The sequence below is a fragment of the Kitasatospora sp. NBC_00458 genome, from assembly GCF_036013975.1.
In the GTDB taxonomy this organism is placed as follows: Bacteria; Actinomycetota; Actinomycetes; order Streptomycetales; family Streptomycetaceae; genus Kitasatospora.
In genome coordinates, this window is sequence record NZ_CP107904.1 from 5674145 (window position 1) to 5729781 (window position 55637).

Consider the following 55637-nt stretch of genomic DNA (forward strand, 5'->3'; position numbering starts at 1 on the left):
GGCCTGGCGGTGGACACCACCCACATCACCGCGCCGCAGGTCGGCATGGTCGAGCGGGTGATGCGCACCGCGATCGCCGGCTCCGGGCTCACCCCGGACGACATCGACACCGTCAACGCGCACGGCACCTCCACCAAGCTCAACGACATCACCGAGGCCCGGGCCCTGCACCGGGTGTTCGGGGAGCGGACGGCGGAACTCGACGTCTGCGCGGTGAAGTCGCTCACCGGGCACGGCTCGGCCGCGTCCGGGGTGGTGGAGACGGTGGCGGCGGCGCTCACCCTCGGCCGGGGCGTCATCCCGCCGGTGGTGACCACCACCGAACCGGACCCGGCCTGCGCGGTGAAGACCTCGCTCACGCCGGTGGAGCGCCCGGTCTCCACGGTGCTGAAGAACTCCTTCGGCTTCGGCGGGCAGTACGCGTCCATGGTGTTCAAGCGCCCGGCGCAGCCCCGTCAGGCCCCGGTCCGGTGAGCGGGGGGAAGTCCGTGGGCACCGCCGAGCTGCCGGTCGACGTGGTCGAACCGGTCGGCGGGCACCGCGCCACCGTCCTCTGGCTGCACGGCCTCGGTCAGGGCCCGGAGAGCCTGGTCGAGGTCTCCGACCGGATGGGGCTGGCCCGGGCGGGCGTCCGCGGGGTCTTCCCGCAGGCGCCGCTGCGGCCGATCGGCCGGGTCTCCGGCGACCCGGTGCGGGCCTGGTTCGAACAGGACGTCTTCGCCCTGGAGAACCCCGGCCCGGCGTCGCTGCCCAGCGTGCTCGCCATCGAGCGGCGGCTGCGTGCCGTGCTGGACGAGGAGACCGCGCGGGTGGGAGCCGGGCGGACGGTGATCGCCGGGTTCTCGCAGGGGGCGCTGATGGCGCTGGTGCTGGCGCTGCGGTACCCGCAGCGGCTGGCCGGGCTGGCGCTGTACGCGCCGTTCCTCCCGGACGAGGCGATCCCGCTGCTGGCCTCGCGCAGGTCGGCCGTCGCGGCGGACCTGCCGGTCTGGATCGGCCACGGTGCGTTCGACTGGATCATCCCGGAGCAGAGCGGGCAGAAGGTGCGGGACGTGCTGGCGGACTGGGGGCACCCGGTGCGCTGGCAGCGCTACCGGGCCGGCCACGAGGCGTTCGGCGGCGTGAAGCGCGGGCTGCCGGCCTTCCTGGACCGGGTCCTCGCCCCCGCCGGGGGCTGACCGGCCGATCCGAACGGGGGCCGGGCTTCGAGACCCCTCTCGAAGCCCGGCCCCGCAGCGCGCCCTCGCGCAGGAAGTCGGCCGGTCCGACTTCCTGCGCGGGGGGTGGTGCTGGTGGTCACGTGCCGAGGACGCCCGCACGTCCCGGGACCGGACGGCCGCCCGCGTAAGGGGGCCATGGGCCTTCTCGGCACGTTGTACGGAGGAGTGGGGCGAGGACATCAGTCGGGCTGGTAGTCCTCATGACGGACGGCACGGTCCCAGACGGCTTCGAACGCCGTGGCGCACAGCTTGATCGTGGGTTGATCGGTGACGAGCTCGGAGTCCGTCCAGTCGCCGCTTCCGCTGAAGTGGTTGACCAGCAGGACGCTGTCGTCGAAGAGCCAGAAGTCGTTGCCGGGCAGGGCCAGATCGGTCGCGCTCCGCCGGGGCAGCCAACGGACCTGCTCGCCCGCTGTGATGTTGTGCTCCTCGGTGATGGCGTGTTCGAAGCGGGTGTAGTCGCTCAGCGGCTCCGACACGATGCGGGCTCGGCGTACCGCCACACCCCGGTCGGTCGCGGCGCGGACCAGTCCCCGCCAGTTCACCTCGTCAGCGCCGTCGAGCACGATCCGGCCGTCCTGCCAGGCGATGTACGACGGGTCGTCGAGCATGTAGGCGTCACGCATCTCAAGGTGCACCGCCGAACGCTCCGTCGCTTGGAACAGTCGTTCAAACAGAGCTGCCACCGTTCACCTCCGGGAAGAACCGAAGCATCCGGTGGGGGAACTCGATCACGGTCTCGTGCTCCGGGAGGTCCAGCTGGGCCAGCCGTTCGGTGTCCAGTACCTTCCAGCCCTGGAGGAGGTAGTTGCCGGTCTCGTCATCCAGGTAGACCGTGGGGGAGTGCCCGTTCGGGGACTCGGGGTCCTTGCCGAGCTTGTGCAGCGCCATGCCGGCTTCCCTCTCGCTCGTAGCCGAAGCGGATCGCTGCGAAGAAGCATGCAGCACCGGGCAGTTCCTACGCCTCGGACTTGCGCGAACTTGCACGGGTGGGGGAGGACGGACCTGCTCTCTCTTCCCGCGCAGGAAGTCGGACCGGCCGACTTCCTGCGCGGGGAGAGGCGCTGGTGGTCACGTGCTCACCCCCGGCGGCCCCTCGCGGGCGCGAGGGGCCGCCGGAACGACCCGTTAGGTGCTGCTGCCGAGGTGGTCGAGTTCGCCGGACTTGATGGTGCGGAGGAGGTCGGCGAAGGCGGCGGGGGTGGTGCGGAGGATGACGTCGCTGTCATCGGATTCCCGGAGTTCGACCAGGCCGTTCAGCAGCCGGACCTCCACGCACGTGTCATTGGCGCCGGAGTAGCTGGACCTCTGCCAGTCAGTGGTGACCATGGGTTGTCTCCGCGACTTGGGCGGGGTGGGTGGTTGCTGTTGTGGCGCCTCGCTCGGTTCGAGCGAGGCGCCACATGGGTCAGGCGCGGTGGTCGAGTTCGCCGGCCTTGATGGTGCGGAGGAGGTCGGCGAAGGCGGCGGGGGTGGTGCGGAGGATGACGTCCCCCTCGTCGGACTCACGGAGTTCGACCAGCCCATTCACAGTGCGCACCTCGACGCAGTCACCACCTGAACCGCTGAACGATGACTTCTGCCAGTTGTTATCAGGCATCCTGGGCCTCTCACAGGGTTCGTGCAATCTTGTGGATCAGCTCGCGCGAGTCATTCTCGCTCAGTGCTGACTCCTCGGTGCGACTGAAGATCGTTCGGTAGCTTGTCAGTTCGCTCACAGCATCGAGGTAGATGGAGCCTCGGGACGACTCAAGCTCGACGGTGTCCAGCTCTGGTATGGCGCCGAACGCGTAGGTGAGGTTTTCGACCGCTCCAGGAAACGTGCTGACATCGAACGGCACCACTCTGATCGTCATCCACGGTTGCTCGGAGTCCTCAAGGAGCGACTGAAGCTGCTCCTTCAGGACCGGGGAGCCGCCGAACCTCGTCCACAGTGCCGACTCGTAGATGAAGGCGGTCAGGGGCTTCCGGTCTCGCCGGAGGTCGTTCTTGCGTTGCACTCTGAAGGCCGTGCGGGCCTCCAGTTCATGTCGCGGCAGAGGCGGAATCAAGCGGCCGAAGACCGCAGACGCGTAGCTGATGGTTTGGCATGGTCCGGGGATGTGGGTGAGGACCCAGATCATGAGCTCGCGCGAACTCTTCTCCAGTTCGGCGTTTTCGAGGAAGCCGTCCGGGATCGTCCCCCGGTACTCCTCCCACCAGCCTCTCGACCGGTCTTGGAGCATGTCCTCAAGCGCGTCGACAAGAGGCCCATTCATGCACTTGCAGGCGGCGGCGAACGACTTCAACCGCTCGGGACTCACGCCGACTTTTCCGGACTCCATCTGGCTGACCTGAGTCCTGTCGATCCCCAGCGCCGTGCAGAGTTGCGGTGCGGTGAGTCCGGCAGCCTCACGCATTCTCCGCAGCTCGGCACCGATGCGGCGCTGACGGAGGGTTGGGTTGCGTCGGGGCGGCATGGGTTCCTTCCTTGCCTTGGGTGATCCAAGTGTGCAGTGCGGCCCGCAGGCGGGTCCACCTGCACACCCAAGGGTGAACCTAGCCCGAATGTGTATCACAGGTGATTCGGCTGCTGTAGCGTCATCTCATCGACTCACCGATGGTGCGTCAGTAACGCCAGCTTCCGAGGCAGTAGGCGCCTGCTGCCCTTTTGCACCGCAGAGCAACCGGCTTCGGCCTGGCCTGGCTCACGGTGACGTTCCGCCGGTGATCTCCTTCCCTCTCGCACGACCTCACTCGGAGGTTTCTCATGCGTGCCTGTAACCCGCCCGACTGGTCGGCCGCCCGCGAGGAGCTGCGTGCCGCGCTCGCCCTCGCCGCCTGGCCCGACGACCTCATCTCCGACGCCGAGCTCGCCCTCCACGAGCTGTACGTCAACGCCTGGCGCCACGCCGGCTGCCAGGCGCCGACCGTCGTGGTCGTCCTCCTGCCCACCCGCACCGTCCGCGTCTCCGTCGCCGACGACAGCCCGACGCTGCCGGAGCCCCGGATCTCCGCCGACCCGTACGAGGTGTCGGGGCGCGGGCTGCACCTCGTCCGCTCGCTCACCCACCGCTTCGGTGCCGACCCCGCCAAGAACGGCAAGCGCGTCTGGTTCGAGCTGGACGCCGCCGCGTGAACCACGACGACACCCCCATCGCCCCCGACGACCCCGTCATCCGCACCTACACCGACCCCCAGGTCACCGCCCTGCTGCGCGAACTCCACGAAGCGGGCCGCCCGTTCGGCATCCAGTGGGGATCCGCCGCCACCCTCCCCGGCACCGTCGACGGCCGCATCCTCGTCGACTTCGGCAACGCCCCGGTCGCGACCGTCCTCAACCTCCTGAACCTCCTGCGGGAAGGAGGAAACCGGCCGTGGGAGTCGTGATCCCCATCCCCCGCCCCCACACCGAGCGCACCACCGTCCCCCACCTCACCGTCGAGACCGCCCCCGACGCCGACCTCCAGCTCCGCTTCCCCGTCGACCTCGCCGTCAACGCCGCCCCCGGCGACCACCTCGCCATCCCCCTCACCCGCACCCAGGCCCGCGACCTCCTCGAAGACCTCGCCAACCACCTCGGATACCTCCGATGACCGACTACCTCATCGGCACCGCCTTCGCCGTCCTCCTCGCCCTCGCCCTCACCACCGTCGCCATCGGCGTCGTCACCAGCCTGCGCATCGGCGACACCCCGCCCCCGCCCCCCATCACCCGCCACGGCCGCTGGGAACTGCGCCACCTCCCCGACGGCACCACCGAATACACCTGGATCGCCCGCCAGGCCGGCCACTTCAGCCCCGAAACCAACCCCACCCCCGACAACCGCCGACCCCACGGCCGCCACCGCATACCCCACTGACCCGCACCCCTCCTCGCCCCGTCGGAGTCCTCCGGCGGGGTGGAGTGCTTGAAGGGCTCGTCGCGGCTTCCGGGGTCGGGCAGGACGGGTGGCAGGCCGCCGACGGTGAGCAGCACCGTAGGCATCCCCGGCTGCTCCGGCTGGGCGGAGCAGCCGGAAGTCCCGTAGCCGTAGCCGTCCCCGGCGCCGGGCGGGAGCGGCGGTGGGTCGCCGAGCACCGCGGCCTGGGCGCTGGGCGCGTTGCCGACGGTGAGCGGTGTGGTCGGTATCCCCGGCGGCATCAACAGGGTGGAGCGCTGGCGGCCCCAACCCGTCCCCACCGCCGGGCGGGACCGGCGGTGGGTCGCCCCGAACGCCTCCGCCGTGCTGCCGAGCGCTAGGAGGACCCCGACCCGCCCCCATCCCCGCCGCCCCCGTCCGAGGGCGGGGCCGGTGGCGGGTCGCCGAACACCGCGGCCATCATCCCGAGCGCGTCGTCCACGGCCAGCAGCGCTGCCAGCATCCGCAGCTGCTCCGGCGGCCCGCTCGGCCCGGCTCCCGACTGCTTGGGGATCCGTGCCCGGACCCCCTGGTACGCGGGCCCCGGCCGCCCGCCGATCGCGCGGCGGACGGCCGCGCTGTTCGCGGCCACCGCCCGGTTGAGCCGGGTCACCCGGGGGTCGGTCCAGAGCGCGGGGTCGGCCACGGCTCCGTCCACCAGCACACCCAGCGGGGCCTCGCAGGCGGTGACGGCGTCCACGACATCGGCTCGGCACGGCCGGGTGGACGGAGCCCGGCCGGGCAGCCGCCCGGCCACTCCGAGCGCGCGCCGTTCGGCCCGCAGCGGCCGGGCCAGCAGCCCGAGCTGCGCGGCGCCGTACGCGAACCGGGCCCGGCCGCGCAGCAGGGCCCGCCGGTCAGGGTCGGGGAGGCCCAGCAGCTCGTTCAGCGCGGCCAGCGTGTCGGCGGTGCGCCGACGCAGCACGTCCCTGGTCCGGACGGGGAGGATCAGCCAGGCGGCCGCGATGCCGACGGCCGCGCCGAGGCCGATCGCCGCGAGCCGGGTGCGCAACAGGTCGTCCGAGCTCTGCCCGAACCAGCCGTACAGCAGGGAGAGCACGGCGGTGACGCACCCGGCCCAGTAGGCGTAGCTGAGTTCGCGCAGCCAGGTCGCGAGTGCGAGCACCGCGAAGATCAGGACGACGGCGGCGTCCTCGTGCGGTCCGAAGGCGCCCGCGACGGCGGTCGCGACGATCGTGCCCGCGGCCGCGCCGAGTGCCCGCAGCAGGCCCTTGAACAGGACGTCGCCCCGGCCGCGGGCGCCGCTGCAGACGATGAACGCGGTGAGCACCACCCAGGCCCAGTGGTCCGGCCAGACGGCGCGTCCGGCGAGGAAGGCCCCGCCGACCGCGCCCGCCATCTGGAGGGCCATCCGGGTGTGGACGAGCGGCCGCCGCCGGGCCTCCGGTTCCGCAGCCGTCGCCGGTGCCGGTGCTGGTGCCGGGTCGGGGGCCTCCGGCGCGGGCGCGGGAGCCCGCACCGGTGCCGGGATCAGCCCGGTCCGTACCGCGGCGGCCTGGGCCAGGGCCACCCAGGCGCCGGAGACGACGGCGATCAGTGCGACCCACAGGGTGTGGTCGTGGCCGGGGAGCGGTCCGGCGTCCGGCGGCATGACCAGCAGCGCCACCAGCGGCAGCGCCAGCAGTCCGCCGGCCCGGGCCGCCCGGGGGCCGAACCGGCGCACCCAGACCGGCAGGGCCATCCCGAGGGTGAAGAGGGCGTCGGCGACGTTCGGGTGGAGGGTCATCAGCCGCCCGACCTCGGCGGCGCCCGCGGCGGCCGCGGGGAGGACGGCGAGTCCGAGCAGCCGGTCGTACCGGTCGGCGGTGAGCTGGACCCGCGCGGCGGTGGCGGCCAGCACGACGGCCTGGACGACCACGTCGACCCGCAGGTGCGCGAGGTGCTCGACCAGCAGCGCAGAGCCGTACGCGGCCAGCATGGCGGCCGTGGTGACGGCGGTCCCGCGGAGCAGCAGGAGCCCGGGGTCGAAGCGCACGGCCCGGCGGAGCCAGGAGAAAGACCTACTCATCACGTACGGATTTCTCCCTTGCCTGCTCACGCTGACCGAGGAAGTGCCGGAGTTCTGCCAAGCAAACGGTAAGTGTTAGCGTAGCAATATGGAGATCGAGCAGCCATGGCTTCCGGAGGCGGCGGAGATCCGCCAGGGCACCGTCCGGCTGGCCCGCCGACTGCGGGCCGAGCGCGCGGGGGAGGGCCTCAGCCTCAACAAGCTGAGCGTGCTCGGGCACCTGCTCCGGCACGGTCCGATGTCCCCGGGGGCGCTGGCCGCCGCCGACCACCAGCAGCCGCAGTCGCTGACCCGGGTGTTCGCCGAACTGGAGCGGGACGGCCTGCTCCGTCGGGTGCCGGACGAGCGGGACCGCCGGCAGTCCGTCCTCCACCTCACCGCGGACGGCGGCACCGCGCTGGCCCGTGACATGGCCGGGCGGGACGCCTGGCTGGCGGAGGCGCTGGACGCGCTCTCCGAGACGGAGCGCGAGGTGCTCCGCCTCGCGGCCCGCCTGATGGACCGCCTGGCCGACACCCCCGACCGACACGCCTGACCGGACCCGGCCGGACCCGATCCGACCGGACCTGACCGCGCACCCGGAGCCGGCCCGCCCCCTACCGGGAGAGCTATCGCCGCAGGGCCCGGTACCGCTTGAGCAGGGCGGTGAGCCGGGCCGGGTCCGCGGCGCCGTTCAGCTCGGTGAGCAGGTCGTCCGGGCAGAGCTCGTAGTGGTCGCCCCACCAGCGCTGCACTTTGCCGTCCCAGATCCGGTAGCCGCCCGGCACGCCCCTGGCCACGTAGCGGCGCCTGCCCATGAAGTCCCCGCCCCGTCACGCGCCCTGAAAACGAATCAGGCCCAGTCCCGCGGTAACTTACCGCTGGCCTGGGCCTGTTCAGCACTTCTTGCGAAGTGCCCCCGGCAGGATTCGAACCTGCGCACCCGCCTCCGGAGGGCGGTGCTCTATCCCCTGAGCTACGGGGGCCTGCTTGGTGTCGTCGTCGCGTTCGCTTCGACGTGGAGAACATTACCAGGCTCCGGGCGTGCTCCGTGCACGGGTTTTGCGGGAGGTCGGACGGGCGGTCGGACGGCCGCCGGGGGAGGCCCGGCAGCCCTCCGGCGGACGGGCCGCCACCCGACCGGAGCGGAAGTGCGGAAAGGCCGGACGGGGCGGCGGGCCCGCCGATACCCTCGGTGAGGTGTCGGGAGTGTCCGGGCGGGTCCTCGTGGTGGACGACAGCGAGGTGATCCGTCAGCTGATCAGGGTCAACCTGGAGCTTGAGGGCTTCGAGGTGGTGACCGCCGCCGACGGTGCCGAGTGCCTGGAGGTGGTCCGCCGGGTGAAGCCCGACGTGGTGACGCTGGACGTGGTGATGCCGAGGCTGGACGGCCTGCGGACGGCGGCCCGGCTCCGGGCGGCGCCGGGGACGCGGCGGCTGCCGATCGCGATCGTGAGCGCCTGCACGCCGGCCGACCTGGACCTGGGGGAGTCGGTCGGGGTGGACGGCTACCTGGGCAAGCCCTTCGACCCGGCGGACCTGGTGGCGCTGGTGCGGCGGCTGATGGTGCCGGTCCGCGACGACGGGGAGGCGGACGGGTTTCGCTCTCAGCGAACAGATGGGATCGATCGCGGCTGAGCACGGCTCCCGGACGTCTCAACCGGCAAACCGAGTGGCGGGCGCCCACCCCACCTCGCCTACGCTTGGCGTCGTGACCCCCGCAGAGCTTTCCCAGGCAGTCCAGGCCGCAGTGAGCGCCGCCGTCGAGGCGGGCGAGCTGGCCGTCGCCGTGCCCGAGCACGTGACGGTCGAGCGACCCAAGAACAGGGACCACGGCGACTACGCGACGAACGTGGCCCTCCAGCTCGCGAAGTCGGCCGGCAAGCCGCCGCGAGCCGTGGCCGACCTGGTGGCCGCCCGCCTGCGAGAGCTGCCCGGGGTCGCCAAGGTCGACATCGCCGGGCCCGGCTTCCTGAACATCACCTTCGACGCCGCCACCCAGGGCGAGCTGGCCCGCACCATCGTCGAGGCCGGTGCCACGTTCGGGCACAACGACGCCCACAAGGGTCTGAAGATCAACCTGGAGTTCGTCTCCGCCAACCCGACCGGCCCGATCCACATCGGCGGCGTCCGCTGGGCCGCCGTCGGCGACTCGCTCGCCCGGGTGCTGCGCGCGACCGGTGCCGACGTCACCACCGAGTACTACCTCAACGACGCAGGCGTGCAGATCTCCAAGTTCGCCAAGTCGCTCCAGGCCTCGGCCAACGGCAAGCCCGTCCCGGAGGACGGCTACGTCGGCGAGTACATCGCGGACATCGCCAAGGCGATCACCGACGCCGTGCCCGGCGTGCTCGACCTGCCCGAGGACGAGCAGCTGCAGCTCTTCCGCACCGAGGGCCTCAAGCTCATGGTCGCCGAGATCCAGCGCTCGATGGAGGAGTTCGGCACCCACTTCGACGTCTGGTTCTCGGAGAAGTCGCTGCACGACTCCGGCGCCATCGAGCAGGCCATCGACCGGCTGCGCGAGCAGGGCCACGTCTTCGAGCAGGACGGCGCGATCTGGCTGCGCACCACCGACTTCGGCGACGACAAGGACCGCGTCCTGGTCAAGGCCGACGGCGAGACCACCTACTTCGCCGCCGACGCCGCCTACTACCTCTCGAAGCGGGACCGCGGCTCCGAGGTCTCGGTCTACATGCTGGGCGCGGACCACCACGGCTACGTGAACCGCCTCCGGGCCATCGCCGCCTGCGCGGGCGACGACATGGACCGCAACATCGAGGTCAAGATCGGCCAGTTCGTGAAGATGATTCGCGACGGCGAAGAGGTCCGCATGTCCAAGCGGGCCGGCAACATCATCACGATCGACGACGTCGTCGACTGGATCGGCGTGGACGCCGCCCGCTACACCCTGGGCCGCACCCCCACCGACTCCACCATCACGCTCGACATCAACGTGCTGACCAGCCAGACCAACGAGAACCCGGTCTACTACGTCCAGTACGCCCACACCCGGATGTGCGGCGTCGCGCGCAAGGCCGCCGAGCTCGGTGTCGACAAGGGCGCGGCCGCCGACTTCAAACCCGAGCTGCTCGCCACCCAGTGGGAGAACGACATCCTCGGCGTCCTCGGCGAGTTCCCGAAGGTCCTGGCCACGGCCGGCGAGCTGCGCGAGCCGCACCGGGTCGCGCGCTACCTGGAGGTCCTCGCGGGCAAGTACCACCGCCTGTACGAGAACTGCATGTTCCTGCCCAAGGGCGACGAGGAGCTCAACGACACGCACCGGGCCCGGCTCTGGCTGGTCGAGGCCACACGCACGGTCATGGCCAACGGCCTCACGCTCCTGGGCGTGACGGCGCCCGAGCGGATGTAGCACCACCCCCAAGCGCACAGCGGGGGCGGCGGACGGTCAACGGGGACCGTCGCCGCCCCTCGCCATAGGTCAAGGACGAGAGACACCGATGAGTCGCTCCGCACACCCCGCAGGTCCCCGCCACGGCGACGTGCTCCCCGAGGGCCACTACCAGGCCCCGCCGGCCGACCTGAACGCGCTCGACCCCAAGGTCTGGTCACAGACGGTGGCCCGCGGCGCCGACGGCGTCGTCACCGTCGGCGGCCTCGACGTGAACCGGATCGCCGCCGAGTACGGCACCCCCGTCTACGTCATGGACGAGGCGGACTTCCGCGCCCGGGCCGGTGCCTGGCGGGACGCCTTCGGCGGCGACGCGGACGTCTACTACGCCGGCAAGGCGTTCCTCTCCAAGGCGGTCGTGCGCTGGCTGCACGAGGAGGGGCTGAACCTCGACGTCTGCAGCCCGGGCGAGCTGGCGGTGGCGCTGGCCGCCGGGATGCCGGCCGAGCGGATCGCGCTGCACGGCAACAACAAGTCCGTCCACGAGCTGGAGCAGGCCGTGAAGGCGGGCGTCGGCCACGTCGTAGTCGACTCCTACGAGGAGATCGAGCGCCTCGCCGCGATCGCCGCCCGCCAGGGCGTGCGCCAGCAGGTCCTGATCCGGGTCACCGTCGGCGTCGAGGCGCACACCCACGAGTTCATCGCCACCGCGCACGAGGACCAGAAGTTCGGCCTCTCGCTGAACGGCGGCGCGGCCGCCGAGGCGGTCCGCCGGGTCCTCGCCCACGGCGCGGCCCTGGAGCTGCGCGGCATCCACTCGCACATCGGCTCGCAGATCTTCGACACCGCCGGCTTCGAGGTGGCCGCCCGCCGGGTGGTCGGCCTGCTGGCGGAGATCCGCGACGAGCACGGGGTCGAGCTGCCCGAGATCGACCTCGGCGGCGGCCTCGGCATCGCCTACACCAGCGACGACGACCCGCGCGAGGCGGCCGAGATCGCGACCGCGCTGGCCGACATCGTCCGCCGCGAGTGCGTCGCCTCCGGTCTGCGGGTGCCCCGGCTGTCGGTCGAGCCAGGCCGGGCGATCGTCGGCCCGACCGCCTTCACGCTGTACGAGGTGGGGACCGTCAAGCCGCTGGAGGGCCTGCGGACGTACGTCAGCGTGGACGGCGGCATGTCCGACAACATCCGCACCGCGCTGTACGACGCCGAGTACTCGGTGGCCCTGGTGTCGCGCACCAGCGACGCGGAGCCGATGCTGGTCCGGGTGGTCGGCAAGCACTGCGAGTCGGGCGACATCGTCGTCCGGGACGCCTTCCTGCCGGCCGACCTGACCCCGGGCGACCTGATCGCGGTGCCCGCCACCGGCGCCTACTGCCGTTCGATGGCGAGCAACTACAACCACGCCCTGAAGCCCCCGGTGCTGGCCGTCAAGGACGGTGCGGCCCGGGTGATCGTCCGGCGCGAGACGGAGGAGGATCTCCTGCGTCTCGATATCGGATGACGAAATCCTCGTCTCAGATCATGGAACGACCGTAGATCCGTACGGGAAGTCCCGGAGACTGGTAGGGACCGAAGCTCCGGCGGGCTCGTGGAAGCCCGCCGGAATTACCGAAGCACGATGAATGCAGAGCGGAGTCGGATGATGCGTACGCGGCCGCTGAAGGTGGCGTTGCTGGGCTGTGGTGTGGTGGGCTCCGAGGTGGCGCGCATCATGACGACAGACGCCGCCGACCTCGCCGCGCGCATCGGCGCGCCGGTCGAGCTCGTCGGTGTCGCGGTCCGCCGGGCCGGTCGCCCCCGGCCGGGCGTGCCCGAGCACCTGATCACCACCGATGCCGAGTCCCTGGTCAACCGGGGCGACATCGACGTGGTGATCGAGGTGGTGGGCGGCATCGAGCCGTCCAAACACCTCATCCTGTCGGCGTTCCGGAAGGGCGCCTCGGTGGTCAGCGCCAACAAGGCGCTGCTCGCCAAGGACGGCACCGAACTGCACGCGGCGGCCGCCGAGGCCGGCGTGGACCTCTACTACGAGGCCGCGGTGGCCGGGGCGATCCCGCTGATCCGCCCGCTGCGCGAGTCGCTGGCCGGTGACCGGGTGAACCGGGTGCTGGGCATCGTCAACGGCACCACCAACTTCATCCTCGACAAGATGGACACCACCGGCGCCGGCTACTCGGAGGCGCTGGAGGAGGCCACCGCGCTCGGTTACGCCGAGGCCGACCCGACCGCCGACGTGGAGGGCTTCGACGCCGCCGCGAAGGCCGCGATCCTGGCCGGCATCGCCTTCCACACCAAGGTGACCGCGGCGGACGTCTACCGCGAGGGCCTGACCGAGGTGACCGCCGCCGACATCGCCTCCGCCAAGCAGATGGGCTGCGTGGTCAAGCTGCTGGCGATCTGCGAGCGGGCGGCCGACGGCGAGTCGGTCACCGCGCGCGTCCACCCGGCGATGATCCCGCTGTCGCACCCGCTGGCCTCCGTCCGCGAGGCGTACAACGCGGTGTTCGTCGAGGCCGAGGCGGCCGGGCGGCTGATGTTCTACGGCCCGGGCGCGGGCGGCGCGCCGACCGCCTCGGCGGTCCTCGGCGACCTGGTCGCGGTCTGTCGCAACAAGCTCGCCGGCGCCACCGGCCCCGGCGACTCGGTGTACACGCAGCTGCCGGCGAAGCCGATGGACGAGGTGATCACCCGCTACCACGTCAGCCTGGACGTGGACGACCGCGCGGGCGTGCTCGCCCAGGTCGCGTCCGTCTTCGCCGAGCACGGGGTCTCCATCGACACCGTGCGCCAGCAGGGCCGCGACGGCGACGCGTCGCTCGTCGTGGTCACCCACCGCGCCACCGACGCCGCCCTGTCGGCGACGGTGGACAAGCTCCGCGCACTGGACAGCGTGCGCGACGTGGCCAGCATCATGCGGGTCGAAGGGGAGTAGGAACAGATGATGAGCGGCGTTGCCGAGAACGCGGCCAGAGGTACCCACACCCACCAGTGGCGAGGCCTGATCGAGGAGTACCGGGACCGTCTGCCGGTCAGCGAGGCGACCCCCGTGGTCACCCTGCTGGAGGGCGGAACCCCGCTGGTCCCCGCCCAGGTGCTCTCCGAGCGCACCGGCTGCGAGGTCTACCTCAAGGTCGAGGGCGCCAACCCGACCGGGTCCTTCAAGGACCGCGGTATGACGATGGCCATCTCCAAGGCGAAGGAGGACGGCGCCCAGGCCGTCATCTGCGCCTCCACCGGCAACACCTCGGCCTCCGCCGCCGCGTACGCGGTGCGGGCCGGGATGGTGTCGGCGGTGCTGGTCCCGCAGGGCAAGATCGCCCTCGGCAAGATGGGCCAGGCGCTGGTGCACGGCGCCAAGATCCTTCAGGTGGACGGGAACTTCGACGACTGCCTCACCCTTGCGCGTGAACTGTCCGAGAAGTACCCGGTTGCCCTGGTCAACTCGGTGAACCCGGTTCGCATCGAGGGCCAGAAGACCGCCGCCTTCGAGATCGTCGACATGCTCGGCGACGCGCCGGACATCCACGTCCTGCCGGTCGGCAACGCGGGCAACATCACCGCGTACTGGAAGGGCTACCGCGAGTACGCGGCGGACGGCCTGGCCGCCCGCACCCCGCGGATGTGGGGCTTCCAGGCCTCCGGCTCGGCCCCGATCGTGGACGGCGCGCCGGTGCTCAAGCCGCAGACCATCGCCACCGCGATCCGGATCGGCAACCCGGCCTCCTGGGACTACGCGCTCGCCGCGCGGGACGAGTCGGGCGGCCTGATCGACAAGGTGACCGACCGTCAGATCCTGTCCGCCTACCGGCTGCTGGCGTCCCAGGAGGGCGTCTTCGTGGAGCCCGCCTCGGCCGCCTCGGTGGCCGGCCTGCTGGCGAAGGCGGAGGCCGGCCTGGTCGACCCGGGCCAGCGGATCGTCTGCACCGTGACCGGCAACGGCCTCAAGGACCCGGACTGGGCGGTGGCCGGCGCGCCGCAGCCGCAGGTGGTCCCGATCGACCCGGAGACGGCCGCGCAGCGCCTCGGGCTGCTGGACTGATCCCGGCCCCGGCCGGAGGGGCGGGCCGCCCCTCCGGCCGGGGCCGATCGCACACCGGGCCGACCCTTTCGGGGGTCGGCCCGCCGTCGTTCCCGAGTGACACTTTTGTGTCAATTCAGCGGCGCATTCCGATCCGAATCCGGCATGAATTCCGGCCAGAACCGGCAACACACCAGACCGAAGGCCCACGGGGTGTACCGCTGTGGAACCTCTCTTCGATACTCTGGGTTCGGCCGTGTGGCACATGCCCCCGGGTCCGGCCCCACTTCGGGCCGCACCACCGACTGTGACCGACCGCCCCGGCCGGGGCCCGCAGCCCCCTCCCACCCTCGCACCGACGCGCTTCGCGCCGCCCGATTTCCCCAGGAGAGTCCACCGCATGGCCGGTCCTGCGTTCCGTGCCGCCGCCGTCCGGGTCCGGGTCCCCGCGACCAGTGCCAACCTCGGCCCCGGCTTCGACGCCTTCGGACTCGCGCTGGGTCTGTACGACGACGTGGTCGTCCGGGTCTCCGACTCCGGGCTCTCCGTCGACATCGCCGGTGAGGGTGCCGACAGCCTGGCCCGCGACGAGCGCCACCTGGTGGTCCGCTCGATGCGCGCCGCCTTCGACCGCCTCGGCGGCCAGCCGCGCGGCCTCGAAGTGGTCTGCGCCAACCGCATACCGCACGGCCGCGGCCTGGGCTCCTCGTCGGCCGCGATCTGCGCCGGCATCGTGGCCGCCCGCGCCGTGACCATCGGCGGCCCGTCCGCCCTGGACGACGACGCCCTGCTGGCCCTCGCCTCCGAGCTGGAGGGCCACCCGGACAACGTCGCGGCCTGTCTGCGCGGCAACTTCACGGTCGCCTGGACCGAGGAGGACACCGCCCGCGCGGTCGCCCTGGAGCCCTCCGGCCAGGTCGTCCCGGTGGTCTTCGTACCGGCCACCGAGGTGCTCACCGAGACCGCCCGCGGCCTCCTGCCGAGGACCGTCCCGCTGGCCGACGCCGCCGTCAACGCGGGCCGTGCCGCGCTGCTGGTCGAGGCCCTGACCCGGCGGCCCGAGCTGCTGCTCGCCGCCACCGAGGACCGGCTCCACCAGGACTACCGGGCCTCCGCGATGCCGGACAGCGCCGCGCTGGTGGGCGCGCTCCGTGCGGAGGGCGTCCCGGCGGTCATCTCCGGCGCCGGCCCGACCGTCCTCGCGCTCACCGACGAGGCGGGCGTGCAGAAGGTGCTGTCGTTCGCCGAGGACCACGGCGCCGGCGGCCCGGTGTTCGCCGCGCACCGGCTGGAGCTCGACCGGACCGGCGCCACGGTGCTCCCGCTCGACGTCTGAGCACCCGTCCGGAGCGGCCCGCGCCGGTGCGCCGGGGTCGGGCCGTCCGGACACGATTGGCAAGCGCAAGGCTGGGGAATGTCTGAGGGGGTCGGTAGTGTTAACCTCATTGCTGCACCAGGTGCCCTCCGGGGCTAGGTGCGCCGCGTCCCGATCCCAGCACTCCGCACCAGCGGAGTCCCGGCGATATACGGGGCGACGATTCTCCGGGAGCCCACCGCAGCGCGTACGCAGCCTGCCTGCGCGACTTGCGGCCGCATCCCGAAGCCGTGACGGCACCTGACTCCCACCCGCAGCCTCCCCCTTGAGGCCAGGACGGGCGGAGCGCGGGCCACCGTCACGCGACGGGGGCCCGGGATTCGCAGGCAGCGTGGGGATACCTCCCGGCCGAGGCCGGGGTGGGGGTATCTCCCGACCGAAGGCCGGGGTGGCGGTACCACCCTGCCGAAGGCCGGGGGCGGGTCGGCGAACCGACCGTTCCACCACACCACTCAGCACCACCGTGCTTCACGCACCGCACCTCGCAGCTCTCCCCCGACCGGCACACCGCCATCCGGGGGATCACCGCCTCGGACCGACGCAGACGAGCGTCGGTCAGGACAGCACAACCGGTCGCCGAGCCAGACAGGCCGACGTCCGCTCCAGGGAAGGACCCTTAGTGAGCGACACCACCGATCTGATGGGCGCACGCCCGGACGCCGAGGCGTCGGACGCAGCCGCCGCCCCCGCGGCCCCGGCGCGGCGCCGTCGTACCGCCGCCGCGGGGCTGGACGGCATGGTCCTGGCCGAGCTGCAGAAGCTCGCCGCGGACCTGGGCATCACCGGTACCGGGCGCATGCGCAAGAGCCAGCTGATCGAGACCATCAAGGAGAAGAGCGGCGGCGACCCGCTGCTCGCCGGTGCCGCGTCCGCGCCGGCGGCCGCTCCGGCCGCCAAGCGCGCCGCGAAGGCCGAGACCGCGGAGCCGGCCGAGAAGCCCGCCCGCCGTACCAAGGCCGCCGCTGCCGCCGCCGCGGCCGAGGCCGACGCCCCCGCCGCCGAGGCGCAGGCCCAGATCGAGATCCCGGTCCAGGCCGCCGCCGAGACCGCCGCCGCGCCCGCCCGGGCCGAGCGGACCCGCCGCCGGGCCACCTCGGCCGCCGGCGCCCCGGTCGCCGAGACCACCGAGGCGCCCGCAGCCGTGGTGACCGAGGCCAAGCAGGCCGAGGCCCGCCCCGAGGGCGCCCGCGCCTTCGACAACCGCGAGGAGGGCCGCAGCGAGACCCGCCGCGACCGCCGGGACCGCCGCGGCGGCCGCGAGGGCGGCGAGCGCGAGGGCCGCCAGGAGTCCGGCGAGGCCCAGGCCGGCCAGGACGGCGACAGCCGCGAGTCGCGCCGCGACCGCCGCAACCGCCGGGACCGCACCGACCGCCCGGAGCGCACCGAGCGCACCGAGCGCCAGACCCAGCAGCAGGGTGCCCAGGGCGAGGGCCAGCAGAGCCGCCAGGGCGGCGGCCAGCAGGCCCAGCCGCAGGCGCAGCAGCCGCAGGGCGGCTTCGACGACGACGAGTTCGGCGACGGACGGCGCGGCCGCCGCGGCCGTTACCGCGACCGCCGGGGCCGTGGCCGCCGCGAGGGCTTCGAGGCCGGCGTGGCCGAGCCGCAGGTCGGCGAGGACGACGTCCTGATCCCGGTCGCGGGCATCCTCGACATCCTCGACAACTACGCGTTCGTCCGGACCTCCGGCTACCTGCCGGGCCAGAACGACGTCTACGTCTCGCTCGCCCAGGTCCGCAAGAACGGCCTGCGCAAGGGTGACGCCATCACCGGTGCGGTGCGCCAGCCCCGCGACGGCGAGCGCCGCGAGAAGTTCAACGCCATGGTGCGGCTGGACTCCGTCAACGGCATGGACCCGGAGAGCGGCCGCGGCCGTCCCGAGTTCAACAAGCTGACCCCGCTGTACCCGCAGGAGCGGCTGCGCCTGGAGACCGACCCGGGCGTGCTGACCACCCGGATCATCGACCTGGTGTCGCCGATCGGCAAGGGCCAGCGCGGTCTGATCGTCGCGCCGCCGAAGACCGGCAAGACCATGGTGCTGCAGGCGGTCGCCAACGCGATCACCCACAACAACCCCGAGTGCCACCTGATGGTCGTCCTGGTCGACGAGCGTCCGGAGGAGGTCACCGACATGCAGCGGTCGGTGAAGGGCGAGGTCATCTCCTCGACCTTCGACCGCCCGGCGGAGGACCACACCACCGTCGCGGAGCTGGCCATCGAGCGCGCCAAGCGCCTGGTGGAGCTGGGCCACGACGTGGTGATCCTGCTGGACTCGATCACCCGCCTCGGCCGCGCCTACAACCTGGCGGCGCCGGCCTCCGGCCGCATCCTGTCCGGTGGTGTCGACTCGACCGCGCTGTACCCGCCGAAGAAGTTCTTCGGTGCCGCGCGCAACATCGAGAACGGCGGCTCGCTGACCATCCTGGCCACCGCGCTGGTCGAGACCGGCTCGCGGATGGACGAGGTGATCTTCGAGGAGTTCAAGGGCACCGGCAACATGGAGCTCAAGCTCGACCGGAAGCTCTCGGACAAGCGCATCTTCCCGGCCGTCGACGTGGACGCCTCCAGCACCCGCAAGGAGGAGATCCTGCTCGGCAGCGAGGAGTTGGCGATCGTCTGGAAGCTGCGCCGGGTGCTGCACGCGCTCGACTCGCAGCAGGCGATCGAGCTGCTGCTGGACAAGATGAAGCAGACCAAGTCCAACGCCGAGTTCCTGATGCAGATCGCCAAGACGACCCCCGGGTCCGGCGACTGACCGTCGCGAGACGGTTCGGCGACACGGAACCCCGGCCCGCGCGAGCGGGCCGGGGTTCGTCGTTCCCGGAGGTCCTCCGAGGTTTGGCGGGGAGGGCCGTTCCGGAGGTTTGTTCCAGAGTCGGGACACTTTGGGGTCTTTGAAGCATCTTGTCCGATTTATTCTGGATCGTATGGCCGAGCACAAGAGGGTTACCAGCCGCCGCCGCAGGATCCTGCGCGCGGCCGCGTGCGCGCTGGCCGCCCTCGTCGTCCTCGGCGCCGGCGCGGCCGGTTACGCGTACTACCGGCTGAACGGGAACATCAAGAGCGTCGACATCGACGCCAGGCTCGGCACCTCCCGGCCGCCGACGGCCACCGACGGCTCGTTCAACCTGCTGGTGCTGGGCTCGGACTCGCGCGCCGGCGGCAACGGCGACCTGGCCGGCGGGGACACCGGCGGCACCTCCCGCTCGGACACCGCGATGGTCGTGCACGTCAGCCAGGACCACTCGCGCGCCGACGTGGTCTCGATCCCCCGCGACACCCTCGTGCCGCGCCCCGAGTGCACCGACGCCGCGGGGAGGGTCACCCCGGCCGCGAAGCGCGCGATGTTCAACAGCGCGTACGAGACCGGCGGCGCGGCGTGCGCGGTCAAGACCGTGGAACAGCTCAGCGGGCTGCGGATGGACCACTACGTCGAGGTGGACTTCGAGGGCTTCGCCCGGGTCGTCGACGCGATAGGCGGGGTCACCGTGACCACCACGGTGGCCATCCACGACAAGGACAGCGGACTGGACCTCCAGCCCGGCGAGCACCGCCTCGACGGCCGGCAGGCCCTGGCCTTCGTCCGCACCCGGCACGGGGTCGGCGACGGCAGCGACCTCGGCCGGATCGAGCTGCAGAAGCAGATGGTGCGCTCGCTGCTCAAGCAGGCCGGCGGGGCGGGGCTGTTCGCCAACCCGGCCAAGCTCTGGTCGGCCGGCGACACCCTGACCCGCAGCATCACCACCGACTCCGGGCTCGCCTCGGTCAACTCGCTGGTCGGGCTGGCCGAGGAGCTCAAGGGGATCGGGCCGGACCAGCTCGCCATGGTCACCCTGCCGGTGGTGACCGCGCCCACCGACCCGGACCGGGTGGTCCAGCAGCAGCCGCAGGCGGACCAGGTCTGGGCGGCGCTGAAGGCCGACCGGCCGCTGCCGTCGGCGGTGGTCGTGGCGCAGCCGGAGAACCCCGCCCAGGCGACCCCCACGGCCGCCCCCACGGCCCCGGTCAGGGCCCCCGCCCGGGTCGCCCCCGGCGTCCCCGCCAAGACCACCCCCGGTGCCCCCGCCAAGGCCACCCCCAGTGCCCCCGCCAGTGCCCCCGAGGCGCACGCCGGGGCCGCCGGGACGCCTCGCGCGGGCGCTCCCGCGACGGCCCCGGCGACGCCTCCCGCCCGGCGCTGAGCCCGCCCGCCGGGCACCCCGGCCCGGGCCCGGAATATCCCGGATCGCGCCCCGGTTTGGGAAGAAGCGGCCGGTCCTGGCAGACTGGTCCGTCGGTCCCGGTTCACGTGCGGCATTCCAGCCGCCGACCCGGTGCCCTCCCGAGCACTAGGAGATCCCCTTGAAGCCCAACGTTCACCCCGAGTACGTGGTCACCAACGTGACCTGCACCTGCGGCGCCGAGTTCACCACCCGCTCGACCGAGACCAGTGGCGTGATCCGCGCCGAGGTCTGCTCGCAGTGCCACCCGTTCTACACCGGCAAGCAGAAGATCCTCGACACCGGTGGCCGCGTGGCCCGCTTCGAGGCCCGCTTCGGCAAGCAGCACAGCGCGAAGGCCTAGCGCTCCCTCGGCGCCGGTTCCCGGTGCCCCCGTACTCGTTCCGGGGGCGCTGGGGACCGGCGCCGTTCGCGTCCCCCCGCACCCTCCGCGATGCCACCCACCCAAACCCCGGGAAGAAGGCCACCCCATGTTCGAGGCAGTCGAAGAGCTCCTCGTCGAGCACGCCGCCCTCGAAACGAGGCTGGCCGATCCGTCCGTCCACGCCGACCAGGCCAACGCGCGCAAGCTGGCCAAGCGGTACGCCGAGCTGACCCCGATCACCCGGGTCTACCGGGAGTGGAAGCAGGCCGGTGAGGACATCGAGGCCGCCCGCGAACTCGCGGCCGAGGAGCCGGAGTTCCTGGCCGAGGTGAAGGACTCCGAGGCCCGTCGGGAGGAGCTGACCGAGGAGCTGCGGCTGCTGCTGGTCCCGCGCGACCCGAACGACGAGAAGGACGTCATCCTGGAGATCAAGGCGGGCGAGGGCGGCGAGGAGTCCGCGCTGTTCGCCGGCGACCTGCTCCGGATGTACCTGCGCTTCGCCGAGCGGATCGGCTGGAAGACCGAGCTCATCGACTCCAACGAGTCCGACCTCGGCGGCTACAAGGACGTCTCCGTCGCCGTCAAGACCAGGGGCGGCACCGAGCCCGGCCAGGGCGTCTGGGCCCGACTGAAGTACGAGGGCGGCGTGCACCGCGTGCAGCGCGTGCCGGCCACCGAGTCGCAGGGCCGCATCCACACCTCCGCAGCGGGCGTGCTGGTCACCCCCGAGGCGGAGGAGGTCGAGGTCGAGATCCTCGCCAACGACCTGCGGATCGACGTCTACCGCTCGTCCGGCCCCGGCGGCCAGTCGGTCAACACCACCGACTCCGCGGTCCGGATCACCCACCTGCCGACCGGTATCGTGGCCTCCTGCCAGAACGAGAAGAGCCAGCTGCAGAACAAGGAGCAGGCGATGCGCATCCTGCGTTCGCGGCTGCTGGCCGCCGCGCAGGAGGAGGCCGAGCGGGAGGCCTCCGACGCCCGCCGCAGCCAGGTCCGCACGGTGGACCGCTCCGAGCGGATCCGGACGTACAACTACCCGGAGAACCGCATCTCGGACCACCGCACGGGCTTCAAGTCGTACAACCTGGACCAGGTCCTGGACGGCGACCTGAACGCGGTGATCCAGTCCTGCGTCGACGCGGACGCAGCGGCCAAGCTGGCCGCGGCCCAACAGAACTGAGACCGGCGGCAGCGAGACCGACGTCGAGGCCGGAGAGCGGAAGCAAGAGGTCGTACGGATGAACCTGCTACTCGCCGAGGTGGCCCAGGCCACCCAGCGGTTGGCCGCGGCCGGCGTGCCGTCGCCGCGCTTCGACGCGGAGGAGCTCGCCGCACACGTCCACAACGTCAAGCGCAGCCAGCTGCACACGGTCAAGGACGCGGACTTCGACGCCCGCTACTGGGAGGCCGTCGCCCGGCGGGAGGCACGCGAGCCGCTCCAGCACATCACCGGGCGGGCGTTCTTCCGCTACCTGGAGCTGGCGGTCGGCCCCGGCGTCTTCGTGCCCCGGCCGGAGACCGAGTCGGTGGTCGAGTGGGCCATAGACGCGGTCCGCGACATGGACGTGGCCGAGCCGCTGGTGGTCGACCTCTGCTCCGGCTCCGGCGCCATCGCGCTCGCCCTGGCCCAGGAGCTGCCGCGGTCGACCGTGCACGCCTTCGAGCTGGACGAGGGCGCACTGCCCTACACCCGGCGCAACATCGAGGCCTCGCCCGACCGCGCCCGGATCACCCTGCACGAGGGCGACGCCACCCGGGCCTTCGAGGACGACCGCGCCTGGGACGGCCGCTTCGACCTGGTCATCTCCAACCCGCCGTACATCCCGCTCACCGAGTGGGAGTACGTCGCGCCGGAGGCCCGCGACCACGACCCGCAGATGTCGCTGTTCTCCGGCGAGGACGGCCTGGACACCATCCGGGGCATCCAGCGGGTCGCGGCCCGCCTGCTGCGTCCGGGCGGCGCCGTGGTGATCGAGCACGCCGACACCCAGGGCGGGCAGGTCCCGTGGATCTTCAACGAGGAAGCCGGCTGGACCGACACCGCCGACCACCGCGACCTGAACAACCGGCCGCGATTCACCACGGCGCGCAAGGCGTCGCTGTGACCGCGTCCGTCCACGTGATGAGTTGTCTCGGAAGGGGACCGCACCGATGAGCCGCCGCTATGACTGTGCCGACGCAGGGGACCGCGCGACGGGCCTGCGCGAGGCCGCCTCGGCCATCCGCCGGGGCGAGCTCGTCGTGCTGCCCACCGACACCCTCTACGGGGTCGGTGCGGACGCCTTCTCCCCGGAGGCCGTCGCCGCCCTGCTCGCCGCCAAGGGCCGCGGCCGCAACATGCCCTCGCCGGTCCTGGTCGGCTCGCCGACCACCCTGCACGGGCTGGTCACCGACTTCTCCGAGCAGGCCTGGGAGCTGGTCGACGCGTTCTGGCCGGGCGGGCTCACCCTGGTCGCCAAGCACCAGCCGTCGCTGCGCTGGGACCTCGGCGAGACCCGCGGCACCGTCGCCGTCCGGATGCCGCTGCACCCGGTCGCCATCGAGCTGCTGAACACCACCGGGCCGCTGGCCGTGTCCAGCGCCAACCGGACCGGCGGCCCGTCCCCGTCCACCTGCGACGAGGCCGAGCAGCAGCTCGGCGACGCCATCTCGGTGTACCTGGACGGCGGCACGGCCGACCACGCGCAGGCGTCGTCGATCGTCGACGTCACCGGCAAGGTCCCGGTGCTCCTGCGGGCCGGCGCGATCACCGCCGAGCAGCTGAGGGAGGTCGTCCCCGACCTGGAGGCCGGCAGTTGACGGCCGCCTCCCTCCATGCCGGGCCCGGCATATCGCCGTACCTGAGCGTGGGCCCCAGGCCGCTGGACCACTTCCGGATCCTGTACGTGTGCACCGGCAACATCTGCCGCTCGCCGATCGCCGAGCGGCTCACCCGGCGTGAGCTGGACACCCGGCTGAACCCCCGGGTGGCCGGCCGCATCCTGGTCGAGTCGGCCGGCACCTGGGGCCACGAGGGCGCACCGATGGAGGACCACGCCGCCACGGTGCTGGACGAGTACGGCGCCGACAGCGGCGGCTTCACCGGCCGCGAGCTGCTGGACGAACACGTGGTCGAGGCCGACCTGGTGCTCACCGCGACCCTGGACCACCGGGCCCAGGTCATCTCGATGGGCCACGAGGCGGGCCTGCGCACCTTCACCATGAAGGAGTTCACCCGCCTGGTCCGGACGATCGACCCGGGCACCCTGCCGGACCCGCGGCGCGGCGCCGACGTCACCGAGCGCGCCCGCGCCCTGGTCCGGGCCGCCGCCTCGCTGCGCGGCTGGCTGCTCGCCGCCACCCCGGAGTCGGACGAGGTGCACGACCCGTACGGCGCGCCGATCGGCATGTTCCGCAACTGCGGCGAGGAGATATTCCACGCCGTGGACCCGGTGGTGACCGCGCTCACCGGGGTTCGCGCGCGCTTCTGAACGGGGCGGGCCCCGGGGCGCGAAGCCCCGGCCGCGTCGCCCGCACGCCCGGGCGGGTGCACCCCGGCCCGCGCCGCCGTGCCGCTCCCGGGGGCCGGTCCTACGCTGGAGGAACCCTCACCCTCTCCCGGCCTCCGGCCGGGAGGCGCCCCCATGCCGCCCGGGAGCCCCGCCATGACCGTCACCGATGCCGCGACCGGCTCCACCGACACGACGGGGCGCCGGTGGGCGTCCGAGGCGCTCGACGAGGCCCTCCACCGGGCCGATCCGCAGCTCGCCGACCTGCTCGCCGCCGAGGCCGAGCGCAGGGCCGAGACGATCCAGCTGCTGGCGGGGGAGAACCTGACCAGCCCGGCGGTGCTGGCGGCGCTCACCGGGCCGCTGATCGACAAGTACGCCGAGGGCTACCCGGGCCGGCGCCACCACACCGGCTGCGCGCTGGCGGACGCCGCCGAGCTGCTGGCCGTCGACCGGGCCCGCGAGCTGTTCGCGGCCCCGCACGCCAACGTGCAGCCCCGCTCGGCCACCTCGGCCGTGCTGGCCGCCTACGCGGCGCTGCTGCGGCCCGGGGACACGGTGCTGGCGATGTCGCTGGAGCACGGCGGCCACCTCAGCTGCGGCTCGCGGGCCAACTTCTCCGGCCGGTGGTTCGAGTTCGTGGGCTACGGGGTGCGCCGCGAGGACGGGCTGGTCGACCTCGACCAGGTCCGCGAGCTGGCCCGCCGGCACCGTCCCAAGGCCATCATGGCCGGCTCCATCTCGCACCCCCGGCACCCGGACTGGGCCGCCTTCCGGGAGATCGCCGACGAGGTGGACGCCTACCTGGTCGCCACCGTCGCGCAGACCACCGGGCTGATCGCGGCCGGCCTGGCGCCCTCTCCGGTGCCGCACGCGGACGTCACCGTGGCCGCCACCCACAAACTGCTCCGCGGTCCGCGCGGCGGCCTGCTGCTCTGCACCGCCGAGCTGGCCGAGCGGATCGACCGGGCGGTCTTCCCGTTCAGCCAGGGCGGCGCCGCGATGAACGAGGTGGCCGGCAAGGCCGTCGCCCTGGCCGAGGCCGCCACCCCCGCGTACCGCGCGTACGCCCACCGCACCGTGGCGGGGGCGCGGGTGCTGGCGGCGGGGCTCGAAGCCGCCGGGGCGCGTCCGCTGACCGGCGGGACCGACACCCACCTGGTGACCGCCGACGTCGGCCCGCTCGGGGTGAGCGGCGCCGAGGCCGAGCGCCGCTGCTCCGCCGCCGGGCTGCTGCTCGGCAAGTGCGCGCTGCCGTACGACCCGGCACCGCCGTCCGAGGCCTCCGGCATCCGGCTGGGGACCGGCACGGTGACCTCGCAGGGCATGGGCGAGAGCGAGCTGACCGAGATCGCCGGACTGGTCGGACGCCTGCTCGCCGGGGGCACGGACGTCCGGGTGGGGGAGCGGGTGCGGGAGCTGGCGGGGGCCTTCGCGGGCCGCCGCTGAGCGGGTATCCGGTTCTCCTACCCGGTAGGGCGAACCGCGATGCACACCCCCGGCGTCCGACTCAATAAGGTGTGTGCTGTGGCGACGCACCTCGAACCCCGGACAGGCACGGGAGTACCTTCGGTACCCACCCGTCGGACAGTGCAGCAGGAGGCCAGTGGTGCGTGAGTATCTGCTGGTGCTGTTCTGCACCGCGGCCGTCACCTACCTGCTGACCGGCCCGGTCCGGAAGTTCGCCATCGCGGCGGGGGCGATGCCCCCGGTCCGCGCCCGTGACGTGCACCGCGAACCCACCCCGCGGCTCGGCGGCATCGCCATGTTCGGCGGCCTCTGCGCCGGCATCCTGGTCGCCTCCCAACTGGACAACCTGAGCAAGGTGTTCTCCCAGGGCACCGACATCCGCGCACTGCTCTCCGGCGCCGGGATCATGTGGCTGCTCGGCGTGCTGGACGACAAGTGGGGCGTGGACGCCCTGGTGAAGCTCGGCGGCCAGATGATCGCCGCCGGTGTGATGGTCTGGCAGGGCGTCACGGTGATCACCCTGCCGGTGCCCGGCGTCGGCCCGGTGGCGGTCAGCCCCACCCAGGGCATGGTCATCTCGGTCACCCTGGTCGTCGTCATGGTCAACGCGGTGAACTTCATCGACGGCCTCGACGGCCTGGCCGGCGGCATGGTCTGCATCGCCGCGATGGCCTTCTTCCTGTACTCCTACCGGCTCTGGTACGGCTACACGATCAGCGACGCCGCCCCCGCCGTGCTGTTCAGCGTGCTGCTGATCGGCATGTGCCTGGGCTTCCTGGTGCACAACCTGCACCCCGCCCGGATCTTCATGGGCGACTCCGGCTCGATGATGCTCGGCCTGATGCTGGCCGTGGCCGCGATCTCGATCACCGGCCGTGTCGACCCCGACCTGATCACCAGCGAGACCGGTTCGCAGACCGCCACCGTGCACGCCCTGGTGCCGATCTACATCCCGCTGCTGCTGCCCCTGACGGTCATCGCGCTGCCGCTGGCGGACCTGCTGCTCGCGGTGGTCCGCCGCACCTGGGCGGGCCAGTCCCCGTTCGCCGCCGACAAGCGGCACCTGCACCACCGACTGCTCCAGGTCGGCCACTCGCACAGCCGCGCCGTACTGATCATGTACTTCTGGGCCGCGCTGATCGCCTTCGGGACCGTCGCCTTCTCGGTCACCAACACCGGCCGCACCGTGGTGCTGACGCTGGCCGGGCTCTGCCTGGTCGGCCTGGTCGTGCTGCTCACCCCGCGGTTCCGGCCGCGGGCCCCGCGCGCGGTGCAGGCCTTCGTCCCGCCGCGCTACCGCCGCCGTCGGCCGGCCGGCCGGAAGGCCGCCCCGGTCACGGAGCGTGAGGACGGAGGCGAGGTCCTGACCGCCGCGTCCACCGCGTCCACCGAGTCCGCCGCGGAGGCCGCAGCCGCGCCGATGGCCGAGCCGATGGCCGAGCCGATGGCCGAGCTGTCCGCCGAGGACAAGCGACTGCTGGGCGGCGTGGCGAAGGGTTCCAGCGCGATCGGCGGCCGCGGGCACGGCAACGGCCGGCGCTGACCGGCACCGGAGCGAGGGCGTCCGAGCGCGGTCGGGCACGTTCGAGACCTGATCCGTTCGGGTGACTCTGTAGGGAGTCTGTGTGGCGAGCGGCACATCCGTAGGGTAAAGACCACATCAAATAGCTTGTGATACCGTTCACGAGGAGCCCGGGGCGTGGTCGAGAGCCTCTGCGTGAGGACTCGGATCCACGTAGGTCATCCTCCCGGTCCTAGATGTGAGTACTTGTCAGGTGTTCACGCTGTTCGACGTCCATTGCCCGACATGCCGCCGGAGTTGCCGACATGCCGTCCCATGACGCCCGGATCATCCGAGGCGCCGCAATCCCCACTGCGGTCGCCGGGATTGCCGCCATGGCGATCTCGACCGTTGTGGTCGGAGTCAAGGGGCTGTACGGCGCCCTGTTCGCAGCACTGTTGGTGATGGCGTTCTTCAGCGCAGGTCAAGCGGCCGTCGATCGTCTGAGCAGGGGGAATCCCCAGCTCCTGTTGCCGGTGGCCATGTCGGTCTACATGGCTCAGATCCTGCTGGTGGGGATCGTCCTGGCGGTCTTCAAGGGAACGACCGCCTTCGACACCAAGGTCTTCGGCTTCACCGTGCTGGGATGCACGCTGGTCTGGGCGGGTGCGGTGGTCCGCATCGGCATGAAGGCCAAGATCTTCTACGTGGAGACCGGCTCCTCCTCCAAGAAGGGGGACCCCCCGGAGCGTCAACCGTGACGCTGTCGCCTCCCCCCTCCGGGGAGGGGGCGGTGTCCGGCCCCCGGGCGACAGACTGCTATCGTCCGGGGCAGCCACGGGGTGTGGCATGCGGCTGGATCGTTCCACTGATCGGACGGATGGCGCTCCAGACCCCACCGTCTCCACAATCGCCGACAGGGCGAGGGCCGCGCTCCGGCGCCGCGCCCCGCTCTCACCGGCTCGCGAGACAAGAATCCAGTCAAAGTGCCGCACCGTGGCCGAGAGCCGCGCCGACACACCGAGGTTGCCGTAACTATGTGTCACGACGAAGGAGTCCGTGGTGAGTGCTGACAGGCTCACGCAGCTTGCCTCTGAGGCCAACTGCCACCTGTTCTCCGGCTGCGGCTTCCCGGCGCCCGGCCTGAACGAGTTCCAGTTCAAGCCGATCTTCACGATTGGCAGCGTCGAGTTCAACAAGCCGATGCTCCTGTCGATGATCGTCGCGCTCCTGGTCATCGGCTTCTTCTGGGTCGCGTTCGCCAGGCCGAAGCTCGTGCCGGGCAAGCTGCAGCTGGTCGCCGAGATCGGCTACGAGTTCGTCAAGCGAAGCATCGTGCTTGAGTCCATCGGCAAGCGGGGACAGAAGTACGTCCCGATGATGGTCTCGTTGTTCTTCTTCATCTGGCTTCTGAACGTGATGTCGATCGTCCCGTTCGTCCAGTACCCGGCTGCCGCCAACATCGCCTTCCCCGCAGCGCTGGCCCTGATCGTCTGGGTCACCTACATGGGGCTGACGTTCAAGACCCACGGTTTCGTGGGCGGCCTGAAGAACCTGTGCTGGCCGTCGGGCGTGCCCGGCTGGGTCATGTTCATCCTGGTGCCGATCGAGTTCGTCTCGAACATCTTCCTGCGGCCCTTCACGCTCGCGGTCCGGCTCTTCGCGAACATGTTCGCCGGCCACCTGCTGATCGTGATGTTCTCGCTCGCCTCCTGGTACCTGCTCTCCCCGAGCATCGGGGCGCTGTACGCCGGTGCCTCGTTCGCCGTGACGATCGCCCTGACCGCCTTCGAGCTGCTGATCCAGTTCCTTCAGGCATACATCTTCGTGCTCCTCGCCAGCACGTACATCGGCGGAGCGCTCGAAGAAGCGCACTGACGTCGAACCGGCGCCGAAGCGACGGCGCCGGCCCGCACGGGCAACTCCCGACCAAGACTCCCGGTGGCCAACCACCACCGGTTCCACCACGCATAAGGACAGTGTGAGATGCAGAACCTCGCTGAGGTCTCCGGTTCCGTCGCTTCCATCGGTTACGGTCTCGCGGCCATCGGCCCCGGCATCGGTCTGGGCCTCATCTTCGGTAACAGCGTCCAGGCCATGGCGCGTCAGCCCGAGGCTGCCGGCCTGGTCCGCACCAACATGTTCATCGGTCTGGCCGTGACCGAGGCGCTCGCGCTCATCGGCATCGTCATGCCGTTCGTGTTCGGCAAGTAGTCCGACACACCGGTAGCCAGTTTCGACGAAAGGTTCAGATATGAACCCCGTGGTCTTCCTCGCGCAGGAGGGGGAGGAGATGAACCCCCTCCTCCCCGCGTGGCCCGAGGTCATCATCGGCCTGATCTGCTTCTTCATCGTCTTCGGTTTCCTCGGCAAGAAGCTCCTCCCCAGCATCGAGAAGGTGCTGTCGGAGCGCCGGGACGCCATCGAGGGCGGCATGGAGCGTGCCGAGGCCGCTCAGGTCGAGGCCCAGGCCCTGCTTGAGCAGTACCGCGCCGAGCTCGCCGAGGCGCGCCATGAGGCCGCCAAGATCATCGAGCAGGCCCGCGAGCAGGGTGCCGCCCAGCTCGCCGAGATGCGCGAGGAGGGCCAGCGTCAGCGCGAGGCCATCGTCGCCGCCGGCCACGCCCAGATCGAGGCTGACAAGAAGCAGGCGACCGCCGCCCTGCGCCAGGACGTGGGCTCGCTGGCCTCCCAGCTGGCGTCCCGCATCGTGGGTGAGTCCCTTGAGGACCACGCGCGGCAGAGCGGTGTCATCGACCGCTTCCTGACCGAGCTGGAGGCCAAGGCCGCCGTTGCTCAGGGTGCGGCCAAGTGATCGGCGCCAGCCGTGACGCCCTCGCCGCCGGGCGGCAGAACCTGGAGAGCCTGACCGACTCCACCCCGGTGGACGCGGTCAAGCTCGCCGAGGAGCTCACCGCCGTCACGGCCCTGCTGGACCGTGAGGTGTCGCTCCGCCGCGTGCTGACCGACCCGTCCCGGTCCGGTCAGGACAAGGCGCAGCTGGTGTCCTCGCTGCTGTCCGGCCAGGTCTCCGGCGAGACGGCCGACCTGGTCTCCGGCCTGGTCCGCTCCCGCTGGTCGGGTGCGCGCGACCTGGTCGACGCGGTCGAGGAGCTGTCCTCGTACGCCGAGGTCATCGCCGCCGAGAAGGCCGGTGTCCTGGACGACGTCGAGGACGAGCTGTTCCGGTTCGGACGTGTGGTCGCGGGCTCGAACGAGCTCCGCTCCGCGCTGACCGACCCGAAGGCCGGTGCCACCGCCAAGGCGGAGCTGATCAAGAAGCTGCTCGGCGGCCGCGCCAACGCGGGCACCATCCGGCTGGTCACCAGCCTGGTCAACACCCCGCGTGGCCGTAGCCTGGAGCAGGGCCTGGAGTCCTACTCGAAGCTCGCTGCCGCACGGCGTGGGCGCATGGTGGCCCTGGTCACCAGCGCGGTGCCGCTGTCGGACGGCCAGAAGGAGCGCCTCGCGGGTGCGCTGGGCCGGCTCTACGGCCGCCGGGTGCACCTGAACATCGACGTCGACCCCGAGGTCGTCGGCGGTGTGCGGGTCCAGATCGGTGACGAGATCATCGACGGCGCCGTGTCGAGCCGGCTCGAAGACGCTCGCCAGTCGCTCGAAGGCTGAGCATCCGAAGCACATCCGACCCTCGGTCGGGAACCGGCTCCACCGGAGTCGGCAAATCGTACGGCCGGTTCGAGAGACCCGGCCGAGAGTCGAATACTTGCGGCCCTCATTGGCGGGCCGAGGATCGCAAACTAGGAGAGCAGGGAAGCCTGATGGCGGAGCTTACGATCCGTCCGGAGGAGATCCGGGACGCGCTGGCCGACTTTGTCCAGTCGTACCAGCCGGACGCCGCCTCGCGTGAAGAGGTCGGCACGGTCACTGACGCAGCGGACGGCATCGCGCATGTCGAGGGCCTGCCCTCGGTCATGGCGAACGAGCTGCTGAAGTTCGAGGACGGCACGCTCGGCCTCGCGCTGAACCTCGACACCCGCGAGATCGGTGTCGTCATCCTCGGTGAGTTCGGCGGCATCGAGGAGGGACAGACGGTGCGCCGCACCGGCGAGGTCCTCTCCGTGCCCGTCGGCGACGGCTACCTCGGCCGCGTCGTGGACCCGCTGGGCAACGCGATCGACGGTCTGGGCGACATCGCCGCCACCGGTCGCCGCGCCCTGGAGCTGCAGGCCCCGGGCGTCATGGCGCGCAAGTCGGTCAAGCAGCCGCTGCAGACCGGCATCAAGGCCATCGACGCGATGACCCCGATCGGCCGCGGCCAGCGCCAGCTGATCATCGGCGACCGCCAGACCGGCAAGACCGCGGTGGCCGTCGACACGATCATCAACCAGCGTGACAACTGGCGCTCGGGCGACCCGGAGAAGCAGGTCCGCTGCATCTACGTCGCCGTGGGCCAGAAGGGCTCCACCATCGCGTCCGTCCGTGGCGCCCTGGAGGAGGCCGGCGCGCTGGAGTACACCACCATCGTGGCCGCTCCCGCCTCCGACCCGGCCGGCTTCAAGTACCTCGCTCCGTACACCGGCTCCGCCATCGGCCAGGAGTGGATGTACGACGGCAAGCACGTCCTGATCATCTTCGACGACCTGTCGAAGCAGGCCGAGGCCTACCGCTCCGTCTCCCTGCTGCTGCGCCGCCCGCCGGGCCGCGAGGCGTACCCGGGCGACGTCTTCTACCTGCACTCCCGCCTGCTGGAGCGCTGCGCGAAGCTGAACGACTCGCTGGGCGGCGGCTCGATGACCGGTCTTCCGATCATCGAGACCAAGGCCAACGACGTGTCGGCGTACATCCCGACCAACGTCATCTCCATCACCGACGGCCAGTGCTTCCTGGAGTCCGACCTGTTCAACGCCGGCATCCGCCCGGCCGTGAACGTCGGTATCTCGGTCTCCCGCGTCGGTGGCTCCGCCCAGATCAAGGCCATGCGCTCGGTCGCCGGCCGTCTGCGCCTGGACCTCGCCCAGTACCGTGAGCTGGAGGCCTTCGCCGGCTTCGGCTCCGACCTGGACGCGGCCTCCAAGGCCCAGCTGGAGCGCGGTGCGCGCATGGTCGAGCTGCTGAAGCAGGGCCAGTACCAGCCGTTCCCGGTCGAGGAGCAGGTCGTCTCCATCTGGGCCGGCACCACCGGCAAGCTGGACGACGTCCCGGTCGCCGAGATCCGCCGCTTCGAGCGCGAGTTCCTGGACTACGTGCGCCTGCAGCACAAGGACCTGCTCGCCGGCATCGTCGAGACCGGTCTGCTCGCCGACGGCACCGTCGACGCGCTGACCGCCGCAGTCGGCGAGTTCAAGCAGGGTTACCAGACCGCTGACGGCAAGCTGCTCTCCGAGCAGGCCTGAGTCCGGTAGCGAGGGAAAGGACGTAACGACCCATGGGAGCACAGCTTCGGGTCTACAAGCGCCGGATCCGCTCTGTCACCGCGACGAAGAAGATCACCAAGGCGATGGAGATGATCTCCGCGGCGCGCATCGGTAAGGCGCAGCGCGCGGTGGCCGCCTCCACCCCGTACGCCGATGAGCTCACCCGGGCGGTGACGGCGGTGGCCACCCGGTCCAACGCCAAGCACCCGCTCACCAGCGAGAACCCGAACGCCGCGCGTGTCGCAGTCCTGCTGATCACGGCGGACCGCGGCCTCGCGGGCGGCTACTCGTCCAACGCCATCAAGGCCTCGCTGGCGCTCTCCGAGCGCCTGCGGTCCGAGGGCAAGGACGTGGTGACGTACGCCGTCGGCCGCAAGGGCGTCTCGTTCTACGGGTTCCGCGACCTCGCGGTCGCGGAGTCGTGGACGGGCTTCTCGGACAAGCCGACCTACGGCGACGCCAAGGAGGTCTCGGCGGCGCTGATCGAGGCCTTCACGGCCGAGACCGGCGGCGTGGACGAGGTGCACGTGATCTCGACCAAGTTCGAGTCGATGCTGACGCAGACCGCCGTCGAGACGCGGCTGCTGCCGCTGAAGCTCGACGAGGTCCAGCCCGGCGACGAGCCCTCGGCCAAGACGGAGATCTTCGCGCTCTACGACTTCGAGCCGTCGGCGGAGGGCGTCCTCGACGCCCTGCTGCCGCGGTACGTGGAGAGCCGGATCTACAACGCGCTGCTGCAGTCGGCCGCTTCCGAGCACGCCGCCCGCCGCCGCGCGATGAAGAGCGCGACGGACAACGCCGGCGAGCTCATCAAGTCGCTCACGCGGCTTGCCAACTCGGCCCGTCAGGCCGAGATCACCCAGGAAATCAGCGAGATCGTCGGTGGCGCCAACGCGCTCGCTGACGCGAGCCGCGGGAGCGAATGAGTATGACTACCACTGTTGAGCCGACCACGGCGACGGGCCGCGTCGCGCGGGTCATCGGCCCGGTCGTCGACGTGGAGTTCCCCGTCGACGCGATCCCGAACATGTTCAACGCCCTGCACGTCGAGGTGGACAACCCCGACGGCACGGGCAAGAAGGTCCTCACCCTTGAGGTCGCCCAGCACCTCGGCGACGGCCTGATCCGCGGCATCTCGATGCAGCCGACCGACGGCCTGGTCCGTGGTTCGCAGGTCAGCGACACCGGTGCCGCCATCTCGGTGCCGGTCGGCCAGATCACCAAGGGCAAGGTGTTCAACGCCCTCGGTGAGGTGCTGAACGTCGACAAGGACGAGTTCGAGTCGCAGGTCAAGGTCCGGTGGCCGATCCACCGCAAGGCCCCCGACTTCAAGGACCTTGAGTCCAAGACCGAGATGTTCGAGACCGGCATCAAGGTCATCGACCTCCTCACCCCGTACGTCACCGGTGGCAAGATCGGTCTGTTCGGTGGTGCCGGTGTCGGTAAGACCGTTCTGATCCAGGAGATGATCTACCGCGTCGCCGAGAACTTCGGTGGTGTGTCGGTCTTCGCCGGCGTCGGCGAGCGTACCCGTGAGGGCAACGACCTCATCGACGAGATGGTCGACTCGGGCGTTCTGGACAAGACCGCGCTGGTCTTCGGCCAGATGGACGAGCCGCCGGGCACCCGTCTGCGCGTCGCGCTCTCCGCGCTGACCATGGCGGAGTACTTCCGTGACGTCGAGAAGCAGGACGTGCTCCTCTTCATCGACAACATCTTCCGGTTCACCCAGGCCGGTTCCGAGGTGTCGACCCTGCTCGGCCGCATGCCCTCCGCGGTGGGCTACCAGCCGAACCTGGCCGACGAGATGGGCCTCCTCCAGGAGCGCATCACCTCGACCCGCGGTCACTCGATCACCTCGATGCAGGCGATCTACGTCCCCGCGGACGACCTGACCGACCCGGCCCCGGCCACCACCTTCGCCCACCTGGACGCGACCACCGTTCTGTCGCGCCCGATCTCGGAGAAGGGCATCTACCCGGCCGTCGACCCGCTGGACTCCACGTCCCGCATCCTCGACCCGCGGTACATCGCGGCGACCCACTACGAGACGGCCATCCGTATCAAGGGGATCCTGCAGAAGTACAAGGACCTCCAGGACATCATCGCCATCCTCGGTATGGACGAGCTGTCGGAGGAGGACAAGATCACGGTCCACCGTGCCCGTCGCATCGAGCGCTTCCTCTCGCAGAACACCTACGTGGCGAAGCAGTTCACCGGCATCGAGGGTTCGACCGTGCCGCTGTCCGAGACCATCGAGGCCTTCAACTCGATCGCGGACGGCAAGTACGACTCCGTCCCGGAGCAGGCGTTCTTCATGTGCGGTGGCATCGAGGACCTTGAGCGCAACGCCGCCGAGCTCGCGAAGAAGTAGTCGCGGCCGGTAGCAGCGGAGTGTGACCGTGAGGGGTGGGCCCCAGCCCTGGGACCCACCCCTCACGTCGCACCGGCTGTGATTCCGGTCAAATCCGTGCCGCCGGTTTCATGCCGGGGGCGCGGGCCCGTTATTCTTACCGAAACTCCCGAGTAATCGGGGGTTGCATGAGCCTAGGAGCCCACGTTGGCTGAGCTGCACGTCGAGCTGGTCGCAGCCGACCGCAAGGTGTGGTCCGGTGCGGCCACCATCGTCGTCGCCCGTACGGCCTCCGGTGACACCGGCATCATGGCGGGTCACACCCCGGTGCTGAGCGTGCTGGAGAGCGGTCCGGTCACGATCCGTACCACGGACGGCGGCACCGTGATCGCCGCAGTGCACGGCGGCTTCATCTCCTTCGCCGACAACAAGCTGTCTCTGCTCGCGGAGATCGCCGAGCTGGCGGACGAGATCGACGTCACGCGTGCCGAGCGCGCACTGGAGAAGGCCAAGGCGGACATCGACGCGCACGCCGAGCGGCGTGCCGAGGTCCGTCTGTTCGCGGCGCGTGGCCTCAAGGCCCACGCCTGAGTGTGCCCGACCCCGCCGGAGCGGGGTCGACCGACGGTCCCGGGGACGCCTGAGCGTGACCCCGGGACTGTCGTCTCAGTTGGTAGGTCAACGCGGTCGCTGGTACGACCGAAACGGGGAACGCGGGTAGCGAGGAGGTAGGTGAGCATGGTCCTCGCCCTTGTGGTGTGTGCGGCGGTCGTGGCGCTCGGTGTGATCGGGCTGGTCGCGTTCGCGGTACGACGCCGTGTGATCCAGCGGGTCGGCGGAACGTTCGACTGCAGTTACCGGCTCAAAATGCCCGCCGACGCCTCGACGCAGCCCGACCTCGACGAGAACGGCAAACCCACCTCGGCCCCGGTCCCCCAGACCGACGGCAAGGGGTGGGTTTTTGGTATCGGCCGGTACAGCGGTGACTCCATCGAGTGGTTCCGGGTCTTCTCGTACGCCCCGCGCCCGCGCAAGGTGCTCCCGCGCCGGGAGATTGAGGTGCTGGGCCGGCGCTACCCCGAGGGGCAGGAGGAACTGGCCCTGCTCTCCGGTTCGGTCGTGCTGCGCTGCCTGCACAACGGCGCGCCGCTGGAGCTCGCGATGAGCGACGACGCACTCACCGGCTTCCTCGCCTGGCTCGAAGCAGCCCCGCCCGGGCAGAGAGTGAATGTCGCGTAGCGACGACACTCTCGGGGTGGGGGTGCCCCCGGAGGGGCAACGTCGCGTAGCGACGGGATCCTCGGGCCGGGAGAGGGTTAACGCCGCCTAACCCCGCGGCTAGTCTTGGCCGCATGGTCAATCTGACGCGCATCTACACCAGGACCGGCGACGACGGCACCACGGCGCTGGGCGACATGAGCCGCACCAGCAAGACCGACCCGCGCCTGGTCGCCTACGCCGACGCCAACGAGGCCAACGCCGCGATCGGCGTGGCGATCGCGGCGGGCGGGCTGGCCGAGGACGTCGTCGCGGTGCTCACCCGCGTCCAGAACGACCTCTTCGACGTCGGCGCCGACCTGGCCACCCCGGTGGTGGAGGACCCGAAGTACCCGCCGCTGCGGGTGCTGCAGTCCTACATCGACAAGCTGGAGTCGGACTGCGACCACTACCTGGAGTCGCTGGAGAAGCTGCGGAGCTTCATCCTCCCCGGCGGCACCCCGGGCGCCGCGTACCTGCACCTGGCCTGCACGGTGGTCCGGCGGGCCGAGCGGGCCACCTGGGCGGCGGTCGAGGTGCACGGGGAGAGCGTCAACCCGCTGACCGCCAAGTACCTGAACAGGCTCTCGGACCTGCTCTTCATCCTGGCCCGGGCGGCCAACGGGGAGCGCGGCGACGTGCTGTGGGTGCCGGGCGAGAACCGCTGACTACTGCTGCCGGTCCTGCGGGATCCGCCAGCCGACCACCCGGCCGTCCTCGACGATCGAGCCGGCCGGCGCCTCCTTGGGCCAGATCGAGTAGCCGGCGGCCACGAGCAGGTTGATCCCGGCGATCAGGGCGAGCCGCAGGTACCAGCCGCTGAAGGTGGAGAAGTGGGCGGCTCCGGCGGAGAGCGGCACCATGAGGGTGATCAGGGCGAGCGTGACGCCGGCCGAGACCGTGGTCCGGCCGGCCACCTGCCACTCGTAGCGGGCCCGCGCGGCTCCGTACTTGGGCGGGCGCTGGGGCTTGGGGCCGCCGGCGAAGCGGTACTGGAAGTGCCGGTCGGCCCAGCGGACCAGGGACGGCCCGAACCCCAGGGAGAAGCCCGCGTAGCCGGCGGCCAGCGCGTGCGTCCAGCTCGCGGTGGCGCCGCCGCGCAGGTCGAGCACGGCGAGCGTGAACAGCGTGAGGTCCAGGACCGGCAGGCCGATCAGCAGGGCGGTGCTGAGGGTGCGCCTCCGCAGCAGGTAGCGGGCGGTGAGGGCCAGACCGAGGACCACCCAGAAGGCGACCTCGGCGGCGAGGATGAGGGTGACGATCATGGCGGGCTCCGGGTTGTCGGTCGGTGCTTCCAGCCTCCCGTGCGCGGGCCGGTGCGTCGTCGTCGCGGGAGCCGAGCGCGGGCTGCACCTTTCGATGTACCCGGGCTCCTCCCCGGACCCGAGTCGGGGGCCCGGCCGGGGATGATCTGATGGGGTGGTGCGCAGACCGACTCTCACCCCGCAGCAGGAAGACCGTGCGATCGCGCTCTTCGGGCTGCTCGGGGGCCTGTTCCTGATCGCGGTCAAGGTCTACGACGGGTCCGGGCACATCGCCCGCTGGACGGTCGTCCCGCCGCTGGTGGTGATGGCCTCGCTGGAGCTGGTCCGCCGGAGCCGGCCGGTCCTCATCGCGACGGTCGGCGGGATCGTCTTCGCGGTCAGCATCTTCAACGGGGCGCTCCTGGCGACGACCCTGATGTACACCGACCTGCTCTACGCCGCGGTGCTCTACGGCAATCCGAGGATGTCGCGGGTGCTGCACCTGACCGGTGCGGCCTCGGTGCTGGTGCTCTCGACGCTGGTGCTGATCTACAGCGACGCGCCGACGGCGGTGGCCGTCGTGGTGGTGGCCACGCTGGTCTACCTGGCGCCGGTCTGGACCGGCGACATCGTGCGCAAGCACCGGGAGGAGGCGGAGGCCCAGCGGCTGCGGGCCGAGCAGACCGCACTGCTCTCCGAGATGGACCGGCGGCAGGCCGTGGTGGCCGAGCGGGCGAGGATGGCCCGGGAGCTGCACGACGTGGTGGCCAACCACCTGTCGGCCATCGCGATCCACGCGACCGGAGCGCAGTCGGCGGCCCGGCGTCAGCGGCGTCCGGAGGACGACCCGCTGGTGGAGGTGCTGGCGGTGATCCGGGAGAACAGCGTCCAGGGGATGACCGAGATGCGCCGGATCATCGGCCTGCTGCGGGACAGCGGCGGGGGAGAGGCCGACGAGTCGTACGCCGCGCCCGACCTGGGGGCGGTCGACGCACTGCTGGCCAAGGCCCGGGCGGCCGGGGAGGACGTCGGGCTGGGCTTCGAGCTCACCGAGCTCGGCGACCGCGGGGAGCTGCCGGTGCCGGTGGGGCTGGCCGCGTACCGGATCGTCCAGGAGTCGCTGACGAACGCGCTCAAGCACGCCGGGCCGGGGGAGGTCCGGGTGCTGCTGGAGTTCCGGCCGCAGGAGCTGCTGATCGCGGTGGAGAGCCCGTTCCGCAGCGGCGCGGGGCAGTCGCTCCCGGGGGCCCGGGCCGGGCTGGTCGGCATGGCGGAGCGGGCCTCGCTGCTGGGGGGCAGCTTCGAGGCCGGTCCGGTGGACGGCTGCTGGAACGTCCGGGCGGTGCTGCCGCGGGCGCTGACGACCGAGGGAGAGGGAGGGCGGGCATGACGATCCGGGTGCTGGTGGCGGAGGACCAGGCGGCGGTCCGCACGGCGCTGGTGATGATCCTGCGGGCGGAGCCGGACCTGGAGGTGGTCGGGCAGGCCGCCGACGGTGAGGAGGCGGTCCGGCTGGCGCTGGAGCTGCGGCCGGACGTGGTCCTGATGGACATCCAGATGCCCCGGCTGGACGGTGTGTCGGCGACCCGCGAGGTGGTGGCGGCCGGGGTCGCCCAGGTGCTGGTGCTGACCACCTTCGACCTCGACGAGTACGTCTACGGTGCGCTGCGGGCTGGGGCGGCCGGGTTCCTGCTGAAGGACCTGGAGGCGGACACCCTGGTCGAGGGCATCCGCACGGTGGCGCGGGGGGACGGCATGCTGGCTCCCTCGGTGACGCGGCGGCTGATCGGCACCTTCGCGCGTCCGGAGCGGCAGGTGGGGCCGGCGGCCAGGGAGGCGGTGGCCGGGCTGACCCCGCGCGAGCGCGAGGTGCTCACGTACATCGGCGCGGGGCTGTCCAACGGCGAGATCGCCCGGCGCCTGGAGATGGCGGAGGCGACCACCAAGACGCACGTCAGCCGGATCCTGGCGAAGCTGGGGCTGCGCAGCCGGGTGCAGGCGGCGATCCTCGCCCAGGATCTCGGGCTGACGATCTGATCAACCGACCTTCTCACCTGCTCGGGTCCGGCGCAGATCACACCTTCGGATGGCCCCACACCAGCCGTTCGGGCACTAAAGTCCGGCCCAAGAGCGACGCGGCTCGGCGCCGGTGATCCCTGCCCTGAGCCGCCTTCAGGGCCCGCCCGCAGGGGCGGCGAGGGCATCGGGAGACCAAGCCATGAGCAATGTGTCCAGTAAGCGGATCGCCGTGATCGGTGCCGGCCTGATGGGTGCGGGCATCGCCCAGGTCTCCGCGCAGGCGGGACACCCCGTGGTCCTGCGCGACGTCACGGAGGAGGCGCTCCAGCGCGGCCTCGCCGGTATCCGCGCCTCGTACGACAAGTTCGTCTCCAAGGGCCGGCTGACCGCCGAGGAGGCCGAGGCGGCGCTCGGCCGGATCACCACCACCACCGACCTGGACGCGGTCTCCGAGGCCGACATCGTGGTCGAGGCGGTCTTCGAGCGGCTGGACGTCAAGGAGGGCGTCTTCAAGGAGCTCGACAGGCTCGCCAAGCCGGGTGCGGTGCTCGCCTCCAACACCTCCGCGATCCCGATCACCCGGATCGCCGCCGCCACCGGCCGCCCGGAGTCGGTCGTCGGCGTGCACTTCTTCTCCCCGGTGCCGCTGATGAAGCTGGTCGAGCTGGTCCGCGGCTACAAGACCAGCGACGAGACGCTGGCCGCCGCCCGGGCCTTCGCCGAGGGCGTGGGCAAGGACGTCGTGGTGGTCAACCGTGACGTGGCCGGTTTCGTCACCACCCGCCTGATCACCGCGCTGGTCGTCGAGGCGGCCAAGCTGTACGAGTCGGGCGTCGCCTCCGCCGAGGACATCGACGCGGCCTGCCGGCTCGGCTTCGGCCACCCGATGGGCCCGCTGGAGACCGCCGACCTGACCGGCGTGGACATCCTGCTGCACGCGGCGCGCAACATCTACGAGGAGACCCAGGACGAGAAGTTCGCCGCCCCGGAGGTCATGGCCCGCATGGTCACCGCCGGCGACCTGGGCCGCAAGAGCGGCCGCGGCTTCTACCCGTACCCGGCCAAGTGACGGACCGGCGCCGGTGAGACCGACGAACGGGTGAGGCCGGTGGCCCGGCGGGCCGTGCGGGCGAGCACCGCACGGCCCCCCGCCGGGGCGGGTGAGTTTCCTCACGCCCGTGTCGCAGACGGGTGATTTGGGCGGTAATCGAGCGTAGGTGTGGAGACATCCTGCGTATATTCCCTCGGACGAGTGAAGTTGCTTCAGATCTGGCCGGAACCAGCAACCCGCGGGGCTGGTTCGCCGTCAGATGAGGGGGAACCCGGGATTCCGGCCGGGGCCGGGCGTGGGGCCGCAGGCCCGCCCGAATCGGCACCGTCATCGATACCGACACCGACCAGCCACCGACACCGACACACCCGCACCCGGACCCGGCACGGCCGGGACGGACGCGGCGGAACGACCCCGACCAGGCCCGCCACGCAGGCCCGCCACGCGGAGGAGGAGAGCATGCGCATCACCGGCAACCACGTGGCGCTGGCCATCGAAGGCCGCCTCGACGTGCGCACCGCCGCCGACGCGCGGTCCCGGCTGCACCAGGCCGTCGACGGCGGCCTCGGCGACCTCGTGCTCGACCTCGCCCGGCTGGAGTCCTGGGACGCCACCGGCCTCGGCGTCATCATGGGCACCCACCGCCGGGCCGGCCGGATCGGCCGCCGGCTGGTGCTCCGCTCCGTCCCCGCCCAGCTCCAGCGGCTGCTGGTGGCCACCCGGCTGCACCGGATCCTCGCCGTCGAGGGCATGGTCGTCGAACCCCGCGGCGCGACGCTTCCCGTCCTCTGACCTGCGGACACGCCGTGGCACGGGCGGCCGGAGCCGGTCCGGCGCTGCGCGGTCGGGCGAGGATGTGCGAGAGTCTGGCGTCATGAGACGGCCGCCGGGACCACGCCCGGCCCCCCGGCCTTCGGCCCGGAGGCGCCCCCGGTCCGCAGGCGGCCGCACGTAGTCGTCGGCTTGAGCGTGGGGCGGAGCAGATCGTGGGACAGCCATCCGGTGAGTTCCGGCAGGAGGCCGTACGGACCCGGGGCGGTGAGCTGGTCTCCGGTGGGCTGCTGGTGACCGTCGGCACCCCGGAGGGGTCCGAGGTGCGCCCCTGCCCCGACGAGTGGCGGCCCAGCCCCCGCCGGACCGGGCCCAGCGGGCCCGCCCGGGGCCCGGCCGGCGACGCCGGCCGCCAGGTCGGCCCGCTCGCCCTCGGCGCCGGGCCCGCCGACCTGCCGCTGCTCGACCGCGAGGCCGACGTGGCCCAACTGCTCGGGATGCTCGCCGAGGGGCGCTCCATACGCCTGGTCGGCCAGGCCGGATCCGGCCGCAGCGCCCTGCTGTCGGCCGTCGCCGAGGCGGCCGGCGACCTCGCCCCCGGCGGCGTCGTCCAGCTCTGCGGCCACCGCCGCACCGGAGCCGACCTGCTCCAGGACCTCTTCGCCGCCACCCACCACGCCCCCGGCTTCCGCCCCGACCCCGGTCAGCTCGCCGAGCACCTCGCCCGGGTCGGCGCGGTCGTCGTCATCGACGAGGTCGAGCCCTCCGGCCCGGAGCTGGAGGAGCTCCTCGCCGCCGCGCCCGACTGCGCCTTCCTGATCTCCGTCGCCCCCGACAGCCCGCAGCTGACGCCGGACTCCCGGCTCCGGGACCACCTGGTCGCCGGACTCTCCCGGCCCGCCTGCCTCGCACTCGCCGCCCGGCTGGCCGGACGGCCCCTGGACGCGGCCGAGAAGGCCTGGGCGGTGGACCTCTGGTTCGAGTCCGAGGGCCTGCCGCTGCGGTTCGTCCAGGCCGCCGCGCTGCTCCGGCAGCGGGACGTCGCCGTGGACGCCCTGGTGGCCGCCGAGGACGACCGGCTGGACGTCTTCGGCGCCGTCCGGGAACCGGTCCGCGACCCCGATCCGGCGGTCCGCGAGGCCGCCCTGCGGGGGAAGGTCCCGCTGCCCTCGGTCGCCGAGTCCACGCTGCCCGCCGTCCGGCTCGCCGAGGGGCTCGGGGAGACCGCGCAGGCCGTGCTGCGGCTCGCCGTGGCGCTCGGCGGCGAGTGCCCGACCGCCCCGCACCTGCCCGCGCTGATCGACGTCGGCCAGGGCGAGAGCGCACTCGCCGAACTCGCCGACGCCGGGCTCGCCGTCTCCATCGGCGGTCACCACCGGCTCACCGCCGGGGCGCTGGAACTGCTCGCCCCGCACTGGCCCGCCCGCGGCAGCGTCGACGGCGCGGCCCAGCACTTCGCCTGGTGGGTCGGGCACTCCTCGGTCTCGCCGGCCCAGATCGCCGCCGAGGCCGAGGTGGTGATCGGGGTGCTGCTCGCCGACCGGGCCGCCGGGCGGCACGCCGCGGTGGTGCGGCTGGCCAGGGCGGCGGCCCCGGCGCTGGCGCTGGCGCTGCGCTGGGGGGCCTGGGAGCGCGCCCTGGAGCTGGGCCTGGAAGCCGCCCGGAAGAGCGGTGCACGGGCCGACGAGGCCTGGTTCCACCACGAGTTGGGCGTCTACGCGATCTGTGTGCACGAACCCGGGCGGGCCACGGTCGAGTTGGAGGCCGCGCTCGCGCTGCGGGCCGCCCTCGGCGAGCCGCGCGGGGTGGCCGGTGCGCGCCGGATGCTCGACCTGCTGCGCGCCGACGGGCGGCAGCTCCCGCCCGCCGGGGCCGCCGGCTCGGCGCCCGCCCGGCGGCCCGTCATCCGGGTCATCCGGCAGGTGCCGCTGCGGCTCAGGGCCACCGCCGGCCCGGGCCGGACCAGGCGGACGGCGATCGCCGCCTCGGCGGCCGTGCTGGCGCTGGGGGTGCTGGGCACGGCGGTCGCGATGACGGCCGGCGGGGAGTCGAAGGGCAAGGACCCGCACAGCAGCAGCGACGACGGCTCCGTCCTGACCGGCACCCAGCCGTCGCCGCGTCCGGGGAGTCCCCGGCCGACGGCCTCGGAGGCCTCCTCGGCGGCCGCGTCGGAGGCTCCGGGGTCCTCCCCGGCCGATGCGTCCACGGCGGCGGAGGAGGAGGCCCAGGAGCCCTCGGCGGGCGGCAGCGGTTCGCCGTCCCGGTCGGCCTCGCCCTCGGCGTCGAAGCGGCCGAGCCGGTCGCCGAGCACGGGTACGGGCAGTACGGCCCCGCCGTCCTCGCCGCCGGGCCAGTCGCCGCCCGCGGGCGGGACGGCCGGCGGGGCGGGCGGCACGGGCGGCAACCCGCCGCCCCCGGTGGGCGGTACGGCGGGCGGTGGCACCGGCGGTGGCGGCACCGGCGGCGGTGGCGCGGCCGCCGGGGGAGGCGCCAACGGCGGGAACGCGAACGGCGGGAACACCGGCGGGACCCAGCCCACCGGCGGCACCGGGACGACGACCGCCCCGCCGTCGACGCCCCCGCCGACCGAACAGCCGAGCACGCCGCCACCGGTGACGCCGACGGACACGACGAGTCCGACGGCGTCCACGACGTCACCGCCGCCGCCGACCCCCTGAGGGGCCGGCCCGGCGGCGGGTCAGAACAGCTTCAGCTTGTCGTCGTCGATGCCGCGCAGCGCGTCGTAGTCCAGCACCACGCAGCCGATGCCCCGGTCGGTGGCCAGGACGCGGGCCTGGGGCTTGATCTCCTGCGCGGCGAAGACGCCCTTCACCGGGGCCAGCAGCGGGTCCCGGTTGAGCAGTTCCAGGTAGCGGGTGAGCTGTTCGACGCCGTCGATCTCGCCGCGCCGCTTGATCTCGATCGCGACGGTCGCGCCGTCCGAGTCGCGGCAGAGGATGTCGACCGGGCCGATCGCGGTCGGGTACTCGCGGCGGATCAGGGACCAGCCGGCGCCGAGCACCTCCATCCGGTCCGCGAGCAGTTCCTGGAGGTGCGCCTCGACGCCGTCCTTGATCAGGCCGGGGTCCACCCCGAGCTCGTGGGAGGAGTCGTGCAGCACCTCCTCCAGGGTGATGATGAGCTTCTCGCCGGCCTTGTTCACCACTGTCCAGACCCCGTCGGCCTCCTTGAGGACGCACGGCGGGGACATCCAGTTGAGCGGCTTGTAGGCACGGTCGTCGGCGTGGATGCTGACGCTGCCGTCGGCCTTGACCAGGATGAGCCTGGTGGCGGAGGGCAGATGGGCGGAGAGCCGACCGGCATAGTCGACTGAGCAGCGGGCAATTACGAGACGCACGGTCGACCACGCTAGCCCACCGGGGCCAGTTGATGCGATTCCGCGACGACCGGGTGAAGAATCCGCGAACCCCGCGAACATGGATGCCCTGCGATCCCGCGAAAGCCTGTCGGCACCCTGGCGGCCACCACCATTGGCAGCTACGGTGTGTGACGGCTTGCTTGCGGGATCGCCGTCAACGGGGATGGAGACTTCAGATGAACGATCCGACGGGATCCGGCCATTCCGGTGCACCGGGGCTCATTCCCGGAGCAATCAACCGGAATCGCCGGTCCGGCCCGCCGTTGGCTGCCACGCTGTTCTGAGCGGCCGGCGCCCCCGACCACGTCCCTCGACGGGTCCTCGGCGCAGCCGCCTCGGCGCGGTGCCGGAAACACGGCCGTCCGACGGAGTCACACCCGTCCGACGGTGTTCCGGACATCACGCGCTTCCACCCTCACCCTCAGCTTGGACTTGGACTACGCACCACCACCCGGGCGCCGCGCGGGTGGACCGCGAGAGGAGAATCCATGTCGCTCGACGTCTCACCGGCTCTTCTGGAGAAGGCCGAGCGGGACGAGGTCGACGAGCGGGAGTTCGTCGACTGCGTCCGCGTCTCCCTGCCGTACGCCTGGGACCTGATCAGCTCGCTGGTCGCCCAGGCGAAGGTCGACGGCACCGACTTCGCCGACAACCAGGTACCTCCGCCCAGCGAGCAGGCCCGCGGCCAGCTCCTGCGGGCGCTCGCCAGCGACGCCATCCGGGGTGCCCTGCAGCGGCACTTCGGGGTCCAGCTGGCCTTCCAGAACTGTCACCGGGTGGCGGTCTTCCTGCCGTCGTCCGCCAACAAGAAGCGGTACGAGCGGTTCACCTCCGTTCGGGCACAGCTGCTCAACCAGTCCGAGGAACTGCGGGACTGCTGAGCCGTACTCCCGCCCGCCCGCCCCTGCGGCGGCCCGGGGCGGGACCGGTGCCCGGCGGGCTCCGCGCAGGCGGGCGGGAGTCCACGGCCCGGTCCCGTGGCCCCGCACTCCCGCGCTCCGGCACCGGGTGTCCTCCGGGCGTCAGCTCAGCTGGGGCAGCACCTCGGAGCCCAGCCGGGCGATGTTGTGGAGGGTGGCCCCGTGGTCGCCGCTGCCCTCGGCGAGCAGTGCGAAGCGGCGGATGCCGGTCCGCTCGGCGGTGGCCAGCAACCGGTCCGCGCACTGCTTCGGCGTACCCACCGCGTGCAGGTCGCAGAGGAGTTCGGTGTACTCGCGCGGGTCGCGCATCTTGCGTTCCCGGCCGTCCACCGTCCGGTGCGCGCCGAGCCCGTACTCGAACCAGCCGGGCATCGCGCGCAGCAGGGTGGCCCGGGCCGTCGAGGTGCGGTCGTCGACCTGGGCCACGCCGGCCGCGACGTGCTGGCGGGTGACCCGGCGCAGCTGCTCCTCGCCCCGCCCGGCGGCCAGCCAGGCGGAGCGGTACAGCTCCAGCATGTGCAGCTTGTCGTCGTCGCCGGAGTGCATGCCCAGCAGCATCGGCAGGCCGCGCTCGGCGGCGTTCCGCACCCCGCCCGGCGAGGTGCAGGCGACCACCACGGGCGGGCCCGCCGCCGGGCGCCCGGCGGCGGTGAGCTCCTCGCCGGGGCCGTCGGCGTCCTGGCGCTGGCGGGGGAACCGCAGCAGCCCGCTCCGGTCGTCGAGGCCGAGCCAGGCTCCCAGGTCGGGGCGGCGGGGCGGCTCGGTGGCCCGGGGCACGACGGCCACCTCGGGGAAGCTGAACTGCGGGCCCGACCCGCCCACCCGGGAGCCCCGGAGCCAGCGCAGCAGCAGGTCGAGCCGCTCGGGGAACCCCTGCTCGAAGGCGTCCACGCCGCCGCCGAACACGTCCAGGTCGATCCAGGGCCCGCCGCGCCCCACCCCGAGCGTGAACCGCCCGCCGGAGGTGAGGTGGAGCAGCGCGGCCTGCTCGCCGAGGGCCACCGGGTGGGCGGTGGAGAGGACGCTGACGGCCGTCCCGATGCCGATCCGCCGGGTGCGGCCGAGCAGCAGCGCGGCCAGGGTGGCGGCGTTCGGGCAGACCCCGTACGGGACGAAGTGGTGTTCGGCGAGCCAGACGCTGTCCAGTCCCGCGCGTTCGGCCTCGACGGCGGCGCGGACGGTGCGGTCCAGCGCCTCGCTGTGGGTCTGGCCGGGGAACTGCGCGGAGAGCAGGAACGCGCCGACCCGCACCGGGGCGGTGTCCGCGGGTGCCGTGCCGGCCCGCTGCACGGTCGGGGCCGGGGTGCCGGCGGTGGCCGTGGCGGTGGCGGCGGCGAGCGCCGTGCCGGGGGCCGGCGGGCGGACCCCGACGGGTCGGCGGGTCTCGGCGCGGGCGCTGGTTCTGGTCATGGTGAGGGCCTCCTCGGGTGCGCGCAGGGTTTGCGGGCCCCGCCTGTCCCCTCGTGAGTAGCCGATGTCATGTGCCAATGGCACGCCGAACCACCAATTTCCCAGAAGAACGGGTGGATATCACGAGAAACACCGGAGCACTGCGCGATGCCGTGATAGAGACCCGTGCGGCGGCCCCCGGCCGTAGGCTGGAACGGTTCCGCGACCACCGTAGAGAGGTAGCCCGCCGTGTCGCCCCGCCGCAACCGGATCAAGATCGCAGCCGACCACGAGCCGGCCGGGCCGGCCGCCCCGACGGGGGGTTCGCTGCGCCGCACCGAGAACTACCAGGGCGAGGAGTGGGTGGTGCAGACGGTGGCCGGCACGGCGGGCCGGCACTACCGCTGCCCCGGCTGCGACCAGGAGATCCCGCCCGGCGTCGGCCACGTGGTGGCCTGGCCGATGCACGGTGCGGGGGTGGACGACCGCCGGCACTGGCACCGCGCCTGCTGGGGCGCCAGGGAGCGCCGGGCCTCGAACCTGCTCCGGGGCCGCGGAGCCCCCAAGTACTGAGCGCCGGGGCGTGTCCCGGGGGCCTCTGAGGGCCCCCGGGCCGCCTGCCGGGCCCGCCCCGGGCCCGCCGGGGTGCGGGGCGGCTCGGCGGCCCGTGGGCCCCGCCGTCAGGCGTCCCGCCGCTTCAGCACCAGCGCGCCGCCGACCAGCGCGGCGACCGTCCAGGCCAGGCAGATCGCGAAACCGGCCAACGGCCCGTACGGCTGGCCGTTCTGCTCGTAGACCAGCAGCATCCGGGAGCCCGCGTAGTCGGGGAAGTAGTGGGCCAGCGTCTTGACCTTCGGCACCGCCGACAGGATCGGCGAGAGCAGGAAGAAGAACGGCACCAGCACGCCCAGCGCCAGCGTCTGGTTGTGCAGCATCGCCGTGACGCCGGCCGAGAAGAGGCAGAGCATCGTCAGGTAGAGCGCGGCTCCGAGCACCGCGCGCAGCACGTTCGGTTCGCCGAGGCTGGTCGAGTGGTCGCCGAGCAGCGCCTGGCCGACGAAGAAGGTGACGAACGCCGTCACCAGCGAGACGGCCAGGGCGAGCGCGCCCAGCACCACCGCCTTGCCGGTGAGCAGGGTGCCGCGCTGCGGGACGGCGGCCAGGGTGACCCGGATCATCCCGGTGCTGTACTCGTTGCCGACCGCCAGCACCCCGAAGACGATGATCGCCAGCTCGCCGAGGATGATGCCGGAGAAGGCGGTGCCGGTGGCGTCGAACGGGCTGTCGTCGCTGCGGAACTCGTCGAAGTTGTTGTTGGTGAGCAGCGACAGCAGGGCGCCGATGCCGAGGGTGACCACGAAGGTCAGGGCGAGCGTCCAGACCGTCGAGCGGACGCTGCGGATCTTGGTCCACTCGGACTGCAGGACCGCGGGGAAGGACGCCATCTCAGTTCTCCTCGGTGCTGCGGGCCGCCGGCTGCGCCGCCTTGCCGCCCTGCCAGTCGGCGCCCCAGGCGCCCGGTGCGCCGGCCGCGTCGCGGCCCGGGCCGTCCCCGGCGTGGTACTCCACCGAGTCGGCCGTCATCTGCATGAAGGCCTCCTCCAACGAGGCCTGCTGCGCGCTGAGTTCGTGCAGCACCAGGCCCTGGGAGGCGGCCAGTTCGCCCAGCTCGGCGAGGTCGCCGTCGACCACCTCGTACGAGCCGTCCGGGCCGGGTTCGTGCCGCAGCCCGGCGCCGGCCAGGAGGTCGAGCAGCAGCTCGGGCTGCGGGGTGCGCAGCCGGACGGCGGAGCGGGAGTTGCGGCGGATGAACTCGGCCATCGGCAGGTCGGCGAGGAGCCGGCCCCGGCCGATGACCACCAGGTGGTCGGCGGTGACGGCCATCTCGCTCATCAGGTGGGAGGAGACGAAGACGGTCCGGCCCTCGCCGGCGAGGCGCTTCATCAGGTTGCGGATCCAGAGGATGCCCTCCGGGTCGAGCCCGTTGACCGGCTCGTCGAACATGACGATCTCCGGGTCGCCGAGCAGTGCGGAGGCGATGCCGAGCCGCTGGCCCATGCCGAGCGAGAAGCCGCGGGCGCGCTTGCGGGCGACCGGGGTGAGCCCGACCAGGGAGAGCACCTCGTCCACCCGCCGGGCGGGGATGCGGTTGCTCTGGGCGAGCCAGAGCAGGTGGTCGCGGGCGGTGCGCCCGGGGTGGACGGCCTTGGCCTCCAGCAGGGCGCCGATGTACTTGAGCGGTTCGCTGAGCTGCCCGTACCGCCGGCCGTCGATGGTGACGCGGCCGCCGGTGGGCCGGTCCAGGTCGAGGATCATGCGCATGGTGGTGGACTTGCCGGCGCCGTTGGGGCCGAGGAACCCGGTGACCACGCCCTGGGGCACCTTGAAGCTCAGGCGGTCCACCGCGAGGGTCTTTCCGTAACGTTTTGTCAGCTCGTGCAACTCGATCATTCGCACTCCCTTACTCTCCGTCAGGCTATGACAAACCGGACAAGGCGGCTCGCTGAGTGGGCCCGCCGGGCGCACCGGAATACGGTGTGCCCATGACCCAGCTCCCCTCCGCAGTGTCGGTCCGCGAGAGCGGTACCGGAACACCTCTCGTGCTGCTGCACGCCTTTCCGCTCAACTCCGCCATGTGGTCCGCCCAACTGGACGAGCTGCCCGGACCGACCGGGGACGAGGCCAGGGTGATCGCCCCCGACCAGCGCGGCTTCGGCGGCACCGCGCTGGGCACCGACGAGCCCTCGCTGGACGCGGTCGCCGACGACGTCGCACTGCTGCTGGACGCGGCCGGGATCGACCGGGCGGTGCTCGGCGGCCTCTCCATGGGCGGGTACGTGGCGCTGGCCTTCGCCCGCCGCCACCCGGACCGGCTGGCCGGGCTGCTGCTGGCCAACACCAAGGCCACCGCCGACACCGGGCCCGCCCGGGCGAACCGGGAACGCATCGCCACCGCCGTACTGGCCCGGGACAGCGTCCGCCTGCTGCTCGACGAGCGGATGGCCGCCGGGCAGCTCGGGCCGGACTCGCAGCACCTGGTCGACCGGGTGCAGGCGCTGATCGCCGCCGCGCCGCCGGCCGCCGTCGCCTGGGCGCAGCGGGCCATGGCGGCCCGGCCGGAGACGCTGGACGTGCTGGCCGGGGTCCGGGTGCCGACCACCGTCGTGGCGGGCGCGGAGGACGGGCTGATGCCCCTCGCCGAGGCCGAGCTGATGGCGCGGGCCCGGCCGGAGGCGGAGCTGACGGTGCTCCCCGGGGTGGGGCACCTGAGCGCGATCGAGGCACCGGAGGCGTTCGACGCGGCGGTGCGCCGGCTGCTGGCACGGGTGGCCGCCGGATGAGGGACGAGCACGAGCGGGCGGACGCCGACGGCTGGGACTTCTCGGCGCTGGAGGTGACCGGCCGGATCCCGGTGACCAACCGGGGCGAGGGGTTGCTCGAACTGACCCTGGAGCCGCTGGGCGAGGACTACTGGATGCGCCCGGGGGAGACGTTCATCGTCACCTCGTACGGGGACTACGGCCCGGGGCACCCGTTCGAGGTGCAGTACTGGCCGGACTCGGTGTCGGTCTGGTGCACCTCGTGGTTCGGCACCGTCTCGGACGACGACGGCAACCAGCTGAGCTGCGGGTACCAGCGGCCGGACGGCGCGTACCCGCGCTGAGCCCGCGCCGCGCGGCGGGCCCCGTCGCGCGGCGCCCGCCGCGGCCGTCCCCGGGCAGCACGACGGGCCCCCGCCCCGGAGGGTGAGGGCCCGTCGGCTACGCGGTCAGCGCGACTGCTGGGCGGGCACGCCCAGGGAGTCGTCGCCCGGCAGCGAGGCGGCGGCCACGGCCGCACCGGTCAGCGTCGCCAGCATCTCGCGGACGTTGGTCAGCTGGGCGTTGATGCTGTCGCGGCGGTTGGTGAGCGCCGCCAGCTCGCGCTCGGACTCGCTGCGGATCCGGTCGGCCTTGGCGTTGGCGTCGGCCACGATGTCCTCGGACTGGCGCTGGGCCGTCTCGACGGTCTGGCGGGCGCGGCGCTCGGCGTCGGTCCGGAGCTTCTCGGCCTCCAGGCGGAGCTGCTCGGCCCGGTGCTCGATCTCGGCCAGACGCTTCTCGGCCTTGGCCTGACGGGCGGCGAGGTCGCGCTCGGACTGCTCGCGGCGCTTGGCCAGGTTGGTCTCGAACTCCAGCGCGGCCTGGGCGGCCTTGGTGCGGGTCTCCTCGAAGAGGGCGTCCGCCTCCTCGCGCTTGTTCTGGGCGTCCTTGTTGGCCTCGGCGCGCAGCTGGGCGCTGTCGCTCTTGGCCTTGTCGACGATCCGCAGACCCTCGTCCTCCGCCTTGGCCTTGCGATCCTTGGCGTAGTTCTCGGCCTCCGTGCGGACCTGCTGGGCGGCCGCCTCGGCCAGCTCGCGGTGCTGCTCGGCGGCGCGGTGCGCCTCGTCGCGCAGGTCCTTGGCCTCCTCCTCGGCGAGCCGCAGGATCTTCTCGACCCGGGCGCCGAGACCCGCGTAGGAGGGCTCCGCCTCGGCGACCGCCGCCTGAGCGGTCTGGGTCTCCAGGTGGAGCTCCTCGATGCGCTTCTCAAGGGCGCTGATCCGGGTCAAGGCACTGTCACGGTCGGCCACCAGCTTGGTGATCCGCTCGTCGACCTGGGCGCGCTCGTACCCACGGCGCACCAGGTCGAAGCCGTGAGGGGAGTGACTGTCGCTCATGGGGTTCTGGGCTTCCTGTCGTCAAACCGCTGAGGTGGTTGAGGGAATCCTGACACGGTACCGGAGTGTCGACGGCGAAACGCCGTTGTCTCGCGGACAATGTCCGCTCAATCGGGTGGTGCGCTCTTGGAGCGATTGCCACCGGACCGGGGAGCGCCAACTCCGGCACCGGCCTTGGCACCCCCGTCCTTCTTGGTGTTGCTTCCCCCGTTGGTCTGTGCGACCGGTGACGGTGCCTCGAAGGCCTCCAGGGCGGACAGCACGTCCTGCACCCTGGAGATCTCGGTGTTGATGTCCTTGCGGCGGCGCACCAGCTCGTCCAGCTCGCGACGGCCCTCGTCGGTGACCCGCTTCGCCTCGGCCCGCGCCTCGTCGAGCAGCCGGTCGGCCTCCGCCTTCGCCAGCTCGATCTGCTCGTCCGCGGCCTCGTCGGCGGCCCGCAGCCGCTTCTCCACCTCGGACGCCGCCGAGTCGAGCCGCTCCTCCGCCTCGTCCTGGGAGGACTTCAGCTTCGCCTCGGCCTTGATGATCAGGGCCTCGGCGCGGTCGGTCGAGTCGGCGAGCTTGGTCTCGGCCTCCTTGAGCAGGCCCTCCGCCTTGCGGACGGCGGAGATCCGGACCTTGCTGGCCTCCGCGGACGCCTCCGAGGTCAGCTCGTTGGCGCGGTCCTCGGCGGCCCCGACCAGTGCCGCGGCCCGCTCCTCGGCCTCGGCGACGGTGGCCACCGCCTGCTCCTCGGCCTCGGTCAGCTGCTCCTGGGCGGCCGTCACCAGCGCGTCCACCCGCTCGCCGGCCGACTTCATGGCCTGCGCGTTCTCCTTGCGGGCGCGCTCGTGCAGGGCCTCCACCTCGGCGTCGGTGCGCTCGCGCAGCTCCTCGGCGCGCTCGCGGATCGCGGTGGCGTCCCGGCGGGCCTCGGAGAGCAGCGCGTCGGCGTCGGCCCGGCCCTTCTCGACCGCGTCCTGGCCCGCGGCCTCGCCGGACGCGACCAGCCGGTCGGCCTCCTTGCGGGCGGCGGCGACCATCGCGTCCGCCTGCTCCTCGGCGGCGGCGGTGGTGGCCAGCGCGGTGGTCTGGGCGTCCTCGCCGAGCGACTCGGCGTCCGCGAAGGCCCTCTCCAGGACCGACTTGGCCTGGTCCCGGGTGGCCTTGTCGAACTGCTCGGCGGCCTCGCGCACCTCGGCGTCGAACGCGTCGGCGCGGGCGTGGGTCGCCGCGTCGTACTCGTCCGCGAGGGAGCGGGTGGCGAGCGCGTACTCCTCGGCCTCGGCGCGCAGTTGGGCGGCGAAGTCCTCCGCCTCGGCGACCAGGCCGGCCGACCGGTCCTCGGCGGCGGCCACCGTCCGGGCGGCCAGCGCCTCGGAATCGGCGCGCTGCTGCGCGGCGGCCTCCTGGGCGGCGCGCAGCTCGGCCTCGGCCTCGGCGCGCAGCTGCTCGTCGTAGGCCTGCGCCTCGGCGTGCCGACGGGCCAGTTCGGCCTCGGCGGCGTCCCGCTCGGCGGCCAGCTCCCGCCCGGTCTGCTCGCGCAGGGCGGCCGTCTCGGCGGCGGTCCGGGCGCGCAGGTCGGTGGTCTCGCGGTCCGCGAGGGCGCGCTGCTCGGTGGTCTCGCGGTCGGCGGCGTCGTGCAGTTCGGCGACCGCGCGGTCGGTGCGCTCGCGGAGCTCGGTGGTCTCCCGGTCCGCGAGGGCCCGCTGCTCGGTGGTCTCCCGGTCGGCCGTGTCGCGCAGTTCGGCGGCGGCCTGCTCGGCCCGCTCGCGGACCTCGGCGGCCTCCCGCTCGGCGGCGGCACGCAGCTCGGCGATCTGCTGCGAGGCGGTCTCGTGCAGGCCGGCGACCGCCTGGCGGACCTCGGCCGCCGCCTCCTCGGCGGTCTCGACCAGCGCCGCGGCCTCCAGCTCGGCGGCGACGATCAGGTCCTCGCCGTCCAGGCGGGCCTGCTCCAGCACCTCGCCGGCCTCGGCGCGGATCGAGTTCGCGGTGGCGCGGGCCTCGGACAGCTCCCGGCCGGCCTCGGCGCGGACCGTCCCGGCCTGCTCGTCGGCCAGTGCCAGCTCGGCCCCGGCCCGCTCGCGCAGCTCCGTGGCGGCCTTCTCGGCCTCGGTCCGGAGCCGCTCGGCGGCGGCCTCGGCCGCCGCCAGCGACTGCTCCGCCTCGGCCTGGAGCCGGGCGGCCTCCGCCGCGGTGTGCTCGGTGAGTTCGGTGGCGGCCTGCTCGGCTTCGGTGCGGACGCGGGTGGCGTGTGCGTCGGCGGCCTCGCGCAGTGCGGTGGTCTCGGCCGCGGTGCGCTCGGTCAGCTCGGCGGCGGCCTGTTCCGTCTCGGCCTGGAGCCGGGCGGCCTCCGCCGCGGTGTGCTCGGTGAGTTCGGTGGCGGCCTGCTCGGCTTCGGTGCGGACGCGGGTGGCGTGTGCGTCGGCGGCCTCGCGCAGTGCGGTGGTCTCGGCCGCGGTGCGCTCGGTCAGCTCGGCGGCGGCCTGTTCCGTCTCGGCCTGGAGCCGGGCGGCCTCCGCCGCGGTGTGCTCGGTGAGTTCGGTGGCGGCCTGCTCGGCTTCGGTGCGGACGCGGGTGGCGTGTGCGTCGGCGGCCTCGCGCAGTGCGGTGGTCTCGGCCGCGGTGCGCTCGGTCAGCTCGGCGGCGGCCTGCTCCGCCTGCTCGCGCGCGGCCGCCGCGGCGGCCAGCTGCTCCGCGGTCTCCTCGCGCTCCCGGTGCAGCCCGGCGGAGGCCTCCTCGCGCTCGCGCCGGCTCTCCTCGCGCAGCGTTTCGGCGGCGGCCTCGGCCTCGGCCCGGCTCCGGGCCAGCTCGGTGTCGGTCTCGGTGCGCAGCCGCTCCGCGTCGGCCACGGCGGCGTCGCGGACGGCGGTCGCCTCGGCCTGCGCATCGGCCCGCAGCGACTCCGCGGCGGCGCCCGCCTCGGCGCGCAGCTGCTGGTCGAACTCGTTGGCGGCGCGGCGCAGTTCGGCCGTCTCGCGTTCGGCGGCAGCCCGGTTCTCGGCCGCCGCGGCCTTGGCGGCGGTGAGCGCGTCCTGGCCCTGCTGCCCGGCCGTGGCGGTGATCTTCGCCGCCTCCGTGCGGGCCCGCTCCAGGGTCTGCTCGGCCCGGCCCTGGGTCTCGGCGGCCTGCTCCTTGGCCTGCTCGCGGAGCCGCTCGATCTCGCCGGCCGCGCCCGCCCGCAGCTCGTCCGCGTCGGACTTGGCCTTGGTGAGCAGCTCCTCGGCGCTCTTCGCCGACTCCTCGATCTGCAGCACGGCCTGCCGGCGGGCCTCGCCGCGCACCCGGTCGGCCTCGGCGGCGGCCTGGGCGCGCAGCTCCTCGGCCTCGGCACGCAGCCGCGCGGCCTCGTCCTGCATCTCCTGGATCCGCTCGCGGATCGCGGCGGCGTCGTCCAGGGCGGCGTTCTGGGCGGCCTCGACGGCGGCCTGCGCCTGCTCGCGCAGCCGCTCCGCCTCGGCGGCGGCCTCGGTGCGGATCCGCTCGGCCTCGGTGGTGGCCCCGGTACGGGCCGCCTCGGCGTCCCGGCCGGCCCGGGCCAGCATCTCCTCGGCGGTCTTGGCGGCCTTGGCGAGGTGGACGGCGGCGTCCTCGGCACCGGCCGCGCGGCCGGTCTCCTCGGCCTCGCCGCGCAGCCGCTCGGCGGCGGCCTCGGCCTGGGCGCGCAGCTCGGCGACGTCCCGCTCGGCCTGGGCGCGCATCTCGGCGATCGCGGCCTCGGCCTCGGCGCGCAGCTGGCCGGCCACCGACTCGGCGGTGGCGCGCAGCCGCTCGCTCTCCTCGGCGGCCGCGGCCTTGGCGGCGTCCGCCTGGGCCTGCTTGGTGGAGGCGTCGGCGCGGATCGCGTCGGCCTCCTTGGTGGCCTGGGCGACCATCCGGGCCACCTCGGCCCGGGCGGTCTGCGAGCGCTGCTCGTTGGCGGCCTCGCCGTCGGCGGCCTTCCGCACGGCGGCGGCCTCGGCGTCGGCCTGCAGCTGTTCGGCGGCGGCCTCGGCCTGGGCGCGCAGCTCGGCGGCCTCCTGGCGGGCCCGCTCGGCCTCGGCGATCGCCTCGGCACGCAGTCGCGCTATCTCCGCCTGGGCGTGGGCGAGGGCCTGCTCGGCGCGGGCCTGCTCGGCGGAGGCCTCCTCCTTGAGCCGGCCGATCTCGGCGTGCGCGACGGCCAGCTGCTGCTCGGCGGCGACGTGCGCGGCGGCCAGCTGCTGCTGGGCCTCGCCACGGGCGGCGTCGACGTCGGCGGCGGCCTGGGCGCCGGCCTGCTGGGCCTGCTCGGAGGCGGCGCGCAGCATCCGCTCG

General features: G+C 72.7%; 56 protein-coding genes and 1 tRNA gene (2 of these 57 running past the window's edge). 42 read left to right on the forward strand and 15 right to left on the reverse strand.

Annotated features, from left to right (window positions below):
• Positions 1-474 carry the final stretch of a beta-ketoacyl-[acyl-carrier-protein] synthase family protein gene (locus tag OG550_RS23650; RefSeq protein ID WP_327680666.1) on the forward strand. 834 nt of this gene lie to the left of the window's left edge, so only the last 474 of its 1308 coding nucleotides appear in the window; its start codon lies beyond the left edge, outside the window; the stop codon is at positions 472-474.
• Between the two features lie 14 nt (positions 475-488).
• The gene (locus OG550_RS23655) at positions 489-1178 is read left to right on the forward strand and encodes an alpha/beta hydrolase (RefSeq protein ID WP_327680668.1); all 690 of its coding nucleotides are present in this window, start codon (positions 489-491) and stop codon (positions 1176-1178) included.
• Between the two features lie 221 nt (positions 1179-1399).
• On the opposite strand, the gene OG550_RS23660 is transcribed toward OG550_RS23655, so the two are convergent.
• The 5 genes from OG550_RS23660 to OG550_RS23680 all read right to left on the reverse strand — a co-directional run bounded on the left by OG550_RS23660 (position 1400) and on the right by OG550_RS23680 (position 3679).
• Complete coding sequence (locus tag OG550_RS23660; RefSeq protein WP_442906065.1) at positions 1400-1906, reverse strand: DUF6879 family protein; 507 nt, start codon at positions 1904-1906, stop codon at positions 1400-1402.
• A complete protein-coding gene (locus tag OG550_RS23665) occupies positions 1890-2111 on the reverse strand; it encodes a hypothetical protein (protein ID WP_327680670.1) in 222 nt (73 codons plus the stop codon). Before OG550_RS23665 ends, OG550_RS23660 begins: the two co-directional genes overlap by 17 nt.
• Before the next feature lie 237 nt (positions 2112-2348).
• Complete coding sequence (locus OG550_RS23670; protein ID WP_327680672.1) at positions 2349-2549, reverse strand: DUF397 domain-containing protein; 201 nt, start codon at positions 2547-2549, stop codon at positions 2349-2351.
• 79 nt (positions 2550-2628) lie between these two features.
• Positions 2629-2820 (reverse strand): DUF397 domain-containing protein, encoded by a 192-nt coding sequence (locus OG550_RS23675; RefSeq protein WP_327680674.1) that lies wholly within the window; start codon positions 2818-2820, stop codon positions 2629-2631.
• Between the two features lie 10 nt (positions 2821-2830).
• On the reverse strand, positions 2831-3679 hold the full coding sequence (locus OG550_RS23680) for a helix-turn-helix domain-containing protein (RefSeq protein WP_327680676.1): 849 nt from the start codon (positions 3677-3679) through the stop codon (positions 2831-2833).
• A gap of 290 nt (positions 3680-3969) precedes the next feature.
• Between OG550_RS23680 and OG550_RS23685 the strand changes: the two genes are divergently transcribed.
• The 4 genes from OG550_RS23685 to OG550_RS23700 are packed head-to-tail and all read left to right on the forward strand — an operon-like array spanning position 3970 to position 5061.
• Positions 3970-4338, forward strand: coding sequence for an ATP-binding protein (locus OG550_RS23685; protein WP_327680678.1), 369 nt, complete (start codon positions 3970-3972; stop codon positions 4336-4338).
• Entirely contained in the window at positions 4335-4589 is a 255-nt protein-coding gene (locus OG550_RS23690; RefSeq protein ID WP_327680680.1) for a hypothetical protein, read from the forward strand. Before OG550_RS23685 ends, OG550_RS23690 begins: the two co-directional genes overlap by 4 nt.
• On the forward strand, positions 4577-4795 hold the full coding sequence (locus OG550_RS23695; protein ID WP_327680682.1) for a hypothetical protein: 219 nt from the start codon (positions 4577-4579) through the stop codon (positions 4793-4795). Before OG550_RS23690 ends, OG550_RS23695 begins: the two co-directional genes overlap by 13 nt.
• A complete protein-coding gene (locus OG550_RS23700; protein ID WP_327680684.1) occupies positions 4792-5061 on the forward strand; it encodes a hypothetical protein in 270 nt (89 codons plus the stop codon). Before OG550_RS23695 ends, OG550_RS23700 begins: the two co-directional genes overlap by 4 nt.
• A 376-nt stretch (positions 5062-5437) precedes the next feature.
• On the opposite strand, the gene OG550_RS23705 is transcribed toward OG550_RS23700, so the two are convergent.
• A complete protein-coding gene (locus OG550_RS23705; protein ID WP_327680686.1) occupies positions 5438-7129 on the reverse strand; it encodes an FUSC family protein in 1692 nt (563 codons plus the stop codon).
• 88 nt (positions 7130-7217) lie between these two features.
• Here OG550_RS23705 and OG550_RS23710 point away from each other — a divergent pair, with 88 nt between their 5' ends.
• Positions 7218-7664: a MarR family winged helix-turn-helix transcriptional regulator gene (locus OG550_RS23710; RefSeq protein ID WP_327680688.1), complete on the forward strand. Its 447-nt coding sequence runs from the start codon at positions 7218-7220 to the stop codon at positions 7662-7664.
• A gap of 73 nt (positions 7665-7737) precedes the next feature.
• On the opposite strand, the gene OG550_RS23715 is transcribed toward OG550_RS23710, so the two are convergent.
• Positions 7738-7926, reverse strand: coding sequence for a hypothetical protein (locus tag OG550_RS23715; protein WP_327680690.1), 189 nt, complete (start codon positions 7924-7926; stop codon positions 7738-7740).
• Positions 7927-8022: 96 nt separating this feature from the next.
• Positions 8023-8094, reverse strand: a tRNA-Arg gene (locus tag OG550_RS23720).
• A 214-nt stretch (positions 8095-8308) separates the two neighbouring features.
• Between OG550_RS23720 and OG550_RS23725 the strand changes: the two genes are divergently transcribed.
• The 26 genes from OG550_RS23725 to OG550_RS23850 all read left to right on the forward strand — a co-directional run bounded on the left by OG550_RS23725 (position 8309) and on the right by OG550_RS23850 (position 36552).
• Positions 8309-8746 (forward strand): response regulator, encoded by a 438-nt coding sequence (locus tag OG550_RS23725; protein ID WP_327680692.1) that lies wholly within the window; start codon positions 8309-8311, stop codon positions 8744-8746.
• A gap of 73 nt (positions 8747-8819) precedes the next feature.
• Complete coding sequence (gene argS, locus OG550_RS23730; RefSeq protein WP_327680693.1) at positions 8820-10481, forward strand: arginine--tRNA ligase; 1662 nt, start codon at positions 8820-8822, stop codon at positions 10479-10481.
• 88 nt (positions 10482-10569) lie between these two features.
• Positions 10570-11964 carry a diaminopimelate decarboxylase gene (lysA, locus tag OG550_RS23735; RefSeq protein WP_327680695.1) on the forward strand — a complete coding sequence of 465 codons (1395 nt, stop codon included), beginning with the start codon at positions 10570-10572 and terminating at the stop codon, positions 11962-11964.
• Positions 11965-12102: 138 nt separating this feature from the next.
• Positions 12103-13395 (forward strand): homoserine dehydrogenase, encoded by a 1293-nt coding sequence (locus tag OG550_RS23740; RefSeq protein ID WP_327680697.1) that lies wholly within the window; start codon positions 12103-12105, stop codon positions 13393-13395.
• Positions 13396-13404: 9 nt separating this feature from the next.
• Positions 13405-14502, forward strand: coding sequence for a threonine synthase (gene thrC, locus OG550_RS23745; protein WP_327680699.1), 1098 nt, complete (start codon positions 13405-13407; stop codon positions 14500-14502).
• Positions 14503-14881: 379 nt separating this feature from the next.
• A complete protein-coding gene (gene thrB, locus OG550_RS23750; protein WP_327680701.1) occupies positions 14882-15817 on the forward strand; it encodes a homoserine kinase in 936 nt (311 codons plus the stop codon).
• A 658-nt stretch (positions 15818-16475) separates the two neighbouring features.
• Entirely contained in the window at positions 16476-18608 is a 2133-nt protein-coding gene (rho, locus tag OG550_RS23755) for a transcription termination factor Rho (RefSeq protein WP_327680703.1), read from the forward strand.
• A gap of 172 nt (positions 18609-18780) precedes the next feature.
• Entirely contained in the window at positions 18781-20034 is a 1254-nt protein-coding gene (locus OG550_RS23760; protein ID WP_327680706.1) for an LCP family protein, read from the forward strand.
• A gap of 160 nt (positions 20035-20194) precedes the next feature.
• Complete coding sequence (rpmE, locus tag OG550_RS23765) at positions 20195-20416, forward strand: 50S ribosomal protein L31 (protein ID WP_327680707.1); 222 nt, start codon at positions 20195-20197, stop codon at positions 20414-20416.
• Between the two features lie 127 nt (positions 20417-20543).
• Complete coding sequence (prfA, locus tag OG550_RS23770) at positions 20544-21620, forward strand: peptide chain release factor 1 (RefSeq protein ID WP_327680708.1); 1077 nt, start codon at positions 20544-20546, stop codon at positions 21618-21620.
• Positions 21621-21678: 58 nt separating this feature from the next.
• Positions 21679-22545, forward strand: a complete 867-nt coding sequence (gene prmC, locus OG550_RS23775; protein ID WP_327680710.1) for a peptide chain release factor N(5)-glutamine methyltransferase — start codon at positions 21679-21681, stop codon at positions 22543-22545.
• A gap of 46 nt (positions 22546-22591) precedes the next feature.
• Positions 22592-23239 carry an L-threonylcarbamoyladenylate synthase gene (locus OG550_RS23780; protein ID WP_327680712.1) on the forward strand — a complete coding sequence of 216 codons (648 nt, stop codon included), beginning with the start codon at positions 22592-22594 and terminating at the stop codon, positions 23237-23239.
• A 29-nt stretch (positions 23240-23268) separates the two neighbouring features.
• A complete protein-coding gene (locus OG550_RS23785; protein WP_327684092.1) occupies positions 23269-23910 on the forward strand; it encodes an arsenate reductase/protein-tyrosine-phosphatase family protein in 642 nt (213 codons plus the stop codon).
• Between the two features lie 174 nt (positions 23911-24084).
• On the forward strand, positions 24085-25377 hold the full coding sequence (gene glyA, locus OG550_RS23790; RefSeq protein ID WP_327680714.1) for a serine hydroxymethyltransferase: 1293 nt from the start codon (positions 24085-24087) through the stop codon (positions 25375-25377).
• Between the two features lie 160 nt (positions 25378-25537).
• Positions 25538-26941: an MraY family glycosyltransferase gene (locus OG550_RS23795; protein WP_327680716.1), complete on the forward strand. Its 1404-nt coding sequence runs from the start codon at positions 25538-25540 to the stop codon at positions 26939-26941.
• Positions 26942-27294: 353 nt separating this feature from the next.
• Positions 27295-27660: a hypothetical protein gene (locus OG550_RS23800; protein WP_327680718.1), complete on the forward strand. Its 366-nt coding sequence runs from the start codon at positions 27295-27297 to the stop codon at positions 27658-27660.
• Between the two features lie 301 nt (positions 27661-27961).
• A complete protein-coding gene (atpB, locus tag OG550_RS23805; protein ID WP_327680720.1) occupies positions 27962-28777 on the forward strand; it encodes a F0F1 ATP synthase subunit A in 816 nt (271 codons plus the stop codon).
• 108 nt (positions 28778-28885) lie between these two features.
• Positions 28886-29113: an ATP synthase F0 subunit C gene (gene atpE / locus OG550_RS23810; protein WP_327680722.1), complete on the forward strand. Its 228-nt coding sequence runs from the start codon at positions 28886-28888 to the stop codon at positions 29111-29113.
• Positions 29114-29153: 40 nt separating this feature from the next.
• The gene (locus OG550_RS23815; RefSeq protein ID WP_327680724.1) at positions 29154-29714 is read left to right on the forward strand and encodes a F0F1 ATP synthase subunit B; all 561 of its coding nucleotides are present in this window, start codon (positions 29154-29156) and stop codon (positions 29712-29714) included.
• A complete protein-coding gene (locus OG550_RS23820; RefSeq protein ID WP_327680726.1) occupies positions 29711-30526 on the forward strand; it encodes a F0F1 ATP synthase subunit delta in 816 nt (271 codons plus the stop codon). The genes OG550_RS23815 and OG550_RS23820 overlap by 4 nt, the downstream gene beginning before the upstream one ends.
• A 152-nt stretch (positions 30527-30678) precedes the next feature.
• A complete protein-coding gene (gene atpA / locus OG550_RS23825) occupies positions 30679-32253 on the forward strand; it encodes a F0F1 ATP synthase subunit alpha (protein ID WP_327680727.1) in 1575 nt (524 codons plus the stop codon).
• A 32-nt stretch (positions 32254-32285) separates the two neighbouring features.
• Positions 32286-33200 (forward strand): F0F1 ATP synthase subunit gamma, encoded by a 915-nt coding sequence (locus tag OG550_RS23830; RefSeq protein ID WP_327680729.1) that lies wholly within the window; start codon positions 32286-32288, stop codon positions 33198-33200.
• 2 nt (positions 33201-33202) lie between these two features.
• Positions 33203-34648, forward strand: coding sequence for a F0F1 ATP synthase subunit beta (gene atpD, locus OG550_RS23835; RefSeq protein ID WP_327680731.1), 1446 nt, complete (start codon positions 33203-33205; stop codon positions 34646-34648).
• 186 nt (positions 34649-34834) lie between these two features.
• The gene (locus tag OG550_RS23840; protein WP_327680733.1) at positions 34835-35218 is read left to right on the forward strand and encodes a F0F1 ATP synthase subunit epsilon; all 384 of its coding nucleotides are present in this window, start codon (positions 34835-34837) and stop codon (positions 35216-35218) included.
• Positions 35219-35365: 147 nt separating this feature from the next.
• Positions 35366-35866 (forward strand): DUF2550 domain-containing protein, encoded by a 501-nt coding sequence (locus OG550_RS23845; protein ID WP_030302766.1) that lies wholly within the window; start codon positions 35366-35368, stop codon positions 35864-35866.
• A gap of 113 nt (positions 35867-35979) precedes the next feature.
• Positions 35980-36552 (forward strand): cob(I)yrinic acid a,c-diamide adenosyltransferase, encoded by a 573-nt coding sequence (locus OG550_RS23850; protein WP_327680735.1) that lies wholly within the window; start codon positions 35980-35982, stop codon positions 36550-36552.
• On the opposite strand, the gene OG550_RS23855 is transcribed toward OG550_RS23850, so the two are convergent.
• Positions 36553-37149: a hypothetical protein gene (locus OG550_RS23855; protein WP_327680737.1), complete on the reverse strand. Its 597-nt coding sequence runs from the start codon at positions 37147-37149 to the stop codon at positions 36553-36555.
• A 157-nt stretch (positions 37150-37306) separates the two neighbouring features.
• Here OG550_RS23855 and OG550_RS23860 point away from each other — a divergent pair, with 157 nt between their 5' ends.
• The 5 genes from OG550_RS23860 (at position 37307) to OG550_RS23880 (ending at position 43647) form a co-directional block, all read left to right on the forward strand.
• Positions 37307-38518, forward strand: a complete 1212-nt coding sequence (locus OG550_RS23860) for a sensor histidine kinase (RefSeq protein WP_327680739.1) — start codon at positions 37307-37309, stop codon at positions 38516-38518.
• Positions 38515-39165 (forward strand): response regulator transcription factor, encoded by a 651-nt coding sequence (locus OG550_RS23865; RefSeq protein WP_327680741.1) that lies wholly within the window; start codon positions 38515-38517, stop codon positions 39163-39165. Before OG550_RS23860 ends, OG550_RS23865 begins: the two co-directional genes overlap by 4 nt.
• A gap of 181 nt (positions 39166-39346) precedes the next feature.
• Positions 39347-40216 (forward strand): 3-hydroxyacyl-CoA dehydrogenase family protein, encoded by an 870-nt coding sequence (locus OG550_RS23870; RefSeq protein ID WP_327680742.1) that lies wholly within the window; start codon positions 39347-39349, stop codon positions 40214-40216.
• A 441-nt stretch (positions 40217-40657) separates the two neighbouring features.
• Positions 40658-40990, forward strand: coding sequence for an STAS domain-containing protein (locus OG550_RS23875; protein ID WP_327680744.1), 333 nt, complete (start codon positions 40658-40660; stop codon positions 40988-40990).
• Positions 40991-41184: 194 nt separating this feature from the next.
• Positions 41185-43647, forward strand: coding sequence for an ATP-binding protein (locus tag OG550_RS23880; protein WP_327680745.1), 2463 nt, complete (start codon positions 41185-41187; stop codon positions 43645-43647).
• Positions 43648-43667: 20 nt separating this feature from the next.
• On the opposite strand, the gene nucS is transcribed toward OG550_RS23880, so the two are convergent.
• Entirely contained in the window at positions 43668-44327 is a 660-nt protein-coding gene (gene nucS, locus OG550_RS23885) for an endonuclease NucS (RefSeq protein ID WP_327680747.1), read from the reverse strand.
• Between the two features lie 509 nt (positions 44328-44836).
• On the opposite strand from nucS, the gene OG550_RS23890 reads away from it, so the two are divergent.
• Positions 44837-45229: an SCO5389 family protein gene (locus OG550_RS23890; protein ID WP_327680749.1), complete on the forward strand. Its 393-nt coding sequence runs from the start codon at positions 44837-44839 to the stop codon at positions 45227-45229.
• 141 nt (positions 45230-45370) lie between these two features.
• On the opposite strand, the gene OG550_RS23895 is transcribed toward OG550_RS23890, so the two are convergent.
• The gene (locus OG550_RS23895; protein WP_327684094.1) at positions 45371-46519 is read right to left on the reverse strand and encodes an LLM class flavin-dependent oxidoreductase; all 1149 of its coding nucleotides are present in this window, start codon (positions 46517-46519) and stop codon (positions 45371-45373) included.
• Between the two features lie 387 nt (positions 46520-46906).
• On the opposite strand from OG550_RS23895, the gene OG550_RS23900 reads away from it, so the two are divergent.
• The gene (locus OG550_RS23900) at positions 46907-47230 is read left to right on the forward strand and encodes an ATP/GTP-binding protein (protein WP_327680751.1); all 324 of its coding nucleotides are present in this window, start codon (positions 46907-46909) and stop codon (positions 47228-47230) included.
• 107 nt (positions 47231-47337) lie between these two features.
• Here the strand turns inward: OG550_RS23900 and OG550_RS23905 are convergent, their stop codons facing one another.
• Entirely contained in the window at positions 47338-48102 is a 765-nt protein-coding gene (locus OG550_RS23905) for an ABC transporter permease subunit (RefSeq protein ID WP_327680753.1), read from the reverse strand.
• Between the two features lies 1 nt (position 48103).
• The gene (locus OG550_RS23910) at positions 48104-49108 is read right to left on the reverse strand and encodes an ATP-binding cassette domain-containing protein (protein ID WP_327680754.1); all 1005 of its coding nucleotides are present in this window, start codon (positions 49106-49108) and stop codon (positions 48104-48106) included.
• 92 nt (positions 49109-49200) lie between these two features.
• Here OG550_RS23910 and OG550_RS23915 point away from each other — a divergent pair, with 92 nt between their 5' ends.
• Positions 49201-49998, forward strand: a complete 798-nt coding sequence (locus tag OG550_RS23915; protein WP_327680756.1) for an alpha/beta fold hydrolase — start codon at positions 49201-49203, stop codon at positions 49996-49998.
• A complete protein-coding gene (locus OG550_RS23920) occupies positions 49995-50321 on the forward strand; it encodes a hypothetical protein (protein ID WP_327680758.1) in 327 nt (108 codons plus the stop codon). The genes OG550_RS23915 and OG550_RS23920 overlap by 4 nt, the downstream gene beginning before the upstream one ends.
• Positions 50322-50426: 105 nt before the next feature.
• Here the strand turns inward: OG550_RS23920 and OG550_RS23925 are convergent, their stop codons facing one another.
• Positions 50427-51356, reverse strand: a complete 930-nt coding sequence (locus tag OG550_RS23925) for a cellulose-binding protein (protein WP_327680760.1) — start codon at positions 51354-51356, stop codon at positions 50427-50429.
• Positions 51357-51463: 107 nt separating this feature from the next.
• Positions 51464-55637, reverse strand: the 3' portion of a protein-coding gene (locus OG550_RS23930) for a hypothetical protein (protein WP_327680762.1). It continues 584 nt past the right edge of the window; 4174 of the gene's 4758 nt are visible here — the last part of the coding sequence; the start codon falls outside the window, past its right edge — the gene reads right to left on this strand; its stop codon occupies positions 51464-51466.

What these genes read in the sequence shown, in the direction of transcription:
- OG550_RS23665 (WP_327680670.1), bottom strand. Translation starts at nt 2,111, where the DNA reads ATGGCGCTGCACAAGCTCGGCAAGGACCCCGAGTCCCCGAACGGGCAC.
- OG550_RS23670 (WP_327680672.1), bottom strand. Translation starts at nt 2,549, where the DNA reads ATGGTCACCACTGACTGGCAGAGGTCCAGCTACTCCGGCGCCAATGAC.
- OG550_RS23675 (WP_327680674.1), bottom strand. Translation starts at nt 2,820, where the DNA reads ATGCCTGATAACAACTGGCAGAAGTCATCGTTCAGCGGTTCAGGTGGT.
- OG550_RS23680 (WP_327680676.1), bottom strand. Translation starts at nt 3,679, where the DNA reads ATGCCGCCCCGACGCAACCCAACCCTCCGTCAGCGCCGCATCGGTGCC.
- OG550_RS23685 (WP_327680678.1), top strand. Translation starts at nt 3,970, where the DNA reads ATGCGTGCCTGTAACCCGCCCGACTGGTCGGCCGCCCGCGAGGAGCTG.
- OG550_RS23700 (WP_327680684.1), top strand. Translation starts at nt 4,792, where the DNA reads ATGACCGACTACCTCATCGGCACCGCCTTCGCCGTCCTCCTCGCCCTC.
- OG550_RS23705 (WP_327680686.1), bottom strand. Translation starts at nt 7,129, where the DNA reads ATGAGTAGGTCTTTCTCCTGGCTCCGCCGGGCCGTGCGCTTCGACCCC.
- OG550_RS23710 (WP_327680688.1), top strand. Translation starts at nt 7,218, where the DNA reads ATGGAGATCGAGCAGCCATGGCTTCCGGAGGCGGCGGAGATCCGCCAG.
- OG550_RS23715 (WP_327680690.1), bottom strand. Translation starts at nt 7,926, where the DNA reads ATGGGCAGGCGCCGCTACGTGGCCAGGGGCGTGCCGGGCGGCTACCGG.
- lysA (WP_327680695.1), top strand. Translation starts at nt 10,570, where the DNA reads ATGAGTCGCTCCGCACACCCCGCAGGTCCCCGCCACGGCGACGTGCTC.
- OG550_RS23740 (WP_327680697.1), top strand. Translation starts at nt 12,103, where the DNA reads ATGATGCGTACGCGGCCGCTGAAGGTGGCGTTGCTGGGCTGTGGTGTG.
- thrC (WP_327680699.1), top strand. Translation starts at nt 13,405, where the DNA reads ATGAGCGGCGTTGCCGAGAACGCGGCCAGAGGTACCCACACCCACCAG.
- thrB (WP_327680701.1), top strand. Translation starts at nt 14,882, where the DNA reads ATGGCCGGTCCTGCGTTCCGTGCCGCCGCCGTCCGGGTCCGGGTCCCC.
- OG550_RS23760 (WP_327680706.1), top strand. Translation starts at nt 18,781, where the DNA reads ATGGCCGAGCACAAGAGGGTTACCAGCCGCCGCCGCAGGATCCTGCGC.
- prfA (WP_327680708.1), top strand. Translation starts at nt 20,544, where the DNA reads ATGTTCGAGGCAGTCGAAGAGCTCCTCGTCGAGCACGCCGCCCTCGAA.
- prmC (WP_327680710.1), top strand. Translation starts at nt 21,679, where the DNA reads ATGAACCTGCTACTCGCCGAGGTGGCCCAGGCCACCCAGCGGTTGGCC.
- OG550_RS23780 (WP_327680712.1), top strand. Translation starts at nt 22,592, where the DNA reads ATGAGCCGCCGCTATGACTGTGCCGACGCAGGGGACCGCGCGACGGGC.
- glyA (WP_327680714.1), top strand. Translation starts at nt 24,085, where the DNA reads ATGACCGTCACCGATGCCGCGACCGGCTCCACCGACACGACGGGGCGC.
- OG550_RS23800 (WP_327680718.1), top strand. Translation starts at nt 27,295, where the DNA reads ATGGCGATCTCGACCGTTGTGGTCGGAGTCAAGGGGCTGTACGGCGCC.
- atpE (WP_327680722.1), top strand. Translation starts at nt 28,886, where the DNA reads ATGCAGAACCTCGCTGAGGTCTCCGGTTCCGTCGCTTCCATCGGTTAC.
- OG550_RS23815 (WP_327680724.1), top strand. Translation starts at nt 29,154, where the DNA reads ATGAACCCCGTGGTCTTCCTCGCGCAGGAGGGGGAGGAGATGAACCCC.
- atpA (WP_327680727.1), top strand. Translation starts at nt 30,679, where the DNA reads ATGGCGGAGCTTACGATCCGTCCGGAGGAGATCCGGGACGCGCTGGCC.
- OG550_RS23830 (WP_327680729.1), top strand. Translation starts at nt 32,286, where the DNA reads ATGGGAGCACAGCTTCGGGTCTACAAGCGCCGGATCCGCTCTGTCACC.
- atpD (WP_327680731.1), top strand. Translation starts at nt 33,203, where the DNA reads ATGACTACCACTGTTGAGCCGACCACGGCGACGGGCCGCGTCGCGCGG.
- OG550_RS23845 (WP_030302766.1), top strand. Translation starts at nt 35,366, where the DNA reads ATGGTCCTCGCCCTTGTGGTGTGTGCGGCGGTCGTGGCGCTCGGTGTG.
- OG550_RS23850 (WP_327680735.1), top strand. Translation starts at nt 35,980, where the DNA reads ATGGTCAATCTGACGCGCATCTACACCAGGACCGGCGACGACGGCACC.
- OG550_RS23855 (WP_327680737.1), bottom strand. Translation starts at nt 37,149, where the DNA reads ATGATCGTCACCCTCATCCTCGCCGCCGAGGTCGCCTTCTGGGTGGTC.
- OG550_RS23865 (WP_327680741.1), top strand. Translation starts at nt 38,515, where the DNA reads ATGACGATCCGGGTGCTGGTGGCGGAGGACCAGGCGGCGGTCCGCACG.
- OG550_RS23870 (WP_327680742.1), top strand. Translation starts at nt 39,347, where the DNA reads ATGAGCAATGTGTCCAGTAAGCGGATCGCCGTGATCGGTGCCGGCCTG.
- OG550_RS23875 (WP_327680744.1), top strand. Translation starts at nt 40,658, where the DNA reads ATGCGCATCACCGGCAACCACGTGGCGCTGGCCATCGAAGGCCGCCTC.
- OG550_RS23890 (WP_327680749.1), top strand. Translation starts at nt 44,837, where the DNA reads ATGTCGCTCGACGTCTCACCGGCTCTTCTGGAGAAGGCCGAGCGGGAC.
- OG550_RS23905 (WP_327680753.1), bottom strand. Translation starts at nt 48,102, where the DNA reads ATGGCGTCCTTCCCCGCGGTCCTGCAGTCCGAGTGGACCAAGATCCGC.
- OG550_RS23910 (WP_327680754.1), bottom strand. Translation starts at nt 49,108, where the DNA reads ATGATCGAGTTGCACGAGCTGACAAAACGTTACGGAAAGACCCTCGCG.
- OG550_RS23915 (WP_327680756.1), top strand. Translation starts at nt 49,201, where the DNA reads ATGACCCAGCTCCCCTCCGCAGTGTCGGTCCGCGAGAGCGGTACCGGA.
- OG550_RS23920 (WP_327680758.1), top strand. Translation starts at nt 49,995, where the DNA reads ATGAGGGACGAGCACGAGCGGGCGGACGCCGACGGCTGGGACTTCTCG.
- OG550_RS23925 (WP_327680760.1), bottom strand. Translation starts at nt 51,356, where the DNA reads ATGAGCGACAGTCACTCCCCTCACGGCTTCGACCTGGTGCGCCGTGGG.